General features: G+C 59.1%; 49 protein-coding genes (2 of these 49 running past the window's edge). 25 read left to right on the forward strand and 24 right to left on the reverse strand.

Going from position 1 to position 57671, the window contains the following annotated elements:
* Positions 1-1131 carry the 3' portion of an arsenic transporter gene (locus tag AB8804_RS05535; protein ID WP_371183960.1) on the forward strand. 159 nt of this gene lie to the left of the window's left edge, so only the last 1131 of its 1290 coding nucleotides appear in the window; the start codon falls outside the window, past its left edge; its stop codon occupies positions 1129-1131.
* Between the two features lie 12 nt (positions 1132-1143).
* Positions 1144-1575: a glutaredoxin-dependent arsenate reductase gene (gene arsC / locus AB8804_RS05540; protein WP_371183962.1), complete on the forward strand. Its 432-nt coding sequence runs from the start codon at positions 1144-1146 to the stop codon at positions 1573-1575.
* 17 nt (positions 1576-1592) lie between these two features.
* Here arsC and AB8804_RS05545 read toward each other — a convergent pair whose 3' ends face one another.
* A complete protein-coding gene (locus tag AB8804_RS05545; RefSeq protein WP_371183964.1) occupies positions 1593-2144 on the reverse strand; it encodes a TetR/AcrR family transcriptional regulator in 552 nt (183 codons plus the stop codon).
* Positions 2145-2226: 82 nt separating this feature from the next.
* Between AB8804_RS05545 and AB8804_RS05550 the strand changes: the two genes are divergently transcribed.
* Positions 2227-3441, forward strand: coding sequence for an MFS transporter (locus tag AB8804_RS05550; RefSeq protein ID WP_371183966.1), 1215 nt, complete (start codon positions 2227-2229; stop codon positions 3439-3441).
* On the forward strand, positions 3431-4243 hold the full coding sequence (locus AB8804_RS05555) for a Cof-type HAD-IIB family hydrolase (protein ID WP_371183968.1): 813 nt from the start codon (positions 3431-3433) through the stop codon (positions 4241-4243). The genes AB8804_RS05550 and AB8804_RS05555 overlap by 11 nt, the downstream gene beginning before the upstream one ends.
* Positions 4244-4312: 69 nt before the next feature.
* On the opposite strand, the gene AB8804_RS05560 is transcribed toward AB8804_RS05555, so the two are convergent.
* Positions 4313-5545: an MFS transporter gene (locus tag AB8804_RS05560; protein WP_371183970.1), complete on the reverse strand. Its 1233-nt coding sequence runs from the start codon at positions 5543-5545 to the stop codon at positions 4313-4315.
* 168 nt (positions 5546-5713) lie between these two features.
* Between AB8804_RS05560 and AB8804_RS05565 the strand changes: the two genes are divergently transcribed.
* The 3 genes from AB8804_RS05565 to deoR all read left to right on the forward strand — a co-directional run bounded on the left by AB8804_RS05565 (position 5714) and on the right by deoR (position 7884).
* Positions 5714-6442 carry a phosphatase PAP2 family protein gene (locus AB8804_RS05565; RefSeq protein WP_371183972.1) on the forward strand — a complete coding sequence of 243 codons (729 nt, stop codon included), beginning with the start codon at positions 5714-5716 and terminating at the stop codon, positions 6440-6442.
* Positions 6443-6449: 7 nt separating this feature from the next.
* The gene (gene ybjG / locus AB8804_RS05570) at positions 6450-7058 is read left to right on the forward strand and encodes an undecaprenyl-diphosphate phosphatase (protein ID WP_371183974.1); all 609 of its coding nucleotides are present in this window, start codon (positions 6450-6452) and stop codon (positions 7056-7058) included.
* Between the two features lie 67 nt (positions 7059-7125).
* Positions 7126-7884, forward strand: coding sequence for a DNA-binding transcriptional repressor DeoR (gene deoR, locus AB8804_RS05575; RefSeq protein ID WP_371183976.1), 759 nt, complete (start codon positions 7126-7128; stop codon positions 7882-7884).
* A gap of 91 nt (positions 7885-7975) precedes the next feature.
* On the opposite strand, the gene dacC is transcribed toward deoR, so the two are convergent.
* Positions 7976-9181, reverse strand: coding sequence for a serine-type D-Ala-D-Ala carboxypeptidase (dacC, locus tag AB8804_RS05580; protein WP_371183978.1), 1206 nt, complete (start codon positions 9179-9181; stop codon positions 7976-7978).
* A 235-nt stretch (positions 9182-9416) separates the two neighbouring features.
* Between dacC and AB8804_RS05585 the strand changes: the two genes are divergently transcribed.
* The gene (locus tag AB8804_RS05585; protein WP_371183980.1) at positions 9417-10043 is read left to right on the forward strand and encodes a glutathione S-transferase family protein; all 627 of its coding nucleotides are present in this window, start codon (positions 9417-9419) and stop codon (positions 10041-10043) included.
* On the opposite strand, the gene AB8804_RS05590 is transcribed toward AB8804_RS05585, so the two are convergent.
* Both AB8804_RS05590 and bssR read right to left on the reverse strand, forming a co-directional pair.
* Complete coding sequence (locus AB8804_RS05590) at positions 10044-11162, reverse strand: PQQ-dependent sugar dehydrogenase (RefSeq protein ID WP_371183981.1); 1119 nt, start codon at positions 11160-11162, stop codon at positions 10044-10046.
* A gap of 107 nt (positions 11163-11269) precedes the next feature.
* Complete coding sequence (bssR, locus tag AB8804_RS05595; RefSeq protein WP_371183983.1) at positions 11270-11653, reverse strand: biofilm formation regulator BssR; 384 nt, start codon at positions 11651-11653, stop codon at positions 11270-11272.
* Positions 11654-11869: 216 nt separating this feature from the next.
* On the opposite strand from bssR, the gene rimO reads away from it, so the two are divergent.
* Complete coding sequence (gene rimO, locus AB8804_RS05600) at positions 11870-13195, forward strand: 30S ribosomal protein S12 methylthiotransferase RimO (protein ID WP_131632931.1); 1326 nt, start codon at positions 11870-11872, stop codon at positions 13193-13195.
* A 116-nt stretch (positions 13196-13311) separates the two neighbouring features.
* On the opposite strand, the gene gsiD is transcribed toward rimO, so the two are convergent.
* The 5 genes from gsiD to iaaA are packed head-to-tail and all read right to left on the reverse strand — an operon-like array spanning position 13312 to position 19577.
* Positions 13312-14223 (reverse strand): glutathione ABC transporter permease GsiD, encoded by a 912-nt coding sequence (gene gsiD / locus AB8804_RS05605; protein ID WP_371183985.1) that lies wholly within the window; start codon positions 14221-14223, stop codon positions 13312-13314.
* Position 14224: 1 nt separating this feature from the next.
* On the reverse strand, positions 14225-15145 hold the full coding sequence (gene gsiC / locus AB8804_RS05610; protein WP_371183987.1) for a glutathione ABC transporter permease GsiC: 921 nt from the start codon (positions 15143-15145) through the stop codon (positions 14225-14227).
* 48 nt (positions 15146-15193) lie between these two features.
* Positions 15194-16732 carry a glutathione ABC transporter substrate-binding protein GsiB gene (gene gsiB, locus AB8804_RS05615; RefSeq protein WP_371183989.1) on the reverse strand — a complete coding sequence of 513 codons (1539 nt, stop codon included), beginning with the start codon at positions 16730-16732 and terminating at the stop codon, positions 15194-15196.
* A 23-nt stretch (positions 16733-16755) separates the two neighbouring features.
* A complete protein-coding gene (gene gsiA / locus AB8804_RS05620) occupies positions 16756-18627 on the reverse strand; it encodes a glutathione ABC transporter ATP-binding protein GsiA (protein WP_371183990.1) in 1872 nt (623 codons plus the stop codon).
* A gap of 11 nt (positions 18628-18638) precedes the next feature.
* The gene (iaaA, locus tag AB8804_RS05625) at positions 18639-19577 is read right to left on the reverse strand and encodes a beta-aspartyl-peptidase (RefSeq protein WP_371183992.1); all 939 of its coding nucleotides are present in this window, start codon (positions 19575-19577) and stop codon (positions 18639-18641) included.
* A 187-nt stretch (positions 19578-19764) separates the two neighbouring features.
* On the opposite strand from iaaA, the gene moeA reads away from it, so the two are divergent.
* Complete coding sequence (gene moeA / locus AB8804_RS05630; RefSeq protein ID WP_371183994.1) at positions 19765-20997, forward strand: molybdopterin molybdotransferase MoeA; 1233 nt, start codon at positions 19765-19767, stop codon at positions 20995-20997.
* A gap of 1 nt (position 20998) precedes the next feature.
* Positions 20999-21751, forward strand: coding sequence for a molybdopterin-synthase adenylyltransferase MoeB (moeB, locus tag AB8804_RS05635; protein ID WP_371183997.1), 753 nt, complete (start codon positions 20999-21001; stop codon positions 21749-21751).
* 59 nt (positions 21752-21810) lie between these two features.
* On the opposite strand, the gene AB8804_RS05640 is transcribed toward moeB, so the two are convergent.
* From AB8804_RS05640 to fsa, 3 genes are all read right to left on the reverse strand, one after another.
* Complete coding sequence (locus AB8804_RS05640; RefSeq protein WP_371183999.1) at positions 21811-22899, reverse strand: DUF6708 domain-containing protein; 1089 nt, start codon at positions 22897-22899, stop codon at positions 21811-21813.
* On the reverse strand, positions 22892-25540 hold the full coding sequence (locus AB8804_RS05645) for a T6SS effector BTH_I2691 family protein (RefSeq protein ID WP_371184002.1): 2649 nt from the start codon (positions 25538-25540) through the stop codon (positions 22892-22894). Before AB8804_RS05645 ends, AB8804_RS05640 begins: the two co-directional genes overlap by 8 nt.
* A gap of 489 nt (positions 25541-26029) precedes the next feature.
* The gene (fsa, locus tag AB8804_RS05650; protein WP_371184004.1) at positions 26030-26692 is read right to left on the reverse strand and encodes a fructose-6-phosphate aldolase; all 663 of its coding nucleotides are present in this window, start codon (positions 26690-26692) and stop codon (positions 26030-26032) included.
* Positions 26693-26819: 127 nt separating this feature from the next.
* Here fsa and AB8804_RS05655 point away from each other — a divergent pair, with 127 nt between their 5' ends.
* From AB8804_RS05655 to AB8804_RS05670, 4 genes are all read left to right on the forward strand, one after another.
* Entirely contained in the window at positions 26820-27719 is a 900-nt protein-coding gene (locus AB8804_RS05655; protein WP_371184006.1) for a glycyl-radical enzyme activating protein, read from the forward strand.
* A gap of 4 nt (positions 27720-27723) precedes the next feature.
* The gene (locus AB8804_RS05660; protein WP_371184008.1) at positions 27724-30156 is read left to right on the forward strand and encodes a formate C-acetyltransferase/glycerol dehydratase family glycyl radical enzyme; all 2433 of its coding nucleotides are present in this window, start codon (positions 27724-27726) and stop codon (positions 30154-30156) included.
* A gap of 165 nt (positions 30157-30321) precedes the next feature.
* Positions 30322-31137: a Cof-type HAD-IIB family hydrolase gene (locus AB8804_RS05665; protein WP_371184010.1), complete on the forward strand. Its 816-nt coding sequence runs from the start codon at positions 30322-30324 to the stop codon at positions 31135-31137.
* 149 nt (positions 31138-31286) lie between these two features.
* Positions 31287-32549, forward strand: coding sequence for a DUF1479 domain-containing protein (locus AB8804_RS05670; RefSeq protein ID WP_371184012.1), 1263 nt, complete (start codon positions 31287-31289; stop codon positions 32547-32549).
* On the opposite strand, the gene AB8804_RS05675 is transcribed toward AB8804_RS05670, so the two are convergent.
* Complete coding sequence (locus AB8804_RS05675; protein WP_371184014.1) at positions 32546-33619, reverse strand: LacI family DNA-binding transcriptional regulator; 1074 nt, start codon at positions 33617-33619, stop codon at positions 32546-32548. The two genes, AB8804_RS05670 and AB8804_RS05675, sit on opposite strands and share 4 nt — an antisense overlap.
* A gap of 289 nt (positions 33620-33908) precedes the next feature.
* On the opposite strand from AB8804_RS05675, the gene AB8804_RS05680 reads away from it, so the two are divergent.
* Together AB8804_RS05680 and AB8804_RS05685 are read left to right on the forward strand one after the other, a co-directional pair.
* Complete coding sequence (locus tag AB8804_RS05680; RefSeq protein WP_371184016.1) at positions 33909-35210, forward strand: MFS transporter; 1302 nt, start codon at positions 33909-33911, stop codon at positions 35208-35210.
* Between the two features lie 17 nt (positions 35211-35227).
* Positions 35228-37591: a TIM-barrel domain-containing protein gene (locus AB8804_RS05685; RefSeq protein WP_371184018.1), complete on the forward strand. Its 2364-nt coding sequence runs from the start codon at positions 35228-35230 to the stop codon at positions 37589-37591.
* A gap of 89 nt (positions 37592-37680) precedes the next feature.
* On the opposite strand, the gene AB8804_RS05690 is transcribed toward AB8804_RS05685, so the two are convergent.
* On the reverse strand, positions 37681-39276 hold the full coding sequence (locus AB8804_RS05690; RefSeq protein WP_371184020.1) for an ABC-F family ATPase: 1596 nt from the start codon (positions 39274-39276) through the stop codon (positions 37681-37683).
* A gap of 222 nt (positions 39277-39498) precedes the next feature.
* Between AB8804_RS05690 and ldtB the strand changes: the two genes are divergently transcribed.
* Positions 39499-40419, forward strand: coding sequence for a L,D-transpeptidase (gene ldtB / locus AB8804_RS05695; RefSeq protein WP_371184022.1), 921 nt, complete (start codon positions 39499-39501; stop codon positions 40417-40419).
* A gap of 646 nt (positions 40420-41065) precedes the next feature.
* Here the strand turns inward: ldtB and AB8804_RS05700 are convergent.
* The 8 genes from AB8804_RS05700 to mntR form a co-directional block, all read right to left on the reverse strand.
* Positions 41066-41782, reverse strand: a complete 717-nt coding sequence (locus tag AB8804_RS05700) for a GntR family transcriptional regulator (RefSeq protein WP_371184024.1) — start codon at positions 41780-41782, stop codon at positions 41066-41068.
* A 16-nt stretch (positions 41783-41798) separates the two neighbouring features.
* Positions 41799-43121, reverse strand: a complete 1323-nt coding sequence (locus tag AB8804_RS05705; protein WP_371184026.1) for a PTS sugar transporter subunit IIC — start codon at positions 43119-43121, stop codon at positions 41799-41801.
* 50 nt (positions 43122-43171) lie between these two features.
* Positions 43172-44548 carry a glycoside hydrolase family 1 protein gene (locus AB8804_RS05710; RefSeq protein ID WP_371184028.1) on the reverse strand — a complete coding sequence of 459 codons (1377 nt, stop codon included), beginning with the start codon at positions 44546-44548 and terminating at the stop codon, positions 43172-43174.
* A gap of 250 nt (positions 44549-44798) precedes the next feature.
* Positions 44799-46322: an efflux transporter outer membrane subunit gene (locus AB8804_RS05715; protein WP_371184030.1), complete on the reverse strand. Its 1524-nt coding sequence runs from the start codon at positions 46320-46322 to the stop codon at positions 44799-44801.
* A complete protein-coding gene (locus tag AB8804_RS05720) occupies positions 46322-47893 on the reverse strand; it encodes a DHA2 family efflux MFS transporter permease subunit (RefSeq protein WP_371184032.1) in 1572 nt (523 codons plus the stop codon). Before AB8804_RS05720 ends, AB8804_RS05715 begins: the two co-directional genes overlap by 1 nt.
* The gene (locus AB8804_RS05725) at positions 47890-48984 is read right to left on the reverse strand and encodes an HlyD family secretion protein (protein WP_371184034.1); all 1095 of its coding nucleotides are present in this window, start codon (positions 48982-48984) and stop codon (positions 47890-47892) included. Before AB8804_RS05725 ends, AB8804_RS05720 begins: the two co-directional genes overlap by 4 nt.
* 100 nt (positions 48985-49084) lie before the next feature.
* Entirely contained in the window at positions 49085-50194 is a 1110-nt protein-coding gene (locus AB8804_RS05730) for an anion transporter (RefSeq protein ID WP_371184036.1), read from the reverse strand.
* Entirely contained in the window at positions 50191-50664 is a 474-nt protein-coding gene (gene mntR, locus AB8804_RS05735) for a manganese-binding transcriptional regulator MntR (RefSeq protein ID WP_371184039.1), read from the reverse strand. Before mntR ends, AB8804_RS05730 begins: the two co-directional genes overlap by 4 nt.
* A gap of 183 nt (positions 50665-50847) precedes the next feature.
* Here mntR and mntS point away from each other — a divergent pair, with 183 nt between their 5' ends.
* Together mntS and AB8804_RS05745 are read left to right on the forward strand one after the other, a co-directional pair.
* Positions 50848-50976 carry a manganase accumulation protein MntS gene (mntS, locus tag AB8804_RS05740; protein WP_371184041.1) on the forward strand — a complete coding sequence of 43 codons (129 nt, stop codon included), beginning with the start codon at positions 50848-50850 and terminating at the stop codon, positions 50974-50976.
* 279 nt (positions 50977-51255) lie between these two features.
* Positions 51256-52839, forward strand: coding sequence for a phosphoethanolamine transferase (locus AB8804_RS05745; protein WP_371184043.1), 1584 nt, complete (start codon positions 51256-51258; stop codon positions 52837-52839).
* Between the two features lie 93 nt (positions 52840-52932).
* Here the strand turns inward: AB8804_RS05745 and ompX are convergent, their stop codons facing one another.
* The gene (ompX, locus tag AB8804_RS05750; protein ID WP_112011395.1) at positions 52933-53451 is read right to left on the reverse strand and encodes an outer membrane protein OmpX; all 519 of its coding nucleotides are present in this window, start codon (positions 53449-53451) and stop codon (positions 52933-52935) included.
* Positions 53452-53805: 354 nt separating this feature from the next.
* Between ompX and rhtA the strand changes: the two genes are divergently transcribed.
* The 5 genes from rhtA to glnQ form a co-directional block, all read left to right on the forward strand.
* Complete coding sequence (rhtA, locus tag AB8804_RS05755) at positions 53806-54693, forward strand: threonine/homoserine exporter RhtA (protein WP_371184045.1); 888 nt, start codon at positions 53806-53808, stop codon at positions 54691-54693.
* 303 nt (positions 54694-54996) lie between these two features.
* Positions 54997-55500 (forward strand): DNA starvation/stationary phase protection protein Dps, encoded by a 504-nt coding sequence (dps, locus tag AB8804_RS05760; RefSeq protein ID WP_371184047.1) that lies wholly within the window; start codon positions 54997-54999, stop codon positions 55498-55500.
* A gap of 361 nt (positions 55501-55861) precedes the next feature.
* Entirely contained in the window at positions 55862-56605 is a 744-nt protein-coding gene (gene glnH / locus AB8804_RS05765) for a glutamine ABC transporter substrate-binding protein GlnH (protein ID WP_371184049.1), read from the forward strand.
* Between the two features lie 93 nt (positions 56606-56698).
* Positions 56699-57358: a glutamine ABC transporter permease GlnP gene (gene glnP, locus AB8804_RS05770; RefSeq protein WP_010428919.1), complete on the forward strand. Its 660-nt coding sequence runs from the start codon at positions 56699-56701 to the stop codon at positions 57356-57358.
* Positions 57355-57671, forward strand: the 5' portion of a protein-coding gene (gene glnQ / locus AB8804_RS05775) for a glutamine ABC transporter ATP-binding protein GlnQ (protein WP_371184052.1). Its footprint extends 406 nt past the window's final position; 317 of the gene's 723 nt are visible here — the first part of the coding sequence; the start codon lies at positions 57355-57357; its stop codon lies beyond the right edge, outside the window. The genes glnP and glnQ overlap by 4 nt, the downstream gene beginning before the upstream one ends.

Consider the following 57671-nt stretch of genomic DNA (forward strand, 5'->3'; position numbering starts at 1 on the left):
TGGAACGCCACGGCAACCTTCATTGCGGTCATCATTATCAGCCTGCTGCTGGACGAGTCGGGCTTTTTCGAATGGGCGGCCCTGCACGTTTCGCGCTGGGGAAAAGGGCGGGGTCGGCTGCTGTTCAGCTATATCGTGCTGCTGGGCGCCGCCGTGGCCGCGCTCTTCGCCAACGATGGCGCGGCGCTGATCCTGACGCCTATCGTCATCGCCATGCTGCTGGCGCTTGGGTTCAGCACGCGGTCCACGCTCGCCTTCGTGATGGCGGCCGGGTTTATCGCGGACACGGCCAGCCTGCCTTTAATTGTCTCTAACCTGGTGAACATCGTCTCCGCCGACTTCTTTGCGCTCGGGTTCACGGAGTACGCTTCGGTGATGATCCCGGTGGATATCGCGGCCATCGCCGCCACGCTGGTGATGCTGCACCTGTTCTTCCGTAAAGATATTCCGCCGGTCTACGACCTGGATAAGCTCAAGCGGCCCGCGCTGGCGATTAACGATCTGCCCACCTTCAGAACGGGCTGGGTGGTTCTGGTTCTTTTGCTGGTCGGCTTCTTCGTTCTTGAACCTCTCGGCGTGCCGGTCAGCGCCATCGCCACCGTCGGCGCGCTGGTGTTGTTTGCCGTCGCAAAGCGCGGCCACGCGATTAATACCGGAAAGGTGCTGCGCGGCGCGCCCTGGCAGATCGTCATCTTCTCGCTGGGGATGTATCTGGTGGTGTACGGTTTGCGAAATGCCGGGTTAACGGACGCGCTTTCAGGCGTGCTGAACCTGCTGGCCGCGCACGGGCTGTGGGCGACCACGCTGGGGACGGGGTTCATCACCGCGTTTCTGTCATCAATCATGAACAACATGCCTACGGTGCTGATTGGCGCGCTGTCCATCGACGGCAGCACGGCGACGGGCGTGATTAAAGAGGCGATGATTTATGCCAACGTGATTGGCTGCGATTTGGGGCCGAAAATCACGCCGATCGGCAGCCTTGCCACCCTGCTCTGGCTGCACGTGCTGGCGCAGAAAAATATCACCATTACGTGGGGATACTATTTCCGAACGGGGATTATCATGACCCTGCCCGTTCTGTTTGTGACGCTCGCCGCGCTGGCGTTACGTCTCTCTTTCACCCTATAGCGAGCACTGACTATGAGTCACATCAGTATTTATCACAACCCGGCGTGCGGCACGTCCCGCAACACGCTGGAGATGATCCGCAACAGCGGCGTTGAGCCGGACGTTATCCTCTACCTCGAAAATCCGCCGTCGCGGGGCGAGCTGGTGAAGCTGATTAACGATATGGCTATCTCCGTGCGCGATCTGCTGCGCAAAAACGTCGAGCCTTATGAGCAGCTCGGGCTGGCCGATGAAAGCATCCCCGACGACGCGCTCGTTGACTTCATGCTGCAACATCCGATTTTGATTAACCGACCGATTGTCGTTACGCCGCTGGGCACCCGCCTGTGCCGGCCTTCGGAAGTGGTGCTGGAGATCCTGCCGAATGCGCAAAAAGGGGCATTCAGCAAGGAAGACGGTGAAGCGGTGATCGACGCTGCCGGGAAAAAAATCCTCAAGCCGTGATGCGGACAAGCGGCACGCTAGCGGCCGCTTTCCCCCGCAATCCGCCCGACCATCGCGCGGATCTCCTGTCGCGACAGCGGCTGCCTGTCCGTCACGAAGTGCAGCGTCATTCCTTCTATGAACGCGTCCAGCGCGCGGGTAGTCACCGGGTCGAACCACTGCCCGAGCGTCGCCTGGCTCATTTTCATCCAGTCCTGCATCACCGTTTTGAGCGCCGCGCTGCGGTTCATAAAGGCGTAGAGCTGGTACATCAGCGCCATGTTCTGCGGCGTGGTCACTTCGGAGCTGTGGATCAGGGTGGTGATGGATTCGCAGGCCATCTCCGACCCGGTGACGCCAGCGAAGAAGTCGCGGTACTGCTGCGACATTTGCAGGGTAAACCAGACGAATGCCTCCTCGATCAGCTGCTCCATGCCGTCAAAATAGTAGGTCATCGAGCCCAGCGGCACGCCCGCGCGGCTGGCGATTTTGCGGTGCGTGACCGCGTGAATGCCATGCCCGGCAATAGTATCCAGCGTTGCCTGGAGGATCTTCTCGCGGCGATGAGGGTCGTTCGGGGGTCTGCTCATAAAATCCTCACGTAGTTTATGTACAAATGTACACATACTTGCTAGTGTTGTCGCTATTGTTGTACTTCCGGTGTTAACCCCAATGACCTTGACCTCTCCTCGAAAGGCCCTGCAGCTGCGCATGTGGGCGTTGTTTATGTTCTTCTTCATTCCAGGGCTGCTGATGGCCTCCTGGGCGACGCGCACGCCTGCCATTCGCGACATTCTCTCCGTCTCGACTGCGGAGATGGGCATCGTGCTGTTTGGCCTGTCGATAGGCTCGATGAGCGGCATTCTGTGCTCGGCATGGCTGGTAAAGCGCTTCGGCACCCGGGCGGTGATTCGCACCACCATGTGCTGCGCGGTGCTGGGCATGATGGTGCTGAGCGTCGCGCTGTGGCTTGCTTCTCCTCTGGTATTTGCTCTCGGGCTGACGGTCTTTGGCGGCAGCTTTGGCGCGGCGGAGGTGGCGATTAACGTCGAAGGCGCTGCCGTTGAGCGTGAAATGAATAAAACCGTCCTGCCGATGATGCACGGCTTTTACAGCCTCGGCACGCTGGCGGGCGCGGGCGTCGGCATGGCGCTGACGGCGTTTGGCATCGCGGCCAATCTGCATATCCTGCTGGCGGCCCTGGTGTGCATTATCCCGATTTTGACCGGCATCCGGGCGATCCCCGGCGGCACGGGAAAAAACTCCGCCGACGAGCAAAAGTCGGCAGAAAAAGGCGTGCCTTTCTACCGCGATATCCAGCTGATGCTGATTGGCGTGGTGGTGCTGGCGATGGCCTTCGCCGAAGGCTCGGCCAACGACTGGCTGCCGCTGCTGATGGTGGACGGCCACGGCTTTAGCCCCACCTCCGGCTCGCTGATTTACGCCGGATTTACGCTCGGCATGACCGTGGGGCGCTTCACGGGCGGCTGGTTTATTGACCGCTACAGCCGCGTGGCGGTGGTGCGCGCCAGCGCCCTGCTGGGCGGGCTGGGCATCGCGATGATCATCTTTGTAGACGTGGATTGGATTGCCGGCGTTTCGGTGATCCTATGGGGGCTTGGCGCCTCGCTCGGCTTCCCGCTGACGATTTCCGCCGCCAGCGATACCGGACCGGACGCGCCGACGCGCGTCAGCGTGGTCGCCACGACAGGCTATCTTGCCTTCCTGGTGGGCCCGCCGCTGCTTGGCTTCCTCGGCGAACACTACGGGCTGCGCAGCGCCATGCTGGTGGTATTAGGACTGGTGATTATCGCCGCGCTGGTCGCCCGCGCGGTGGCAAAACCGGAAACAGAAAAGACGACACTGGAGAAAGGATATGAGCGTTAAGCTGATTGCAGTCGACATGGATGGCACGTTCCTGAGCGACGCGAAGACCTACAACCGCGCGCGTTTTCTGGCGCAGTACGCGCGCATGAAGGCGCAAGGCATACGTTTCGTGGTGGCCAGCGGCAACCAGTACTACCAGCTGATTTCCTTTTTCCCGGAGATCGCCCATGAGATTTCCTTCGTGGCGGAAAACGGCGGCTGGGTGGTCAGCGCTGGCGAAGACGTGTTCAACGGCGAGCTGTCAAAAGCAGATTTTGACACCGTGGCCACCGTGCTAAGCGACGTGGCCGGAATTGAAATTATCGCCTGCGGCAAAGGCAGCGCCTATACGCTGAAGCATTACCACGACGGCTTCCATGACATGGCGGCGAAATATTATCACCGCCTGGAGAAGGTCGAGAATTTCGACAATCTGAACGATATCTTCTTTAAGTTTGGCCTTAACGTGTCGGACGACGAAATCCCGCGTATCCAGGCGATGCTGCATGAAAAGCTGGGCGATATCATGGTGCCCGTCACCACCGGCCACGGCAGTATCGACCTGATTATACCGGGCGTGCACAAGGCCAACGGCCTGAAGATATTGCAGAAGCGCTGGGGCATTGAAGACCATGAGGTGGTGGCGTTTGGCGACAGCGGTAACGATGTGGAAATGCTGCGCCAGTCCGGGTTTAGCTTCGCGATGGCGAACGCCAGGCCGCACATCAAGGCGGTCGCCCGCTTCGAAGCGCCAAATAATAACGATGAAGGCGTGCTGGACGTGATTGAGAAAGCGCTGAACGGGGAAGCGCCGTTTAATTGATGCCGTGGAGTTTAGTGCTCTCTCCCCTCACCCTGACCCTCTCCCCAAAGGGGAGAGGGAATAAACAGGTTAAGGTTGCAGGGCATTCCCTACGCGCTTGTCTTTCAGGAACACCACCATCAACCCGACCCACAGCGCGCCGTTGGCGAGATTGAACAGGCTAAATAGTCCGTTGCCGCCGAAGGCGTAAGCATGCTTGCTCACCTCAATGCCGACGGTGAAAATCAGCATCTGCAGCATGCCCATCGCCGCCGACACGGTGCCTTTGCTCATTTCGCTGGCGAACAGGGTCAGGCGCACCAGCCCGGCATTCGCCACGCCAATACCGAAGGCATAGATGCTCAGCCCCGCCGTCATCCACAGGTAGGCGTGGGACGACGCCACGGTCGCCACCACGGCCACAATCAGCCCTGCGGCAATCGGCCAGCCGCCCATGATAATCAGCGATCGCACGGAGCGGCGCGCCGTCAGGCGGGCCAGCACCAGGTTGCCGACGATCAGCGCGCCAAAAATCGGCACCTGTAAAAGGCCGTACTCGTAGCTGCTCAGCTGTTCACCGCTGATGATAATGACCGGCGACTGGGCAATCCACGCCAGCAGCGGCAGGCTGACAAAGCCCGTCGCCAGCGCGCCCGCCACGAAGCGGCCGTTTTTCAACACTTCTTTATAGTCCCGGCCCAGCTCTTTCAGCGACAGCTTCTCGCCCAGCCGCGTCGCGGTTTCCGGCATCGCCCGGTGCAGACCAAAGAAGGAGACGGCGGCAAGCGCGGCGAAGAGCACAAACATCCCCTCCCACGGCGCGACGTGCACCCACGCGGCGCCCACCAGCGGCCCCAGCAGCGGGGCAATCAGCGCCACGTTCGCCATCAGTGCGGTAATTTTGATACACACCGCCTCCTCGAACGACTCCTGAATGGCGGCATAGCCCACCGCGCCGATAAAGCACAGGCTCACGCCCTGAAGGAAGCGCAGCAGGGTGAACTGTTCAATATTTTGCGCCAGCAGCGTGGCCAGGCAGGTAACGATGAACCACACCACGCCCGTCAGCATCACCGGACGACGGCCAATACGATCCGACAGCGGCCCCAGCAGCCACTGCAAAAACATGCCGCCGGCCAGATAGGCGGTCATGGAGGTGGGAACCCACTCAATCCCCGCGTTGAACTGCTCTACCACGGCCAGCATGCCGGGCTGGATCATATCGTTGCCGATGTAGGTGGAAAATTCGTAGAGCACCAGACACAGAGGGAAAAGTAACGCCTGACGACCCAGACGATTACCGGAAGAAGAACGGTTTGTCATGCAATCTCTTTATGGTGAAAAAATCGCGTTGAGTGTAATGAATTGGCCCTGCCTGAGACAGCAAATTATCGAGGATTAACAGAAATAAAGCACTTATCGTCGCTGTTTAAGGTTTCCTTAAGTTGACACAAATATGATAGCCCTAATTTCACGTCATCGGCTCCGATTATGGCACACACCTCAACCCCTTCAGAATTGTCTAAGTTACAGACAACTAAGACAAAAAAACTTTACCGTTTGCCGACGCGCTTTTATGGTTATCAGCTTTTAGCGCTGATAGCCTTGGCCATACTGTTTACCTGGCTTTCTCGCGATGAAGGGCTCGACAGATGGATAACGGGCTACTGGTACGACGCGGCAGCGCACCGTTTTCCACTGCAGCAAAACCCGCTGCTGGATCTGCTGAACCACCGCATGGCGAAGTTTGCCGCAATCGCCCTGGGCGCCGTGGCGCTGATCTATGGTGCCTACCGCCGCAACGCGCGGCTGGTCACCGCCGCGCTGCTGATGGGCGTGGGTGCCCTGGTGGTCGGCGTGCTGAAAAGCATTAGCCACCACAGCTGCCCGTGGGATCTGGTGGAGTACGGCGGCAAGGCGGTTTCTTATCCGCTGTTTGGCACAGTACCGCTGGAAAGCGGCCCCGGACGGTGCTTTCCAGGCGGCCACTCCTCCAGCGGCTTTATGGTCATGGGGCTGTTTTTTGCCTTCTGGCGCGAGCGTCCGCGTCTGGCCTGGAGTTTTGTCGCCCTGGGCGTTGTTCTGGGGCTCACGATGGGCTTCGGGCAGGTGATGCGCGGGGCGCATTTTTTCTCTCACAACCTGTGGGCCGGGTGGTGGGTTTGGTTTTCTCAGGTGGCGGTCTACGGGCTTGTTTCCGCCTGGTTTGCAAAAGAGTGACGAGGGTATGTTAGAGAGTCTCAACTACAGTTTGTTTTACCTGATTAACGCCACGCCGGCTTCGCCAGAGTGGATGATTGATGTCGCGACCTTTATCGCAAAAGATTTGATCAGCATCGTTCCCGCTCTGGCGGTGATTCTCTGGCTGTGGGGGCCGCGCAAGCAGGTTAGCGCGCAGCGCCAGCTGGTGATCAAGGTGGCGATGGCGATCGGCGTCAGCGTGCTGACCAGCTACGTGCTGGGGCATGCGTTCCCGCACGACCGTCCGTTTGTCGATCACGTCGGCTATAACTTCCTGCACCACGCCCCGGATGACTCCTTCCCGAGCGACCACGGCACGGTGATTTTCACCTTTGCGCTAGCCTTCCTCTTCTGGCACCGCCTGTGGTCCGGCGCGGTGCTGATGGCGACGGCGGTGGCTATCGCCTGGTCCCGCGTTTATCTGGGCGTTCACTGGCCGCTGGATATGGTCGGCGGATTGCTGGTGGGAATGATCGGCTGCGTCAGCGCGGCGATCCTGTGGAATCTGTTTGGTCAGGCGCTTTATCGCGGCCTGTCTCAGCTCTACCGCGTGCTGTTTGCCCTGCCCATCCGCAAAGGCTGGATACGTGACTAATCCGGGTCCGACGGGTTACACTTGAGCCCCCGCCCTGCGGGGGCTCACTTATTTATTCCGAGGACCTATGGAAACACGACGCGATGACCGCATTGCTCAGCTCATTCAGGCGCTGAAGCGCAGCGATAAGCTTCATCTCAAGGAAGCGGCCGCCCTGCTCGGCGTCTCTGAGATGACCATTCGTCGCGATCTGAATAGCGAGAGCGCGCCCGTCGTGTTGCTGGGTGGGTATATTGTGCTCGAGCCGCGCAGCGCCAGCCACTATCTGCTGAGCGATCAAAAAACGCGCCTCGTCGAGGAGAAGCGCAAAGCGGCGCGCCTTGCGGCGTCTCTGGTTCAGCCGCATCAGACGCTGTTTTTTGACTGCGGCACCACCACGCCCTGGATTATCGAAGCGATCGACAGCAGCATGCCCTTCACCGCCGTCTGCTATTCGCTAAACACCTTTCTGGCCCTGCAGGAGAAGCCCGAGTGCCGGGTGATCCTCTGCGGCGGCGAGTTCCACGCCAGCAACGCCATCTTTAAGCCGCTGAACCTGCAGGATACGCTCGGCCACCTGTGCCCGGACATTGCGTTTTATTCGGCTGCGGGCGTCAGTGTTCGTCAGGGAGCGACCTGCTTTAACCTGGAGGAGCTGCCGGTGAAGCACTGGGCGCTCAACGCGGCGCAGCAGCACGTGCTGGTGGTGGATCACAGCAAGTTTGGCAAGGTGCGTCCGGCAAGGATGGGCGAGCTGGGGCAGTTTGACGCGATCGTTAGCGACTGCCGACCGGACGATGAGCTGGTGGCGTATGCGAAAGCGCAGCAGATTAAGCTGATGTATTAGCCCGATCGCCGGGTGGCGGCTACGCCTTACCCGGCCTACAACGGCTCGAACGTAGGCCGGGTAAGGCGTAGCCGCCACCCGGCAAAAACGTTTAGCTAAACCAGCTGCCAAACCATCCGTGGAATTTCATCATCACGAAGTCCCACATCCGGCTGAAGAAGCCGCCCTCTTCTACCGCTTCCATCACGATCAGCGGTCGCTGCTCGATGGATTTGCCGTTAAGCTGGAAATCAATGGTTCCGACAACCTGGCCTTTCTTCAGCGGCGCGGTGAGCTGCGGCTCGGTCAGGGTAAAGCTGGCCTTCAGGTTTTTCAGCTGGCCGCGCGGAATGGTTACCGAACCGGCCTCTCCCGCGCCCAGGTTAACTTCGCTCTTATCACCAAACCAGACGCGCTGGCTGATAAACGTGGCATCCGGCTTGATCGGCGTGACGGTCTCATAGAAGCGGAAGCCCCAGGTCAGCAGCTTTTCCGATTCGTTGAAGCGAATACGGTCAGTTTTCGTGCCGAGCACCACCGAGATCAAGCGCATATCGCCCTGGGTTGCGGAGGCCACCAGGTTGTAGCCCGCGCCCGCGGTGGTGCCGGTTTTCATCCCGTCGACGTTGACGTTGCTGCTCCACAGCAGCCGGTTACGGTTCGGCTGGCGGATCTTGTTGAAGGTGAACTCTTTCTCTTTATGGATGGCGTACTCTTCCGGCACGTCGTGGATCAGCGCTTTGCCCAGCAGCGCCATGTCGCGGGCGGTGCTGAACTGGCCCGGCGCGTCCAGGCCGTGGACGGTTTTAAAGGTGGTGTTGGTTAAGCCTAATTTCTGCGCGTAGCCGTTCATCAGGCCGATGAACGAATCCTGGCTTCCCGCCACGTAATCCGCCAGCGCAATGCAGGCGTCGTTGCCGGACTGGATAATCACGCCCTTGTTCAGGTCGGAAACCGACACCTGATCGCCCGGCTTCAGGAACATCACCGACGAGCCGCGGAGCGCAGGGTTGCCCGTCGCCCAGGCATCTTTCCCGATGGTGACCATATCATCGAGCTTGATCTTGCCGGCCTTCAGCGACTGGCCCACCACGTAGCTGGTCATAATCTTGGTCAGGCTGGCCGGGTCAAGCTTCTCGTCGGCGTTGCCTTCCGCCAGCACCTTGCCGCTGGCGTAATCCATCAAAATCCAGGCGCGCGCGTCGACCGGAGGCGCTTCCGGAGCCGTTGTTTCAGCTGCATAAACCGTTGGAGCAAACAGGAAAAGAAGCGCAGAGCCCGCCGCCAGGCTGCGCAGAGAAGAAGTTTTTTGCGTCATAAATGCCACCCGAGTGTCCTTTCTTAAATCACGTCACAATCACCGTGTCGCAAGAAGCGATGAGTAATAGCGCACTACAGCGTTCAAAGAAACCTAATCCAGGTAAAGTTTTTAAAGTTTATGCAATAACATCCGGTTACGCTTCGAATGGCAGGATTTTTTTCGTCTTTGTTGCGTAATTGTTGGGTTTATCTCACCATGTGGGCTCTCGGGTTTGACTCTTTGAGGAATAACGATGATTACGCTGTGGGGAAGGAACAACTCGACTAACGTCAAGAAGGTGCTGTGGACGCTGGAAGAGCTGGATTTACCGTTTGAGCAGGTGATGGCCGGTTTAGAGTTTGGCGTAAATAAAGAGGCTGAGTATCTGGCCATGAACCCAAACGGCCTGGTGCCGCTGCTGCGCGATGAAGAGACCGACGTAACGCTGTGGGAATCGAACACCATTGTGCGCTACCTCGCCGCCCAGTACGGTCAAAGCCGCCTCTGGGTCGACAGCCCGGCGCAGCGCGCGCAGGGTGAAAAGTGGATGGACTGGGCCAACCAGACGCTCTCCCCCACCCACCGCGTGATCCTGATGGGGCTAATCCGCACGCCGGAACCCGAGCGCGATTATCCCGCCATCCACGCCGCGCAGGACGCCTGCGAAAACCTGTTCGCCATGATGGACAACGAGCTGGCGACGCACGCGTGGTTCTCCGGTGACGCCTTCGGCGTGGGCGATATCGCCGTGGCGCCGTTCGTCTGGAACCTGACCAACATGGGCCTGAAGTGGACGCCGCGCCCGCACCTTGAGCGCTGGCTGAAGCAGCTCGGCGAGCGCCCGGCGTACCAGAACGTGGTGATGATCCCGGTCAGCTGATTACGTGCCGGACGGGCTGACCTTCAGCAGCTGCCCGTCCGATTCATCGGTCAGCACGTACAGATAGCCGTCCGGCCCGACCCGCACGTCGCGGATGCGCTGGTCTTTATCCCCCAGAATACGCCCGTCCTCGGTCACTTTGTTGCCGTTCACGCTCAGCACGATAACGTCCTTCTCCTTCAGCGCCCCGACGAACAGCTTGTTCTTCCACTGCGGGAAGACGTCGCTGTGATAGAACGCCATCCCGCTCACGGCAGGGGAGACTTTCCAGACGAACAGCGGCTTTTCCGTCCCCTCAACGTGCTCGCCTTTGGCTTCGGGGATCTTCAGGCCGCTGTAGTTAATGCCGTGGGTCGCCAGCGGCCAGCCGTAGTTTTTCCCCTTTTCAGGGATGTTAATCTCATCGCCGCCGCGCGGGCCGTGCTCGTTAAGCCACAGCGCGTCGCTCCACGGGTTCATCGCCATGCCCTGCGGATTGCGAATGCCGTAGGACCAGATTTCCGGGCGCGCACCAGAGGTCTTCACAAACGGATTGTCCGGCGGCACCTTGCCGTCTTCGGTCAGGCGCACCACTTTCCCCTGCAGCTTATCGAGATCTTGCGCCGTCGAGCGCTGGTTGTTCTCGCCGAGCGCAATGAACAGGTAGCCCTTGCCGTCAAACGCCAGGCGGCCGCCGAAGTGGTTGCCGGTAGAGAGTTTCGGCATCTGGCGGAACACCACCTGGAACCCTTCAATGCGCGAAAGATCGTCGCTCAGCCGACCGTAGCCAACCGCCGTTCCGGCCTTCCCGTCATCGCCCGCTTCGGCGTAGCTGAGCCAGATCCGGCGTGATTTTTCAAAATCGGGTGCCAGCACCACGTCCAGCAGCCCGCCCTGCCCGCTTGCCCAGACCTTCGGCACGCCGACGATAGGGTCAGAGAGCCCTTTTCCCGCCTGCCAGCGCTTAATCTGCCCGTCTCTTAAGGTGATCAGCAGCCCCTGGTCGCCGGGCAAAAACGCCAGCGACCACGGGTGATCGAGTTTGGTTTGCAGCACCTCGACCCTGACCGCGTCGGGCGCGGCGAGAAGCGAAACGGGAAACAGCAGGGCGGGAATGAATATCAGCGAGGATCGATGCATGACGCGCTCCTTTATCGGCATATGGCATAAAGATTAGCCACAACCCCCGGGCGCGTTATCACTTTTACAAAAGCTTAATCAGAAGGGGGAGTTGCCTCCCCCGGGGCTTATTGCTGTTCAAGCTTCGCGTGCTTGTTCAGACACATAATGCAAAGAGAGATCGTAGTCAGGCAGTTTTCGAGCTTCTCCGCGTTGACGGCTATAAACGTGGGGCAGTCGTGGTGTCCGTTCATCAGGCAAACCCCTGCAACAGAAAGCGTTTCGGCGGCACGTCGCAGCGCAATCCGTTCGCTTTCGTCGTATTCCGCTTTCAGGGTCGGCGCTTTCTCGCGCATGAAATTACAGAGTTCAAAGAGATTATCACGCAGATGTTCGCTTTCGCTGACTGACATGTACCCCTTCGCCTTTCTCAACTGCAGATAGGCGGCAAGGTCGATTCTGACGTTGATCAGCTTGTTCAGCAGATCGCGTTTCAGTCTGTCAACGAACATGCTAGTTCCTCCTCTGTCAGCCTCAGTGCACATTAAGAATAAGGTTATTTTTTGTACAATTAAATGCCTGAGATCAATAAAACCCAACTGGTTAACATTCTTTACATTGCTACAACGTTCAACATCGCCACCTGCCCCGCAAAGAGTGTATAAATCCCCCGCGGAACGCTGTAAAATCCCGCCCTGATAACTCCATAATTGATGAATTTTTAACCTATGAGCAATGTTACCCACCAGCCGAAAATCGGCTTTGTCTCCCTGGGCTGTCCGAAAAACCTGGTGGATTCTGAACGCATCCTGACCGAACTGCGCACCGAGGGTTATGACGTGGTGCCAAGCTACGACAACGCCGACATGGTGATTGTCAACACCTGCGGCTTTATCGACAGCGCGGTCCAGGAGTCTCTGGAAGCCATCGGCGAAGCCCTGACGGAGAACGGCAAGGTGATCGTCACCGGCTGCCTGGGCGCGAAAGTGGATCAGATCCGCGAAGTGCATCCGAAGGTGCTGGAGATCACCGGCCCGCACAGCTACGAGCAGGTGCTGGAGCACGTTCACCACTACGTGCCAAAACCGAAGCACAACCCGTTCCTCAGCCTGGTGCCGGAACAGGGCGTGAAGCTGACGCCGCGCCACTATGCGTACCTGAAAATTTCCGAAGGCTGCAACCACCGCTGCACCTTCTGCATCATTCCGTCGATGCGCGGCGATCTGGTGAGCCGTCCGATTGGCGAAGTGCTGGCAGAAGCCAAACGCCTGGCCGACGCGGGCGTCAAAGAGCTGCTGGTGATCTCTCAGGACACCTCGGCCTACGGCGTGGACGTGAAGCACCGCTCCGGCTTCCACAACGGCGAGCCGGTGAAAACCAGCATGGTGGGCCTGTGCGAGCAGCTTTCAAAGCTCGGGATCTGGACGCGTCTGCACTACGTCTACCCTTATCCGCACGTTGACGACGTGATCCCGCTGATGGCGGAAGGCAAAATCCTGCCGTACCTGGATATCCCGCTGCAGCACGCCAGCCCGCGCATCCTGAAGCTGATGAAGCGCCCTGGCTCCGTTGACCGCCAGCTGGCGCGCATCAAGCAGTGGCGCGAAATCTGCCCGGAGCTGACCCTGCGCTCGACCTTCATCGTCGGCTTCCCGGGTGAAACAGAGGAAGATTTCCAGATGCTGCTCGACTTCCTGAAAGAAGCGCGTCTGGACCGCGTAGGCTGCTTCAAGTACAGCCCGGTTGAAGGCGCAACCGCCAACGAGCTGGCGGATCAGGTGCCGGAAGAGGTGAAAGAGGAGCGCTGGAACCGCTTTATGCAGCTGCAGCAGCAGATCTCCGCCGAACGCCTGCAGGAAAAAGTGGGCCGCGAGATTCTGGTAATTATTGATGAAGTGGATGAAGAAGGCGCGATTGGCCGCAGCATGGCCGATGCCCCGGAAATCGACGGCGCGGTATACCTGAACGGTGAAACCAGCGTTAAGCCGGGCGATATCATTCGCGTGAAGGTTGAAAACGCCGACGAGTACGACCTGTGGGGTAGCCGGGTTTAATTTAGCGTTTATTCCCCTCACCCCGGCCCTCTCCCCGGTGGGGCGAGGGTGAAAAGACGGCTCAGTGCAGTCCCCTCTCCCCTACCGGGGAGAGGGTTAGGGTGAGGGGCAAAAACTTACCCCTTAATCCTCGGATCCAGCGCATCGCGCAGCCCGTCTCCCAGCAGATTAAACGCCAGCACCGTCAGGAAAATCGCCAGGCTCGGGAAAATTGCCACGTGCGGCGCAATCACCATATCCGCCCTTGCCTCGTTCAGCATCGCGCCCCACTCCGGCGTCGGCGGCTGAGCGCCCAATCCCAGAAACGACAGGCTGGCCGCCGAGATTATCGACACGCCGATCCGCATCGTGAAGTAGACCACGATGGACGACACCGTGCCCGGCAAAATATGGCTGAACAGGATCGTGGCATCGCTCGCTCCAACGCTGCGCGCCGACTCGATAAACGTCTGCTGCTTGAGCACCAGCGTATTGCCGCGCACCAGGCGGGCAAAGGCGGGAATGGAGAACACCGCCACGGCGATAATCACGTTCGCCATGCCGCTGCCCATGATCGCCACCACGGCAATAGCCAGCAGAATGCCGGGGAAGGCAAACAGCACGTCGCAGATGCGCATGATAGCGCGGTCCCACCAGCCTTCGTAATACCCGGCGACCAGGCCGAGCACCGTACCGATGACCGCGCCGATCAGGACCGCAAATACCCCGGCGGCCAGCGAAATTTGCGCCCCCACCAGCACGCGGCTAAAGATGTCGCGCCCCAGCGAATCCACGCCGAACCAGTGCAGCATCGACGGGCCGTCGTTCAGGCGGTCGTAGTCGAAATAATTTTCCGCATCAAACGGCGCAATCCATGGTGCCAGCATTGCGACCACAATCAGCAGCAGGACGAAGATCCCCGCCGCCAGCGCCACGGGCTGACGGCGAAAGCGCCGCCAGAACTCAGACCACGGCGTTCTGACGCGTTCCGGCCTGACCCCCGGCATCGCGCTGATTGCGGCCTCACGTCGCCAGTTCAATAATCGCATTTTACTTGTACCTGATAGCCGGGTTAATGGCGGCGTACAGCACGTCCACCACTAAGTTGATAAGAATAAACTCCAGCGAAAACAGCAGCACTTCCGCCTGAATCACCGGGTAGTCGCGCATCTCCACCGAGTCCACCAGCAGTCGCCCCAGCCCCGGCCAGTTAAAGACTTTTTCCACCACGATAGAGCCGCCCAGCAGGAAGCCAAACTGCAGCCCCATCATCGTCACCACCGGGATCATCGCGTTGCGAAAGCCGTGCTTGAGGATGACCCACTTCTCGCTCACCCCTTTCGCCCGCGCGGTGCGGATATAGTCCTCGCTCAGCACGTCGACAAACGACGCGCGGGTAAAGCGCGCCATTACCGCCGCCACGGCCGCGCCGAGCGTCAGGGAAGGCAGAATATAGTGCTTCCAGGTATCGGCCCCCACCGTCGGCAGCCAGCCCAGCTCAACCGAAAAGACCTGCATCAGCAGCATCCCGAGGGCAAAGGCCGGAAAGGAGATGCCGGTGACGGCCAGCGCCATGCCGAGCTTATCCGGCCAGCGGTTGCGCCAGACGGCGGCCACAATGCCCGCCGCCAGGCCGAACAGCACCGCCCAGGCCATGCTGGCAATCGTCAGCCAGAAGGTGGGCATAAAGCGGCTGGCAATCTCTTCCGAAACCGGGCGTCGTGAGACCATCGAAGTGCCGAAATCGCCCTGCAGAACGTTGCCGATATAGTGCAGAAACTGCTTATACAGCGGCTGATCCAGCCCCAGCTGCTTACGCACCAGTTCAATCACCGTGGCGTCCGCCTCGGGGCCGGCGATCAGGCGCGCCGGATCGCCCGGCAGCATATGAACAAACAAAAACACCAGCACCGCCACGATCAGCAGCGTCGGGATCAGCCCCAGCAGGCGCTTACAAACATAATTCAGCATGCCTTTTCCTCTCATCCCGCAGACTTTTGCCCGCGGGAATGAGTTCTCTTATTTCAGATCCGCGTCGTCGAAGCTAAAGCCCGTGTCCGGCATGATATAGAACCCGGTCAGCGCTTTGTTATGGGCCGAGACCAGCTTTTCGACCACCAGCGGCACCCACGGCGACTCTTTCCAGATGATATCCTGCGCCTCTTTATACAGGCGCGCCTTCTCTTCCGGCTTCGTGGTTTTCAGCGCGTCGGTCAGGTCCTTATCAACCTGCGGATTGCTGTAGAACGCGGTATTGAACAGCGTCGGCGGCCAGTTCTGCGAGGCGAACAGCGGCGAGAGCGCCCAGTCCGCTTCGCCGGTCGAGGCGGTCCAGCCGGTGTAGAACATTCTCACCCCGCTCTCTTTCTGCCCTTTGCCTTCCACCTCGGCCGCGCGCTGCCCGGCGTCCATCGCCGTCACCTGCGCCTTAATGCCCACCTGCGCCAGCTGCTGCTGGGTAAACTGCAGCACCTTCTGCGCGGTGCTGTGGTTGTGCGATGACCACAGCGTGGTGCTAAAGCCGTTCGGGAACCCGGCCTCTTTCAACAGCTCGCGCGCTTTGGCCGGATCGTAAGGCCACGGCTTATAGGCCTGGGAATACTCAATCGACGGCGGCAGCACGCCGGTGGCCGGCGTGGCGTATCCCGCAAAGGCCACCTTCACCAGCGCCTGACGGTTGATGGCGTAGTTGATCGCCTCGCGCACCTTCGGGTTATCAAACGGCTTTTGCGTGACGTTCATGCTGATGTAGCGCTGCATGATCGACGGGCTGGCCACCAGCTCCAGCTTGCTGTTTTTTTCCAGCAGCGCGGCCTGCTCGTAGGGGATCGGGAAGGCGAACTGCGCCTCGCCGGTTTGCAGCATCGCCGCGCGGGTGTTGTTGTCGACCACCGGACGCCAGGTAATGGTGTCCAGCTTCGGCAGCCCCTTCTGCCAGTATCCGGCGAATTTCTTCACCTTCACAAAATCGGTCTGATTCCAGGTCTCCAGCTGATACGGGCCGGTCCCGACCGGATGGAAGCCGATCTCGTTGCCGTATTTCTTCAGCGCGGCGGGCGAAATCATCGCCGTCGCCGGATGCGCCAGGATATTGATAAAGGCCGAGAACGGCTCTTTGAGGGTGATCTTCACCGTCGTCGGATCGACCGCCTCGGTGCTGGCGATATTTTTATACAGGTTATAGCGCTTGAGGCCGCTCGCCGGATCGCTGGCGCGATCGAGGTTTACCTTAACCGCCTGCGCGTTGAAGTCGGTCCCGTCCTGGAACTTAACCCCGGTTTTGAGCTTGATGGTGTAGACCAGCCCGTCGTCCGAGACGCTGTAGCTCTCCGCCAGCACGTTCTTCAGCTTCATCTCTTTATCGAGGCCAAACAGCCCCTGATAGAAGGATTTTGCCACCGCCTGGGAAAGCGTATCGTTGGCGTCATACGGATCCAGCGTCGTGAAGTTTGACCCGACCGCAACCACCACGTCCTTGGCAGCGAACGCGGGGGATGCGGCCAGGGCTGCCGTCACGCTCGCGGCTAAAAGCCATTTACGAGCAACAAAGTTAACCATTGTGTTCTCCTGCCTGGTGAAAGTTAAAGCCGCGAGAATGCATTGTCCTGACGCGGCGGTGCCACAAAATGTCCGGGGCCGACTTCACGCAGCGTCACGCGCTCCATGCTTTCGCCCCGCTTGCGGATATTGCTCGGCATTTCATCCTGCAGCAGCACGCGCTGGGCGTGGCGATGCGCAGGATCGGCGACCGGAACGGCGGCCATCAGCTTGCGGGTGTACGGGTGCTGCGGGTTTTCAAACACCGCCCGCCTCGGGCCCATCTCGACGATTTGCCCCATGTACATCACCGCCACGCGGTGGCTGATGCGCTCCACCACCGCCATGTCGTGGGAAATAAACAGAAACGCGATCCCCATATCCCGCTGGAGATCGAGCAGCAGATTGATGATCTGCGCGCGAATAGAGACGTCGAGCGCCGAAACCGACTCGTCGGCAATCACCACCTTCGGGTTCAGCGCCAGCGCGCGGGCGATGCAGATCCGCTGCCGCTGGCCGCCGGAAAACTCGTGCGGATAGCGCCAGGCGTGTTCCGGCTTAAGCCCCACGCGCTCGAGCAGCCAGGCAACGCGACGCTGCGCCGCCTCGCCGTCGAGGAGGTTATGCACGCGCAGCGGCTCCATAATCGAGTAGCCCACCGTATGGCGCGGATCGAGCGAGGCGTAGGGGTCCTGGAAGATAAACTGGATATCCCGGCGCACCGCCTGCAGCCTGCGGTGGGGCAGCGTGTCGATGCGCTCGCCGTTGAAGGTGATGCTGCCCTCCTGCGACTCCACCAGCCGCAACAGCGCCCGTCCGATGGTCGATTTACCGCTTCCCGACTCGCCCACCAGCGCCAGCGTTTCGCCGGGCCACAGGTCAAAGCTGACGTTTTCCACGGCGTGCACTTCCCGCTTGACACGGTTGAGGATGCCGCCGCGCAGGGGAAAGCGGGTCACCAGATCGCGCACCTCAAGAATTGGCCTGCCGGCGACCACGGTATCCTGCTCGTCTTCCGGCTCCGGGCTTCCGGCTCCGTCAGAGGACATCAGCGGAAAGCGCCGCGGCAGATCGCTGCCGTTCATCGCGCCGAGCTTCGGCACCGCGGCCAGCAGCGCTTTGGTATACGGATGGACCGGCGCGTGAAAAATCTGCTCAACGCTGCCCGTTTCCACCACGTGGCCCTGGTGCATCACCAGCACGCGGTCGGCAATGTCGGCCACCACGCCCATGTCGTGGGTGATAAAAATCACCCCCATCTCCATCTCCTGCTGCAGAACGTTGATCAGCTGCAGGATCTGCGCCTGAATGGTCACGTCCAGCGCGGTGGTCGGTTCATCCGCAATCAGCACCGCCGGGCGGCACGACAGCGCCATGGCGATCATCACGCGCTGGCGCATCCCGCCGGAGAGCTGGTGAGGGTAGCGGCCCAGAATGGCCTGCGCCTCCGGGATGCGCACGCGCTCCAGCATCCGCCGCGCCTCGTTCATCGCCTCATCGCCGCTCAGCCCCTGATGGAGCCGTATGGATTCGGCAATCTGCTCGCCGATCGGAAAGACCGGGTTCAGCGAGGTCATCGGCTCCTGAAAAATCATGGCGACGTCTGCGCCGCGCACGCCCTGCATTTGCGCCGCGCTCAGCTCGTCTAAATCAATGACCTGGCGATTGCGGCGGCGAAGCAGGATCTGCTCGCTGGTCACCTGCACGCCGGACGTTTCCAGCAGGCGCATCAGCGCCAGCGCCGTGACCGACTTGCCGGAACCGGACTCGCCGACGATCGCCAGCGTCTCGCCGCGCTTCAGCGAGAACGATAAATCCTGTACTGCGGGGATGAACTGCCGCTCGTCCTGAAACGCAATATTCAGCCGGCGGACCGCCAGCACTTCCCGGCTGTCCAGCTCTTCACTGTGCGGCACGCGATGCCCCCTTATTCACGATAAATTCCGGTGCTGGGCTCGTCGCCGGCGTAGCCCCAGGCGCGGTACATCCCTTCGCTGTTAAACGGCAGCGCGACGTTTCCCTCGCGATCGACGGCGATTAATCCGCCCTCGCCGCCCAGCGCGGGCAGTTTTTCCATCACCACGCGCTCGCAGGCCTCGCTCAGGCTGAGCCCGCCGTAGTCCATCAGCGCGGTAATGTCGTACGCCGCCAGGGTGCGGATAAACACCTCGCCGGTGCCGGTACACGACACCGCCGCCGTGGCGTTATTGGCATAGCATCCCGCGCCCGGCAGCGGGCTGTCGCCGACCCTGCCCGGCAGCTTGTTGGTCATTCCGCCGGTTGAGGTCGCGGCGGCGAGGTTGCCCGCCTTATCCAGCGCGACCGCGCCCACCGTGCCCATCTTGCTGCTTTCGTCCAGCGGCGCGGCGTGGTCGAGCTGCGTCACGCCGGACGAACGCGCCTCCAGCAGCTGCTGGTAGCGTTCAGGCGTTGAAAACGTGTCGGGCGGCACGAGCGCCATTCCCTGCTCAGAAGCAAAGCGTTCCGCTCCGGCGCCCGCCATCAGGACGTGCGGGCTTTGCTCCATCACCAGGCGCGCCGCCAGCACCGGATTGCGCAGGCGCGTCACGCCCGCCACCGCCCCGGCCTTGAGGGTCACGCCGTCCATCACGCAGGCATCCAGCTCGTGCGTTTCATCGCGGGTAAAGACCGAACCGATCCCCGCATTGAACAACGGGCACTCCTCCAGCAGGCGCACCGCCTCGGTGACGACGTCAAGCGCGCTTTCGCCCGCCTCCAGCATTCGCTGGCCGGTTTCCACAATCTCGTACAGCGCGTCGATATAGCGCTTTTCCTGCTCCGGCGTGAGCTGCGACCGTGTAATGGCCCCGGCACCGCCATGAATTGCAATCACTGCCTTACCCATTCCGCCTCACCCGTCAGCCCTGTCTGCCGCTTTTTCTATAAATATCATTATCGTCGATGATTATTCAGATGATTTTTGAATATAGAAAGACGAAGGTGTGATGTAAAGCTCGCGCCTGCAGGTCATACAGTTAGCGGCACTTTTCTGCCATAATGAGCGCTTTCGTTTTTACTCCGCAGGAGCCCCCATGGATTTTACCGCCGGACTGATGCCGCTTGAGGCGGCGCTGACGCAGATGCTTGACCGCATTTCCCCACTGCACGACCGCGAAACGCTGCCGCTGGCGCGCTGCTTTGGCCGCATAGCCGCCCGCGATATCGTTTCGCCGCTTAACGTGCCGGGGTTTGATAACTCGGCTATGGACGGTTACGCGGTGCGCCTGGCGGATCTTCAGGCGGGGCAGCCGCTGCCGGTGGCGGGAAAAGCCTTTGCGGGCCAGCCGTTCAGCGGTGAGTGGCCAGCGGGGACGTGCGTGCGCATTATGACCGGCGCGCCGGTTCCGGCGGGCTGCGACGCGGTGGTGATGCAGGAAGAGACCGAACAAACCGACGGCGGCGTGCGTTTTACCGCTGAGGTTAAACGGGGCCAGAACATTCGCCGCGTGGGGGAAGATATCACCCTCGGCGCGACCGTCTTTGCCGCCGGACAGAAGCTGACCGTCGCCGAGCTGCCGGTGCTGGCGTCGCTCGGCATCCCTGAGGTTGACGTTATCCGCCGGGTGCGCGTCGCGGTCTTCTCGACGGGTGATGAACTCCAGCTTCCGGGCCAGCCGCTGAAGGACGGCCAGATTTACGACACCAACCGCCTGGCGGTGCACCTGATGCTCGAGCAGCTGGGCTGCGAGGTGATTAACCTTGGCATTATTCCTGACGATCCGGACAAGCTGCGCGCCGCCTTTATCGAAGCGGACAAATCCGCGGACGTGGTGATCAGCTCCGGCGGCGTCTCGGTGGGCGAAGCGGATTACACCAAAACCATTCTCGACGAGCTGGGCGAAATCGCCTTCTGGAAGCTGGCGATTAAGCCGGGCAAACCGTTCGCCTTCGGCAAGCTGGCCAACAGCTGGTTCTGCGGCCTGCCGGGCAACCCGGTCTCCGCCGCCCTCACCTTCTATCAGCTGGTGCAGCCGCTGCTGGCGACGCTATCCGGCAACCGCGCCAGCCCGCTTCCCGCCCGCCAGCGCGCGCGCGCGGCCACGCGCCTCAAGAAATCCCCGGGTCGCCTTGATTTCCAGCGCGGTATTTTAACGCGCAGCGCCGACGGCGAGCTGGAAGTGAGCACCACCGGCCACCAGGGCTCGCACATTTTCAGCTCCTTCAGCCAGGGCAACTGCTTCATCGTGCTGGAGCGCGAGCGCGGCAATGTGGAAGCCGGCGAATGGGTTGAGGTGGAAGCCTTTAACCACCTGTTCGGAGGCTGAGATGACGGTTGAGCTGAGCGACCAGGAGATGATGCGCTATAACCGCCAGATCGTGCTGCGCGGTTTTGACTTTGAAGGCCAGGAAGCGCTGAAGGCGGCGAACGTGCTCATCGTCGGGCTCGGCGGGCTGGGCTGTGCGGCGGCGCAGTATCTTGCCGCGGCGGGCGTGGGCCGCATGACGCTACTGGATTTTGACACGGTGTCGGTGTCCAACCTGCAGCGCCAGACGCTGCACAGCGATGCGACCGTCGGCCAGCCGAAGGTTGAATCCGCCCGCGCGGCGCTGGCGCGCATCAATCCCAACGTTCAGCTCACGCTCATCGACGCCATGCTGGGCGACGCGGCGCTCGGCGAGCAGATTGCGCGGCACGATCTGGTGCTGGACTGCACCGACAACGTTGCCATTCGACAGCAGCTTAACGCCGGCTGTTTCGCCCACAAAACGCCGCTGGTTTCCGGCGCCGCCATTCGCATGGAGGGACAGGTCAGCGTCTTTACCTACGCTGCGGGCGAACCCTGCTACCGCTGCCTGAGCCGCCTGTTCGGCGAGAATGCATTAACCTGCGTGGAGGCGGGCGTGATGGCGCCCCTGGTCGGCGTGATTGGGTCGCTGCAGGCGATGGAAGCGATCAAGGTATTAGCTCATTACGGCACGCCCGCCGCGGGGAAAATCGTGATGTACGACGCGATGACCTGCCAGTTCCGCGAGATGAAGCTGATGCGCAATCCGGGGTGCGAGGTGTGCGGCAAATAAAAAAGTCGGGTGGCGGCTTCGCCTTACCCGACCTACTGAGCAGACGGTATGCGAGTAACCTAGCCTGCGTCGTTTTCTTCGCCATACTTTGCCTTCAGGCGGGCAACAATTCGATCTGACGCGCTGTGCTCCCTGGCAAAAACTTTCGCAAAGCGCTCTTTCCCCTGCCAGGCCAGCATCGATCTCCAGATTTGCGGCGGATTATGCTCTGCACCTTTGTTGACCGGATCATTTTCATCAGGCCTGCAGGCGGCCTCCACCTCCGACGGCCAGACCGGTATTGTACTGGTACGCATTACCAGCCAGCGCGGAAAGCTGAGCACGAAAAGAATTGGAAACTGCAGGGCGTTAACCACCAGACCCAGGCGGGATACCTGCTTGCAAAGGTAGAGCAGCCCGAACAGCCATCCCTCTCTGCGGTTCTCCACCGGCGGGCACCAGGGGACGGTGTCCGCCAGGTCAGGAAGATACTCATCGCTCTCTTCCATATAGCAGCGGATGAATTCCCAGTACACCAGCATCATCTCAGGTCCCCAGCTTAAGTCTATCGGCAGAGGAATAGTGCGGGTAATGGTGTCCCCGTCTTCCCCCGGCACGCACCCCACAATCGTCCACTGGGTTGAGAGCGGCATCTTGGTTTCATACATAGCAAAACGAAGCGTCTTCCACGGTATGGTTAAAACCGTCCCGCCAGACTGGTACACATACACCATTCCGTTTTTACGGTTAAAGCGGATCGGGTAGTAGGTACTAAAAAATATCTCTGATGTCATTAATCGGTACAAACCAATGGAGAGCGGCAAAGTAATTGACCAAATTATAATTGCTCCGAACCAGACACCAAAACTGTATCTCCCCCATCCCAGCCCAGCCGTAATAGTGTTGTAACAAAATAAACCAAAGAAAATGCAAAAAAAGAAAACACCTGCTAGTGTGTTAGTTCCTCGCCATTTATAAAAGCGATCAATAAGTTCCAGATACGTTGAGTTTATCCGCACCACGCTGTCAAACCCGGAGAGCGCTTTTACATCAGGATCGCCTGCACTCTGCGAATAAATCCGCGAGATGTTTTTATCACTAAGGCGCAGAAATGGTTTGTAGAACCGTTTTGACGGATCTGCCGGCAACCGTTTGAACGGGTTAAACATGCGCACCTCCTTTTGCGAACAGGGCCATATATTCTTCTTTTTCCATAAGCCAGTTGGGCAAGATGGCCGGAATATCCTCCTCATCAGTCGGAACCCGGCGCCACTGCGTGCTAAGCAGCCAGGTCTGAATATCGTTGCGGGTATGGCTTAACATCCAGGCTCCGGCCCCCAGAACCAGCAGCATCCCAACAAAAATACCCGCCGGTCCGAGGAAAAACGCCGCCAATTCCGATCCTAACAGAGTGGCTTCGGATACACCCAATGTGCTCAATAGTGCAACTGTTATCTTACTAGCACTACCCACCGTCATCATGGCCACGCCTATCCCATTGATTAAATGCGCGATACCTATACCAATCCTTCCTTTATTAAGATCAGACCTCCCAATCCAAAACTCTAGACCGGCATAAACCATCCCCCCACCATACCCTAACCCTCCCCAAAGACCTGAAGCAGCAACCCTCATTGCACCGTTCCTTGCCACCGACATCACAGAAGGCAGCTCCAGCTGCATCAGCGGCGTTATTGCTAGCTTTAGAACTTCCGCCGTTGACGCCACCGCCATGCTGGCATTGGCCCCGAATACCGCCGTCGCCTTTCCTTCTGAGGGCAAACCGCTCTTCTCAAAACCATAGTGCAGCACCATCCACTGGAAGTAAGCCGAGAATACCGTCCCGCCAAACGTCATGCCTTTTGCCGCCATTTCCGCCGACAATCGACCAGGCGACATCCCCTGCAGTTGCGCCACAGAGGAGCTCAGCGTTCTCGGGAACAGCATACGCGCAAGCTCATCCTCTGTGAGCACCACCGTATCCAGCTTCGCCAGCCTCTCTTTTACCGGTAGCGCTGCCAGTGCCCGCGCCGCCTGCACATCGATAATACGGGGTAGCCGTATCTTTTCCGTCACGCCTTCCGGCAGCTCTTTCACCAGCTGCTCAGCCAGCTTACGCATCGCGCTATACAATTGCCCTCCGCTGCGCGCACTCATTTCCAGCATACCGGCCATACCGCGGGTCATTGCCCCGACATAGTTTTTGGTTCCTGAAAGCACATTAACCACAGAGAACGCCTTGCCCTGCATTGCCAGTATCCCGATGGCAAAGCGCACGGGAATGCCGTTCACCATCAGATTTATAGATTTCATCATTGCGTCGGACCACAGCAAGCTGAGCTTTTCGAGCCCCATCAGAATGGCGCTGGCATAGCTGCCGCTGTACTCCTTCGCACCATCTGCCAGTCGGTCCCAGCTGATTCCCAGCCACCAGTCCGGGCCGTCGGTTTTTAACTGTTCATCCAGCCCGGCAATCCACGCATCGTGGTTAAAAAACGCTGCCCGCTGCAAGTAGTTTTCCCGCGTCAGCGGGGCCTGATTCAGCTGCTGGTCGATGTAGGCGATCACGCCGCCTTTATCGTTCATCCCGGCCAGCACTTTCGCCACCGTCTGAATGTAACGTCCACCACTGTGCGCGCAGGCCGGATCAAAGTGCTGTACAAAGTAATCCACCATTACCGGCCCCTCTATCCAGGCCAAATACATCCGGGTAATGGGAACCACAGAGTGGTTATCGTAGTCCGTCAGCCATTCCTTAAGGGTCTGGCTGAATGTCTCCACCTGTGGCCGGTCGATATATTTCTCATAACCGTTCTGCCACGCCTCATCCACCCGATCTTTACGGCTGGCCTCATTCAGAATGTGCATACGGTCTGCAACGTCCGGTGCCGGGAAGTGAGGCCCTGCCGGACTGTCCCAGCCGGTACGCATCTGTTGTTCGAACTTTTCATCTCCTGCTTCTGCTGATAGATAAAAATAGTTCCGCATCGCCAGTTCTACGCTGTTAAGCATGGTCATGAGTGCCGTTCCACGCTTTAGCACCGGGTTAGTGTCGATGGCCTTTTGCATTCGGTAACGCGCCAGTGCTGAAATTTCTGTTGCCGCCCCGACGGGGTCAGAAAGCACCAGAATTGCGCCGCTATCGGCCTTCAGGGTATGGGCGGCATGCTGTAAATCGACTGCAGAATGGCTACTGACGGTCTTAAGGGGAGAGGGCGTCCAGTTTTTGAGGGTGCTATTGCGCAGGCCCGCGCTGTACTCTGCTACGCTGCCGAGCTGGCTGAACGGCAGGGCCTGATGCGCACTGTGTCGCATCAGCCACTCATCCATATCAAACGGCTGCATATATCGGCTACGCCATGCTGGATCTTCATGCTGACGGCGCACTGCCGGCGTCCACTGCTCTTCAGACCACGCAAACCAGAAGATGCCGTTGAGCATACCAGGCGGATTCACCGGAAGGGTGACCAGAGACGCGGTGGCCATCTCCTGCGGCCGCGTGATGCAGGGTTTTCTCTCCCCTCTTTCGAGATCGGGCAGCACGCTTCCGTCTTCCGGCAGAGGATAATAATAGCCATCACCCGTTACGTAATAGTTAATCCATCGCGGTGAACGCTCCGGTAAAATATAGAGATAGCCCTGTCGCATCAGCCGCGCAGTATACTCAGCCCCACCCTCTGCCGTTACGGGTACGGTAATATTGTCGGGCAACACCGGCAGGGTATCACCTTTCTCCATAATCGCCGGACGAACCGGCAGTACGGGTAAACCGTAGCGTCGACAGAATTTGCATCCTTGCTCGTGGCTCATAATGAGTCAATTCCTTATTCTTACTGGGGAGCCTCACCTTGTAAGGAGAGAGTCATTCCCCTGTTTAATGGGGTTATTTCCCTCATCATACACTTGTCATGACATAACCTAAATTTTTTGCAGCGTAATTTGTTAATAAACATTTTATGTGCCGAAAACGGATGATAGTAGTAAGGACTTTTAAGAAAAATACCTAAGAATAATGATGTGAAGATCCACAACCTATCGGAAATACTTAAATCTTTAGCGCAGTTCAAATGTGGAGCAAGCTACTATTACGTTTTCGCTTTATTTGAAGACGTAACTTTTATGCACGGAAAATATTATATAAGGCTGTTATTTGTAGCGGAGAAAAGAATGCAGGAATGTGTATATGACAGCATTTACATCACAATAACGAGATCGCAGCCTCGTGCTAAGCCCAAAGCGGATACTTTTCCCCTCTCACCGTGAGGGAGAGGGGCTGGCGAAGTTGTTAACCTACAGAGTTCAAATCGACGTCCGTCCAAACGCTCCCTGCCAGTCCTGCTCAAACTTCACGATCGCTGCGTCGACGGCGGGCGACGTGATGAACTGCTGCGCCACGTCCAGCGGCAGCGTGATGGACTCGCAGCCTGCCAGCAGGCAGTCAAGCGCCTGGCGCGGGGTTTTGAAGCTGGCAGCCAGCACTTTTGACTGCGGCACGTGCAGCGTCAGCAGCTGCTGCAATTCCACCACCGTCTGGATCCCGTCTCCGCCCTGCGCGTCCACGCGGTTAACGTAAGGGGCAACGTACTCGGCCCCCGCCAGCGCGGAGAGCATCCCCTGCGCCGCGCCGTAAACGGCGGTGCCCAGCGTTGGGATCCCTTCCGCTTTCAGCATTTTGATCGCCGCCAGGCCTTCCGCCGTGACCGGCACTTTAACCACCAGATCGCTGATAATCGCGCGCAGCTTGTGCGCGTCTTCGACCATGCCTTCGGCGCTGCTCGCCATAACCTGTGCAAACAGGCGGCCTTTACCGCCGAGCGCGTCATGCAGCTCCGGCAGCAGCACGTCCAGCGGCTTTTTACCCGCCGCCACGATGCTTGGGTTAGTCGTGACGCCTGCCAGCGGGAAGATGCGCGCCAGCTTTTTCACCGCCGCAACGTCAGATGTATCCAGATAAAGTTCCATGATGTGATCCTCAAAATTGCCTGCGCTAACCCTATCACGGCAAAACCCGCTCAAGAGTTGACCCACATCAAGATAACTTTCATTCGAAAGTAATTTAATCTTCATACGCAACACGAGAGGCGAAATTATGATCTTCAACATTCAGCGTTACTCCACCCACGACGGCCCCGGCATCCGCACCGTAGTCTTCCTGAAAGGCTGCTCGCTGGGCTGCCGCTGGTGTCAGAACCCGGAAAGCCGCTCCCGCACACGGGACGTGCTGTTTGACGCGCGCCTGTGCCTTGACGGATGCGACCTGTGCCAGCAGGCCGCGCCGGGCGTGGTTGAACGTACGCTGAACGGGCTGGTGATCCACCGCGAAAAGCTGAACGACGACGCGCTGAACGCCCTCACCCCCTGCTGCCCGACGCAGGCGCTCACCGTCTGCGGTGAAGAAAAACCCGTCGCCGAGATTATGGCAACCGTGCTGCGCGACAAGCCTTTTTACGACCGCAGCGGCGGCGGGCTGACCCTTTCCGGCGGCGAGCCGTTTATGAACCCCGAGCTGGCGCACGACCTGTTCAAAGCCAGCCATGAACAGGGCATTCATACCGCCGTTGAAACCTGCCTGCACGTGCCGTGGCACTACATCGAGCCGTCATTGCCGTATGTCGATCTGTTCCTCGCCGACCTGAAACACGTTGATCCTGAAGTGTTCAAACAGTGGACCGACGGTTCGGCAAAGCGCATTCTGGAAAACCTCAGGCGCCTGGCGGCAGCCGGGAAAAAGATCACCATCCGCGTGCCGCTCATTCAGGGCTTTAACGCCGATGAAGCCGCCGTGACCGCCATTACCAACTTCGCGGCGGACGAACTCAACGTACACGATATTCATTTTCTGCCGTACCACACGCTGGGCATGAACAAATACACCCTGCTCGGCCAACCTTACTCTGCCCCTGATAAACCGCTGGATAGCCCTGAAATACTGGACTTTGCCCAGACGTACGCCTGCCAGAAAGGGCTAACCGCGACCTTACGAGGATAAACTGATGACGACTTTGAATCTCAACACGCTTAGCGAGCGCATTAAAGCGCACAAAATGGCCCTGGTGCACATCGTTAAGCCGCCGGTCTGTACCGAGCGCGCGCAGCACTACACCGAAATGTACAAGCAGCACCTGGACAAGCCGATCCCGGTGCGCCGCGCGCTGGCGCTGGCCCATCACCTGGCGAACCGCACCATCTGGATTAAGCACGACGAGCTGATTATCGGTAACCAGGCCAGCGAAGTGCGCGCCGCGCCGATCTTCCCGGAATACACCGTGTCGTGGATTGAAAAAGAGATCGACGATCTGGCGGATCGCCCGGGCGCAGGCTTTGCCGTAAGCGAAGAGAACAAGCGCGTGCTGCACGACATCTGCCCGTGGTGGCGCGGCCAGACGGTGCAGGACCGCTGCTACGGCATGTTCACCGACGAGCAAAAAGGGCTGCTGGAAACCGGCATTATCAAAGCCGAAGGCAACATGACCTCCGGCGACGCGCACCTGGCGGTGAACTTCCCGCTGGTGCTGGAAATGGGCCTCGACGGCCTGCGCGCGAAGGTGGCCGAACGCCGCTCGCGCATCAACCTGACGGTGCTGGAAGACCTGCACGGCGACCAGTTCCTTAAGGCGATTGATATCGTGCTGGAGGCGGTGAGCCTGCACATCACGCGCTTTGCAGACCTGGCGCGCGAAATGGCGTCAGCAGAGACCCGCGAAAGCCGCCGCGACGAGCTGCTGGCGATGGCGGAAAACTGCGACGTGATTGCCCACGAGCCGCCGAAAACCTTCTGGCAGGCGCTGCAGCTGTGCTACTTCATCCAGCTGATCCTGCAGATTGAGTCCAACGGCCACTCCGTGTCGTTCGCCCGCATGGACCAGTACCTCTATCCGTTCTACCGCCGCGACGTGGAGCTGAACCAGAGCCTCGACCGCGAGCACGCCATCGAGCTGCTGCACAGCTGCTGGCTGAAGCTGCTGGAAGTGAACAAAATCCGCTCCGGCTCGCACTCCAAGGCCTCGGCGGGCAGCCCGCTGTATCAAAACGTCACGATTGGCGGCCAGAAGCTGGTGAACGGCGAGCCGATGGACGCGGTGAACCCGCTCTCCTACGCGATTCTGGAATCCTGCGGCCGCCTGCGCTCCACCCAGCCAAACCTGAGCGTGCGCTACCACGCGGGCATGAGCAACGACTTCCTCGACGCCTGCGTGCAGGTGATCCGCTGCGGCTTCGGCATGCCGGCGTTCAACAACGATGAAATCGTGATCCCGGAATTTATCAAGCTCGGCGTGGAGAAAGACGACGCCTACGACTATGCGGCGATCGGCTGCATCGAAACCGCCGTCGGCGGCAAGTGGGGCTACCGCTGCACCGGCATGAGCTTCATCAACTTCGCCCGCGTGATGCTTGCGGCGATGGAAGGCGGACGCGACGCCACCAGCGGCAAGGTGTTCCTGCCGCAGGAGAAAGCGCTCTCCGCGGGCAATTTCGATAACTTCGACGAGGTAATGGCCGCCTGGGATACCCAGATCCGCTACTACACCCGCAAATCCATCGAAATCGAGTACGTGGTGGACACCATGCTGGAGGAGAACGTTCACGACATTCTCTGCTCCGCGCTGGTGGACGACTGCATCGAGCGCGCGAAAAGCATCAAGCAGGGCGGCGCGAAGTACGACTGGGTCTCCGGCCTGCAGGTCGGCATCGCTAACCTCGGCAACAGCCTGGCGGCGGTGAAGAAGCTGGTCTTCGAACAGGGCGCGATTGGCCAGCAGCAGCTGGCGGCGGCGCTCGCCGATGACTATGAGGGCCTGACCCACGAGCAGCTGCGCCAGCGCCTGATCAACGGCGCGCCGAAGTACGGTAACGACGACGACAGCGTGGATCTCCTGCTGGCGCGCGCCTATCAAACCTACATCGAAGAGCTGAAGCAGTACCACAACCCGCGCTACGGCCGCGGCCCGATTGGCGGTAATTACTATGCGGGCACGTCGTCTATCTCCGCCAACGTGCCGTTTGGCGCGGCGACGATGGCAACGCCGGACGGTCGTAAGGCACATACCCCGCTGGCCGAAGGCGCAAGCCCGTCGTCCGGCACCGACCATCTCGGCCCGACGGCGGTCATCGGCTCCGTGGGCAAGCTGCCGACCGAGGCCATTCTCGGCGGCGTATTGCTGAACCAGAAGCTGAACCCGTCGACGCTGGAAAACGACGGCGACCGCCAGAAGCTGATGGTGCTGCTGCGCACCTTCTTCGAGGTGCACAAGGGCTGGCACATTCAGTACAACATCGTGTCGCGCGAAACGCTTTTAGAAGCGAAGAAGCACCCGGACCAGTATCGCGATCTGGTGGTCCGCGTGGCGGGCTACTCGGCGTTCTTCACCGCCCTGTCGCCGGACGCGCAGGACGATATCATCGCCCGTACTGAGCATACGCTGTAAAAAACCGCCCGGTGGCGCTGCGCTTACCGGGCCTACAAAACCTCTTCATAGGCCGGGTCAGGCGTAGCCGCCACCCGGCTTTTTGACTTTCATTCGAAATAAATTTGTGCTCCCCGTCACCTTGTTATTAGAATGTTTCAAAACGCAGTGACCCAGGAGCGCAGCATGACCGTTAAAGTAATCGTCACAGACATGGACGGTACTTTCCTAGATGATGCCAAGCAGTACGATCGCGACCGCTTCCAGGCACAATTCGCGCAGCTCAAGGCGCGCAATATTGAGTTTGTTGTCGCCAGCGGCAACCAGTATTACCAGCTCATCTCCTTCTTCCCGGAACTCAAAGCGCAGATCTCCTTCGTGGCGGAAAACGGCGCGCTGGTCTTCGACCGCGGCGAGCAGATTTTCCACGGCGAGCTGACGAAGCACGAGTCGCAGATCGTGATTGGCGAGCTGCTCAAGGATAAAGGGCTGAACTTCGTGGCCTGCGGGCTGGAAAGCGCCTACGTCAGCGACCAGGCGCCCGACGAGTTTGTAGCGCTGATGGCGAAACACTATCACCGCCTTAAGCGCATCGGCGACTACCGAGAAATCGACGACGTGCTGTTCAAGTTCTCCCTGAACCTGCCGGACAGCGATATCCCGAACCTCGTCGACAAGCTGCACGTTTCGCTCGACGGCATTATGAAGCCGGTAACCAGCGGCTTTGGCTTTGTCGATTTGATTATTCCCGGCCTGCACAAAGCCAACGGCATCAGCCGCCTGCTCAAGCGCTGGAACGTCTCCCCGCAGGAATGCGTGGCGATCGGCGACAGCGGCAACGATGCGGAAATGCTGAAGCTGGTGAAATACTCCTTTGCCATGGGCAACGCGGCAGAGAGCATCAAAGAAATCAGCCGCTACGGCACCGACGACAACAACCATCAGGGCGCGCTGAACGTCATTCAGGCCGTGCTCGACAACCATTCCCCGTTCGACGCCTGACCCCTTTCCAGCCGGAGCCCCGCTCCGGCGCTTCACTCTTTTTCCATCCTGTGCTGCCCATCAAGTTTTTAAACTTGCATTAACTTATTTTTAACTTAAAGTATCGTTTGTAGACACTTTTACTTTCGAATGAAAGATGCGAGGCGGTTATGACGATGACGTTTACCAGTGAAACATTGCCTGCGGACCACAAGGCGGCAATCCGTCAGATGAAGCGCGAACTGCGGGTGCAGATCGGCGACGTGCAGGCGGTGTTCGACAGGCTCAGCGATAAGATTGCTACCCGCGTGGCGGAGATCAACGCGCTGAAAAACAAAGGGCAGGACGTCTGGCCGGTGATTCCGTTTACGGACGTGAAAAACGGCCGCATCACCGCCGGGCAGCGCGACGCGGTTAAGCGCCGCGGCTGCGCGGTGATCAAGGGCCACTTCCCGCGCGAGCAGGCGCTGGCGTGGGATCGGTCGATGCTCGACTACCTCGATCTGAACAGGTTCGACGAGGTGTACAAAGGCCCGGGCGATAACTTCTTCGGCACGCTGACGGCCTCGCGCCCTGAAATTTACCCGATCTACTGGTCGCAGGCGCAGATGCAGGCGCGCCAGAGCGAAGAGATGGCCCAGGTGCAATCCTTCCTGAACCGCTTGTGGACGTTCGAAAGCAACGGCAAGCAGTGGTTCAACCCGGACGTGAGCGTGATTTATCCGGATCGCATCCGCCGCCGCCCGCCGGGAACGACCTCGAAAGGGCTGGGGGCGCATACCGACTCCGGCGCGCTGGAGCGCTGGCTGCTTCCGGCGTATCAGCAGGTTTTCGCCCGCGTCTTTGACGGCAACGTTGAGCAATACGATCCGTGGAACGCGGCGCACCGTACCGAAGTGGAAGAGTACACCGTGGAGAACACCACCAAATGCTCGGTGTTCCGCACCTTCCAGGGCTGGACGGCGCTGTCGGACATGATCCCCGGTCAGGGCCTGCTGCACGTGGTGCCGATCCCGGAAGCGATGGCCTATATTCTGCTGCGCCCGCTGCTGGACGACGTGCCGGAAGACGAGCTGTGCGGCGTCGCGCCGGGGCGCGTGCTGCCGATTTCCGAGAAGTGGCACCCGCTGCTGATTGAGGCGCTGACCAGCATTCCGGCGCTGGACGCGGGCGATTCGGTCTGGTGGCACTGCGACGTGATCCACTCCGTGGCGCCGGTGGAAAACCAGCAGGGCTGGGGGAACGTGATGTATATTCCGGCCGCGCCGATGTGCGAGAAGAATCTCGCCTATGCGAAGAAGGTTAAGGAAGCGCTGGAGGCCGGGGCGTCGCCGGGCGATTTCCCGCGTGAGGATTATGAAACTGCCTGGCAGGACCGCTTCACCGTGAACGATCTGAACATCCACGGCAAACGGGCGCTGGGCATGGCCTAATCGTCGTACAGCCCTTCACGCTCAACGGCGGTGCGTCGTTTCCCCTGACGTATCCGCCGTACCGACTCCCGCACCGCCAGCGTGCCGTTCAGCAACAGTGTACCCACCGGCGCGTCCGGGCGCATCAGCCGCTGCTGGAGCATGTAGACCGCTTCGGTGCCCAGCTCGTCGCGCGGGACCAGCACCGCGGTCAGCGGCACGTCCTGAATCGCCGCCAGGTTAAACCCGTCGATGCTCATCACCGAGACATCCTGCGGAACCCGCAGACCGTGATGCTGCAGCGCGCTGATAGCGCCCGCCGCCATAAAATCGCCGCCGACCAGAAACGCCGTGGGTAACTCTTTTCCCTGCCGCTGCCCGAGCCATTCGCTGACCGCGCGTTCGCTCTCTTTCGCGCTGAAGCTTTGCACCTCCAGCAGATCGCGTTTGTCGTCGAAGCTCAGGTTATGCGTTCGCCACGCATCGCGGATCCCCGACAGGCGCAGCTCCATGGTATAGCGCCGCAGACAAAGCACGGTCATCACCTCGCGATGCCCCATCTCGAACAGATACTCCGCCGCTCTCTCGCCAATGGAACGGTGATCCGGCGCGACCGCGGGCAGGCGCATATGCCGATCGCGGCAGTTGATGAGCATGCACGGCTTGCCGACGTCCACCGCCAGATCGTGAATGTGCGGATCGTCAATGCCCAGCAGAATGGCGGCCTGGGTATCCGGCTCGTTCATTCGCGTCAGAAACAGCTGCGCGTCACCGTCGTTTTCCTCCAGCGCGCAGTAGCGCAGGCGCACCTCGTGCGAGGCCAGCGCCTTGCCCACGTTCTGTATCACGCGGTAGTAAAAGATGTCGGACCGCTCGTCAAACGCCCGCTGCGGCGCGAAGACCACCAGGCTGTTGAGCAGCAGCCGCCCCGCTGCCAGACCGTCCATCACGCCCAGCTCCCGCGCGCAGGCCAGCACTTTCGCCCGCGCACGTTCGCTGGTATTGGCTTTGCCCGCCAGCACGCGCGATACGGTGCTGATCGACAGCTGCGTGCGCTCAGCAATTTGGGTAATTTTTAGCCTCTTATCCATTTTGTGATCTGGCTCCGGTTGTGTCATGAAAATTTTTTCATATCGCCGCCAATGCTCAATAACTTAGCTCCTGAGGCCACGAACGATCAATCACAAAGGATCATGAAAAGTTTTGCATAAAATCCCCTGTTGTCCAGCCACTTTCTCCCCTACTGTGCAGTTATCACACAGCAAGAACTGAATTGGTATAACAGGTTTAATGCATAAAACCGTTGCCATTCAGCGAAATATAAAAATGTGTGTGACAACTTACTTTCTCTATCCTGCCGTCCGTCTTGTGGAGATCAAAATGAGTCAGGACATCAATACACCTCTTGCGGCAAGCAAAACCCGCCGCGTTATAAAAAACCTTCGCTGGTACGTGCTGGTGCTGTTTTTACTCGGCGTGACCGTGAACTACATCACCCGCAACTCGCTGGGCATCCTCGCGCCGGAGCTGAAAGAGAGCCTCGGGATCACCACCGAGCAGTACTCCTGGATCGTCGGCGCGTTCCAGATTGCCTACACCATTTTCCAGCCCCTGTGCGGCTGGCTGATTGACGTGATTGGCCTGAAGATCGGCTTTATGGTCTGCGCCGGGATCTGGGCGCTGATGTGTATCTTCCACGCGGGCGCCGGAACCTGGCTGCACCTGGCGATCCTGCGCTTCTTTATGGGCGCGTCGGAGGCCGCCGCAACGCCCGCTAACGCCAAAACCATCGGCGAATGGTTCCCGAAATCCGAGCGTCCCGTCGCCGCGGGCTGGGCGGGCGTCGGCTTCTCCATCGGGGCAATGCTGGCCCCGCCGATCATCTACTTTGCCCACGCCTCCTTCGGCTGGCAGGGCGCGTTTATGTTCACCGGCGTGCTGGCGCTGCTGTGGGTGGCCCTGTGGTGGATCTTCTACCACAACCCGGAGCAGCACCCGAACCTCGGCAAGGACGAGCTGGCGTTTATCAAGCAGGATAACGAACCGCCCGCGGTCAAGCTGCCCTTCCTCACCGCGCTGAAAACCGTATCGAAAAACAAACGGTTCTACGGTATCGCCATTCCGGCCTTTATGGCGGAACCGGCCTGGGCGGTGCTGAGCTTCTGGGTGCCGCTCTATCTGGCAAAAGAGCACGGCATGGACCTGAAGCAGATTGCGATGTTCGCCTGGCTGCCGTTCCTCGCCGCCGACCTCGGCAGCGTGGCGAGCGGCTACCTGACGCGCCTCTACACCCGCTGGTTCGGCTGCTCCCGCGTGAACTCGGTGGTCGCCAGCTCCGTCACCGGCGCGTTCCTGATGATTTCGCTGGGCATCGTGGCGGTTACCCGCGACCCGTATATCACCATCGTGCTGATCTCCATCGGCGGCTTCGGGCACCAGATCATCTCCTGCATGCTCAGCGCGCTGGTCGTGGAGTCGTTCGACAAAGGCCAGATGGCGACCGTCAACGGCATGCGCGGCTCGGCGGCGTGGATCGCAAGCTTCCTGTTCTCCCTTTTGATTGGGGTCACCGCCGACAAAATCGGCTTTAACCCGCTCTTTATCGCCATGGGCTTCTTTGACCTGATTGGCGCCGTCTTCCTGGTGGCATTTATTGCTGAACGCCGCGCCAAGCGCGCCTGATAGTGGATGTATAACCTATGAAAACCTTGAAAAACTGGACCGTTGATAAGCAGTCGGCAAACCATCTTGAGCTGCTGGTCGATAACCACCACCGCCTGTGCCTGTACGTGCTGGAAGAGAACCTGTTCCGCGTGCTGATCAAGCGCAGGGGCGAGCTGGCGCTGGACCGCACCTGGAGCATCGCGCCGGATAAGGACGTGCCGTGGGAAGGCCGCCGCCGCGACGATCTGAGCGGCTTCACCTGCCCCGCCTGGACGCTGACGCAGCGCGACGGCGTGCTGAGGGTGGAAACCGAAAACCTGCGCGTTACCGTCCACCAGCCGCTGTGGCTGGAGTGGCACTACCGCAATGACGCGGGCGAGTGGCAGCCGCTGGTGAACGATCGCCCGACCAGCGCGTACCTGCTGAACGCCCACGGCGACGGCGTGGCGCACTACCTGAGCCGCCGTAAGGACGAGCGTTTTTACGGCCTGGGCGAAAAAGCGGGCGACCTGCAGCGCAACGGCAAACGCTACGAGATGCGTAACCTCGACGCGATGGGCTACAACGCCGCCAGCACCGATCCGCTCTACAAGCATATTCCGTTCACCCTCACCCGCCGCGACGACGTGAGCTACGGCCTGTTTTACGACAACCTCAGCAGCTGCTGGCTGGACCTCGGCAACGAAATCGACAACTACCACACCGCCTACCGCCGCTGGCAGGCGGAAGCGGGCGACATCGATTACTACATCTTTACCGGCAGGCGCGCGCTGGACGTCACCAAGGCCTTCGTTCGCCTGACCGGGAAAACGCTGTTCGGGCCGAAGTGGAGCCTGGGCTACAGCGGCTCGACCATGCACTACACCGACGCGCCGGACGCGCAAAACCAGCTGATGAACTTCATCCGCCTGTGCGAAGAGCACGCCATCCCGTGCGACTCGTTCCAGCTCTCTTCCGGCTATACCTCGATCAACGGCAAGCGCTACGTCTTCAACTGGAACTACGACAAGGTGCCGCAGCCGAAGGTGATGAGCCAGGCCTTCCACGACGCAGGGCTGAAGCTTGCCGCCAACATCAAGCCGTGCCTGCTGCAGGATCACCCGCGCTATGTCGAGGTGGCGGAAAAAGGGTTGTTCATCCGTGATTCAGAAACCGATGCGCCGGAGCGCTCCAGCTTCTGGGACGACGAAGGCTCGAATCTCGACTTTACCAACCCGCAGACCATCGCCTGGTGGCAGGAAGGCGTCACCACGCAGCTGCTGGAGATGGGCATCGATTCCACCTGGAACGACAACAACGAGTTTGAGGTGTGGGACGGCGAAGCGCGCTGCTTCGGCTTCGGCCAGGAGATCGCCATCAAGCACATTCGCCCGGTGATGCCGCTGCTGATGATGCGCGCCTCGCTGGAAGCGCAGCAGCGCTTTGCGCCGGAGAAGCGTCCGTACCTGATCTCCCGCTCCGGCTGCGCGGGGATGCAGCGCTACGTTCAGACCTGGAGCGGCGATAACCGCACCAGCTGGGAGACGCTGCGCTACAACACCCGCATGGGGCTGGGGATGAGCCTGTCCGGCCTGTTCAACGTCGGGCACGACGTCGGCGGCTTCTCTGGCGATAAGCCGGACGCCGAGCTGTTCGTCCGCTGGGTGCAGAACGGCGTGATGCATCCGCGCTTTACCATTCACTCGTGGAACGATGATTGCACCGTGAACGAGCCGTGGATGTATCCCGGCGTGACGCCTGCCATTCGCGGCGCGATCGAGCTGCGCTACCGCCTGCTGCCGTATCTGTATACCCTGCTCTGGCAGGCGCACGCCGACGACGAGCCGATGCTGCGCCCGACCTTCCTCGACCACGAGCACGACGCGCAGACGTTTGAAGAGTGCGATGATTTCCAGCTGGGCCGCGACCTGCTGGTGGCGAGCGTCGTTGAAGCCGGGCAGCGCGAGCGCCGCGTCTGGCTGCCGGATAACGAAACCGGCTGGTACGATTTTTACACCCACGAGTGGTTCTCCGGCGGCCAGTGGATTACGCGCGACGCGCCGCTGGAAAAGCTGCCGCTGCTGGTGCGCGCCGGTGCGGGCCTGCCGCTGAGCGAGCGCATTACGCACGTGAGCGCTGAAAAAGACGATACCCGCGAGCTGAAGCTGTTCCCGGTGAAAGGGGTCGGCACCACGTCCGGCCTGCTGTTTGAAGACGACGGCGAGAGCTGGGGCTACCAGCACGGCAACGCGCTGTGGGTAGCGTGGGAAATGGCGTGCGACGGCGCAACCATCAACCTGAAGGTGAACGCGCGCGGCGACTATCGTCCGGCATGGAAAACGCTGAAGGTGTCGTTACCGGCGGGGGAAACACGTAAGCTGCTGGTAAACGGAGTTGAAGGAGATGAGTGGGTGGTGTAGTGCGGCCTGATACCCTCACCCTAACCCTCTCCCACGAGGAGAGGGAACAGAACGTAGGCCGGGTAAGGCGAAGCCGCCACCCGGTTTTTTTAAATCTCGATACCTTTGCTACGCAGGTAATCTTCGTAGTTACCGGTGAAGTCCACCACGCGCTCTGGCGTAATTTCAATCACGCGGGTCGCCAGCGAGCTCACGAACTCACGGTCATGAGAAACGAAGATCAGCGTGCCCTGGTACATCTCCAGCGCCATGTTCAGCGATTCGATAGATTCCATATCCAGGTGGTTTGTGGGTTCATCCATCACCAGGATATTCGGTTTTTCCATCATCAGCTTGCCGAACAGCATGCGGCCTTTTTCACCACCGGAGAGCACTTTCGCGGGCTTTTTAATGTCGTCCTGGCTGAACAGCAGACGGCCCAGAATGCTGCGCACCGCCTGCTCGTCGTCGCCTTCCTGCTTCCACTGGCTCATCCAGTCGAAAACGGTCAGATCGTTTTCAAACTCGTACTCGTGGTCCTGCGCGTAGTAGCCAATCTGCGCGTTCTCGGACCACTTAACGGTACCGGTGTCCGGCTGCAGTTCACCGACCAGCGTTTTCAGCATGGTCGATTTACCCACGCCGTTCGCGCCGAGGATGGCAATCTTCTCGCCCACTTCCAGCAGCAGGTTAAAGTTTTTAAACAGCGGGCCGCTTTCAAAGCCTTTAGATAAGGCTTCCACTTCCAGCGCGTTACGGAACAGCTTCTTGTCCTGCTCGAAGCGGATGAACGGGTTCTGACGGCTGGAGGCCTTAACTTCGTCCAGCTTGATTTTGTCAATCTGGCGGGCGCGAGAGGTCGCCTGGCGCGATTTAGAGGCGTTGGCGCTAAAGCGGCTGACGAAGGACTGCAGGTCCGCGATCTGCGCCTTTTTCTTGGCGTTGTCGGCCAGCAGACGCTCGCGCGCCTGGGTCGCCGCCGTCATGTATTCGTCGTAGTTGCCCGGATACACGCGCAGCTCGCCGTAGTCCAGATCCGCCATGTGCGTACAGACCATGTTCAGGAAGTGACGGTCGTGCGAGATGATGATCATGGTGCTGTCGCGGTCGTTCAGCGTCTGCTCCAGCCAGCGGATGGTGTCGATGTCCAGGTTGTTCGTCGGTTCATCGAGCAGCAGAATGTCCGGGTTCGAGAACAGCGCCTGCGCCAGCAAAACGCGCAGCTTCCAGCCCGGCGCTACTTCGCTCATTGGCCCGTAGTGCTGTTCAACCGGAATGCCCACGCCCAGCAGCAGCTCGCCCGCACGCGCTTCCGCAGAGTAACCGTCCATTTCGCCGTACTGCGTTTCCAGGTCGGCAACCTTGTAGCCGTCCTCTTCGCTCATTTCAGCCAGCGCGTAGATGCGATCGCGCTCCTGCTTCACTTCCCACAGCTCGCCGTGCCCCATGATCACGGTGTCGAGCACGGTGAACTCTTCAAAGGCGAACTGATCCTGACGCAGCTTACCGATGCGCTCGTTAGGATCGAGCGACACGTTGCCGAGCGTCGGCTCCAGGTCGCCGCCGAGGATTTTCATAAAGGTGGATTTACCGCTACCGTTGGCGCCAATCAGGCCGTAACGGTTGCCGCCGCCAAATTTGACGGAAATGTTTTCGAACAGCGGCTTACTGCCAAACTGCATAGTGACGTTGCTGGTAACTAACACGGGGAGATTCCTGCGAAAAGTGTGATAAACGCGGCATTATGCCACAATTCCGAAATGAGATCCCGTGTTGCAGCCATCCACTAAACTTTAACAAATTCGAAAAAAATGTGATTTCGTACACATCTGAATTCCCTGTGGGCAGGAATGCACATATAATGCGCTCCCATCACAGATTCAGACTTCTCAACTAACCGCCAGAGTGGCAAAGATACCTCGCATAACATGAACATGAAATTAACAACGCTTTTTGCGGCGGCGTTAGCCGTAGTAGGTTTTTGCAAAACCGCTTCTGCGGTAACGTATCCTCTGCCGACAGACGGAAGCCGTCTGGTAGGTGAAAACCAAGTGGTGACGGTGCCGGAAGGCAACACCCAGCCGCTGGAGTATTTTGCCGCGCAGTATCAGCTCGGCCTGTCCAACATGCTGGAAGCGAACCCGGGCGTTGACCCGTACCTGCCTAAAGCGGGGACCGTGCTGAATATCCCTCAGCAGCTGATCCTGCCGGATACCGTTCATGAAGGTATCGTGATCAACAGCGCTGAAATGCGCCTGTACTACTACCCGAAAGGCACCAACACCGTGATCGTGCTGCCAATCGGTATCGGCCAGCTGGGTAAAGATACCCCGCTGAACTGGACCACCAAAGTTGAGCGTAAGAAAGCGGGCCCAACCTGGACGCCAACGGCCAAAATGCACGCGGAATACATCGCGGCGGGCGAGCCGCTGCCAGCGGTAGTTCCTGCTGGCCCGGACAACCCGATGGGCCTGTACGCGCTGTACATTGGCCGTCTGTACGCTATCCACGGCACCAACGCCAACTTCGGCATCGGCCTGCGCGTCAGCCACGGCTGCGTGCGTCTGCGCAACGAAGACATCAAGTTCCTGTTCGACAACGTGCCGGTCGGTACGCGCGTGCAGTTCATCAATGAACCGGTGAAAGCGACCTCTGAACCGGACGGTAGCCGCTACATTGAAGTGCACAACCCGCTGTCCACCAGCGAAGACCAGATCAACAACAACGAAATCGTGCCGGTGACGCTGAACAGCGCGGTGCAGGCCGTGACCTCTCAGGCTGACGTCGAGACGACGATTGTTGACCAGGCGGTTCAGAACCGTTCCGGTATGCCGGTGCGTTTGAATTAATCGCGTCAGTAAAATGCGGTGGAGCGTTCCGTTCACCTCAATATCCGCAGAACATAACACGTTCATTACCCGTGAACGTGACAAGGGGGCCACCGCGGCCCCCTTGTCAATCCCCGCGGCCCGCCATGAAATCGGTGCTTCGCACTGCGCTCACCTCCCGACCGTCTCCCTGCGGTCGGCTCGACTCGACGTCCTGTCTCGTTTCGCCTCTGGCCGCCATCCATGGCGTCCAGCCCTTGTCATCCGGTCTCCGGTTCGCCGATTTCTGCGGGACTCAACGGCGGTGCCACATTCAGGCCGCATAAAAGGTTGAGGGAGCCAGAGTCCGGCTGAAAATCGCCGAAGCGTTTCCTGAAGGCCGGGGCGACGCGCAGGGATGCGCGGCGAGGGCATAGCCTGCATGGATGCAGGCTGGTGCCCGACCCGATAGCCGGAAGGAATAAGCTGAGGGCACCGCGAAGCGGCGATTTTCTCTGCCGGGAGCCGGGATTGCTAAGGGGGCGGCGGCAGCCCCCTTAGCACGTTCACCGCAGAGAATTGACCAGGTAGCAGGACAGTTAGAGTGAACGGAACAATGCCACCGAAATAACAAAGTACCTTTTTGTCGGTTCGCTGAATGACATTAGGCCTTTAGGCCCCGCTTTTTTTATCCGTTATTCACGATCACGATCCCGCCGTGGTCGTAGCGATAGTGGCAGTGCGCGTACTCCAGCGGCGTGCCGTCCTCAAGATAAATCACCTGCTCCACCTCAAGCACCGGGTCGGTCTGCTCGCAGACCAGGTGCTGCATGTCCAGCGCGTTCGGCTTTAGCGCCCGCACCACCCGATACGAGCCCATAATTTTTAGCCCCAGCGTCTCCTGCACGTATTGGAACACCGAGCTTTCAAGGTGGCTCTTGTTCAGCCCCGGCACCAGGTTCAGCGGCATCACCGTGGAATCCAGCGACATCGGCTCGCCGTTCAGCAGGCGCAGGCGGATAAAGTCGTAGATCGGCGCATCGGCGTTGATCATCAGCGAGGCCTGCTCTTTCTCGTTGGGGAAACGGAGTTCGAAGTGGACGACCTGGCTGGTAACCGTGCCCAGATGCGCCCAGGTTTTGGTGGCGCCGAAGTAGTCGCTGCCGGAGAGATCCCACTGCGAGAGCTGGAGAAAGTTTTTGCGGATAAAGGTCCCCTGCCCCTGGCGGGTATAGACCAGCCCTTCGACGATCAGCTGGCGCATCGCCTGCTGGATGGTCATCCGGCTGGTGCTGAACTCCGCCGCCAGCGCAAACTGGTCCGGCAGCGGTTCGTTGGCGGCATACTGCTGGCTGATAATGCGTTTCTTGATTTCCCGCGCTATGGTGATGTACTTCGCCGCCATCGCCCTTTCCTTATGGTTAGTTCGCTATCTCACTGTTTTTCAAAGCCACTCGCTCGGCAATCTTGAGGAAAGGCAGGTAGAAGAATACACCAAATACGATGATTGCCAACTGCACTACCACCGCCCGCCAGTCTCCCGCCGTCGCCAGCCAGGCGCTAAGGATAGGCGGCGTGGTCCACGGGATCATCACCACGCAGCGCGACATTAGCCCGAGGGTTGTACACAGCCAGGCAAACCAGATGCCGATGGCGGGCAGCAGCACGAACGGGATCATCAGCGGCAGGTTGAACACGATCGGCAGGCCGAAAATCACCGGCTCGTTGATGTTGAACAGTCCGGGCGCCAGCGACAGCCGCGCGACCTGCTTCGCCGACTGCTGGCGCGAGAAGATGAAGATGGCGAGCAGCAGCGAAATGGTGCTGCCCGTCCCGCCCACCATGCCAAACGTCGGCACGAAGATGTTGTTGATGATGTGCGGGATCGGCTGGCCGTTGGCAAACGCCAGCATGTTCTCGTTGGTATTGATCAGCAGGAACGGTTCCAGAATCACGCTGTTCACCACCGACTGGTGGATCCCCAGCGTGAACAGGAAATTGCCAAAGCTGTAGATAAAAATCGTGCCCGGCAGGCTGGTGTTGATCAGCCGCAGCGGCTGCTGAATAAACGTGGTGATCAGGTGGATCAGATCCGTATGCAGCACGTTGGCCAGCACCGCCGCCAGCACGGCGAATAGCGAGAGCGTGATGATCGTTGGGATCAGCGCGGTGAACGATTTGCTCACCGCCGGCGGCACGTTCTCGCCAAGCGAAATGTGCAGCGCCTTCAGCCGCGAGATGGCGATAAAGATCTCCGTCGACAGCAGGCCAATCAGCACCCCGGCGAAAATCCCCGTGCTGCCGATATTGCCAAACGACAGCACCTGGGTGACGCTGACCGCGCTCTGGCCTCCCACGGGCGTCAGCTGCAGCTGCATGGGCATCATGATGATAAAGCTGCTGACGGCGATAACCACTGCCGAGACCGGATTGTCGAAATCTTTGTTGCGCGCCAGCGACCAGGCAATCATCGGCGCCAGCAGCAGCGCGGCGATGTTCAGCGTGCCGTTGATAATCGCATCGCCCCAGACCTTAAACTGCGCGAGCGCGTCGCCGTGCAGAACCCAGGGAAACACCACGTTATTTACCAGCACCGCGAGCCCGGCGAGGATAAAAATCGGCATAACCGTGGCGAAGGCGTCGCGCAGGGAGCGAAGGTGCACCTGGTTTGCCAGGCGCGCGGAAAGCTCAACAAATCTGTCGACAAAGGACTGCATCGCAGGTGTAATTTTTGCTTCAGACATAGCGGATATTCCCATCAATCAGTCACAAAAACGGCCCGGCAGAGTACGGCTTACATCTCGCGTCCGTTGGTATGGATAACCTGTTTTAACCACGCGTAGCTTTTCTTCGGCACGCGCTTGAGGTCTTTCAGGTCGTGGTTTTCGCGGTTCACATACACCACGCCGTAGCGCTTGCGCATGTCGCCCTGCGAGCTAAGGATGTCGATCAAGCCCCAGCCGAGGTAGCCCATCACCTCTGCGCCGTCTTCGAACATCGCCGCCTTCATGGCCTCGATGTGCGCGCGGTGGTAGTCGATGCGGTAATCGTCTTCAATCGGATTGATGCCGTCCCAGGACTCAATCACGCCGATGCCGTTTTCAATCGGGAACACCGGCATGCGCCAGTCGTTGGCGTAGCGGGTGATGATGGTGCGAAAGCCCAGCGGGTCAATCTGCCAGTTCCACTCGGTGGCCTGCAGGTACGGGTTGTTTTTGTCGCCGTGCAGCAGGTAATAGTTCACCGGCGTGCCTTCCGGGATGGCGTCGCTGTCCAGCGTTTTGCTGGCGTAGTAGCTAAAGGCCATAAAGTCGTTTTTGGTGCGGGCGAACAGCGCCAGATCCTCGGCGCGGTAGATATCGCCAAAACCTTCCTGCTCCACAACGGCCATCACCGCCGGGCTGTAGCCCTGACCGGCAAAGACGCGCAGAAGGTTCTGGTTGAGGAATTCATCGTACTGCTGGGCGCAGAAGATATCGCGCGGTTTACAGGTGGCCGGGTAGATCAGCTGGTGCGCCAGCATCCCGCCCATCAGCTGGCCCGGTTTGGTCTGGTGGAGATACTCGGTCAGCGCCATGTGCGCCACCATCGTGTGGTGCTGTAGTTCATACAGCTCGCGCAGGGTCTCCTCCCCTTTCATATAGCCGGAAATGCGAAACGCTATCGGCATGTGGAAAATGTTCTGCTCGTTGAACGTCAGCCAGTACTTCACCCGGTCGCCGAAGCAGTCGATCATCTTTTTGCCGTAGCGGATGAAGGCCTCCATCACCCGGCGATCGTTAAAGCCGTTGTACTCCTGCGCCAGCGCCAGCGGCATATCAAAGTGGTAGAGGCAGATCATCGGCTCAATGCCGCGGGCGATCAGGTCGTCGATAAAGCGGTCGTAAAAGGCGATGCCTTCGTCGTTAAACGCGCCGTCGCCCTGCGGGCAGACGCGGCTCCAGGAGATCTGGAAGCGGTAGCAGTTCATGCCCAGATCCTGCATCAGGTCGAAATCTTCCCGGTAGCGGTGGTAGGAGTCGGTCGCCACTTTCCAGTCGGAAATGTTTTCCCCGGCTTCGCGAATGTCGTAAACCGACATCCCCTTCCCGCCCTCGTTCCACGCCCCTTCCGTCTGCATGCTGGAAACGGAGTTGCCCCATAAAAAGTTGGCTGGCAGTGATTGCTTCATGGTCGCTCCCTATATGACTAGTCATTTAAATGATATGACTAGTCATATACCCAAAGATTAAAATTCAGGCAAAGATCGTGATCGTTTTTTGTGAGGTTGATAGAAATAAAAAGCCCCGACTGTTGTCGAGGCTTATAACCTGATATTGGCTAAAAAATGCTTAAATTTGCCCGGTCAAAATATTCACTTCGCGCCCAAAAAAGGCCGGATTTGCTACGCAAAACCGGCCAGTGTTATCGCCGTTAACAGATTATCCCCGCGGCGCGTCGCCAAAGACCTTGTAGTCCGGCAATTGCACCTGCTGATACGGCTCCCAGCCGCCGCCGAGCGCCTTGTAGAGCGCCACCAGATCGAGCGAACTCTGCACCTGCGCCTGGGCGCGCTGCTGCTGGGCCTGCGCCAGCTGGCGCTGGGCGTCGAGCACATCGATAAAGCTGGCGATCCCCTGCCGGTAGCTGTCGCTCGCTAAGTCAAACGCGTTTTGCAGCGCGTCGATGGTTTTCGCCAGCCCCGCCTCGCGCTGCTGGTCGGTGCGGTAGCTGACGAGCGCGTTCTCCACGTCGCCCAGCGCGGTGAGCACCGTCTGACGATAGTCCAGCACCGCCGCGCCCTGCTGCGCCCGCGCTACCTTCACGCTGGAGACCAGCCGTCCGCCCTGGAAAATGGGGATCGAAACCTGCGGCCCGAAGCTGTAGAAATGGCTGCTCCAGTCGGTCAGCCAGTTGGTTTCGCTGTTGCGCAGGCCAAACTGCCCGGAAAGGGTAAAGCTCGGGAACAGCTGCGCCACCGACACGCCGATCTGCGCCGTGGCGGCGTGGAGATTTGCCTCCGCCTCGCGCACGTCCGGGCGGCGGCGCGCCAGCGTAGACGGAATGCCCGTCTGCACGATATCCGGCAGCGCGGGCATCGGCTGGGCCGAGCGCAGCTCCGCGTCCAGCGCGCCCGGCGGCTTGCCGAGCAGGATCGCCAGGCCGTTCATCGCCTGCCGCTCCTGCGCCTGATACTGCGGCAGCTGCGCCTCAAGATTGCCCAGCTGCGCCCGGGCGTTTTCCACGTCCATCTGCGGCGACAGCCCGCCGCGCTGGCGGCTTTCCGTGAGGTCCAGCGTCTGCTGCGCGCTCTCAATCTGGGTGTTGAGCGTGGCGATGATGCTCTGGGCGCCGCGCAGCTGCAGCCAGGCGCGCGCCACCTCCGCTTCCAGCGACACCAGCGCGTCGTTGCGCTGCTCAATCGCCGCTTTCTGCTGCGCCTCAGCGGCCTCAACCTGGCGGCGCACCTTGCCCCACAGGTCGATTTCCCACTGGGCGTCAAAGCTGCCCTGGTAGAGGTTAATCGGCTGGGTCAGCGGGCCTAGCGCCCCCTTCAGGCTGGGGTCAACGCCATCAATCTGGTCATAGACGCCGTGGGACTTGAGCTCCCCTTCCAGCCCGAGCTGCTGGCGCGTGGCCTGCAGGTTGCCGTTTACCGACGGGTAAAACGCGCCCCCGGCCTGGTTAATCTGCTCGCGCGCCCCGGCGATGCGCAGCACCGTCTGCTGCAGGGATAAGTTCCCGGCGATGGCGCGCTCAATCAGGCTGTCGAGCTGCGGCGAGCCGAAGGTTTGCCACCAGCGCGGGTTGGTGGCGGCGGTCGATGTTTTCGACTTCACGCCGCTATCCGCCGGGTCGTTCCAGCGGGCAGGCGCCTGCGGCGCGGGCTGCTGGTAGTCCGGCCCGACCGCGCAGCCCACCAGCAGCATCATTATCATCAGAGGGTGTAAACGTCTGTGTATCATCAGTGTGCTCCTGCACTCCCCTCGCTCTTAACCGGCGAGAGCAACAAACAAAACGGAATCAGTAAAAAGGCCACGGCGCTCAGGATGGTGAAGACGTCGATGTAGGCCAGAAAGCGCGACTGCTCGATCATGGTCTGGTACATGCGCCCGGTGGCGATACCCGTAGGGTCGCCGACCTGAGTGGTGAAGTTCTGAATGGCCTGGGCGCTTTCGCGGATCGCCAGCTGGAACTGCTCGTTAAACGGCGAGGCGTGATACGCCAGATGCGCGCTGTGCGCCTGAGAGCGCTCGGTGATCGCCGCCGTGGAGAGCGAAATGCCAATCGAACCCGCCACGTTGCGAAACATGGTAAACAGCGCCGCGGCGTCGGCGTTGAGCCGCCTCGGAATCGAGATAAAGGCAATGGTGGTGAGCGGCACAAACAGGAACCCGAGCCCGATCGACTGGGCGCTGCGGAACAGGACCAGCGTTTCGAAGTCGATATCCGGCGTCAGCGTGCGCGACCAGAAGAACGACGCCGCCAGGCAGGTAAAGCCGAAAGCGATGATCCAGCGCGTCTGCACGATGGGCATCAGCTTCAGCACCAGCGGGATGGTCAGCACGATCAGCACCGCGCCGGGCGACAGCACCAGCCCGGACCACGTGGCCGTGTAGCCCAAATCCTGCTGCGCCAGCTGCGGGATCACCACCGAGCTGCCGTACAGGATCATCGCCATCCCGGCCATCAGCAGGCTCGAGACCGCAAAGTTTTTATCCTTCATACAGTGCAGATCCACCACCGGCTTTTTGGCGTAAAGAAGCCAGTAGATCGCGCCGATAATGCCGATCAGCGTTAACACCGCGAAGGTACGGGTGAAGTTAGAGTTAAACCAGTCCTCATCCTCCCCACGGTCGAGCATCACCTGCAGGCAGCCCAGCCCGAGGGCGATCAGACCGATCCCGGTCCAGTCGACGGAGAGCTTCTCTTTCGACTTGCTCTCCCACGGCGGATCTTCCAGCAGGTGGTAGATCGCCAGCACCGTCACAATCCCCACCGGAATATTGATGAAGAACACCCAGCGCCAGGAGTAGTTATCGGTGATCCAGCCGCCCAGCGTTGGCCCGAGCACCGGCGCCACGATAATGGCAATCGACGAGAGGCCAAAGGCCTTGCCCCGGTCCTCCGGCTTGAAGTAGTCGAGCAGCACCGACTGCTGGGTAGGCTGTAGCCCGCCGCCGAAAAAGCCCTGCATGATGCGGAAGAGGATGATTTGCCACAGCTCGGTGGCGATGCCGCACAGGAACGAGCAGATAGTGAACATCACGATGCAGATCAGGAAGAACTGCTTGCGGCCAAACAGCCGGCTCAGGAAGGCAGAGATCGGCAGCACGATGCCGTTTGCGACAAGGTAGCTGGTCAACACCCAGGTGGATTCGTCGTAGCTGGCCGAAAGCGAGCCCGCCACGTGCGGCAGCGCCACGTTAACGATGGTGGTGTCGAGAATTTCCATAAACACCGCCAGCGTGACCACAATCGCCACCGCCCACGGGTTGCTGGCGGGCTTCCAGTTATCGTGGCTATGGTCCGTCATTCCACCGTCACCTTCGGCTCAACCGACAGCCCCAGCGGCAGCGGTCTGTTCGGATCCAGCCCTTTATCAATGACGATTTTCACCGGCACGCGCTGAACGATTTTGACGAAGTTACCGGTGGCGTTTTCCGACGGGAACGCGGAGAAGCGCGAACCGCTGCCCTGCTGGATGCTGTCGATATGGCCCTCAAGCGCCATGTCCGGCCACGCGTCGACCGACACGCTGACCTTATCGCCCGGCTTCATGCGCTCGAGCTGCGATTCCTTGAAGTTGGCCACTACCCAGACGTTCGGGGAGACCAGTGAAAACAGCGCCGTTCCCGCCTGCACCAGCGTGCCCGGCTGAACGTTGCGTTTGGTCACATAGCCATCGAACGGGGCGCGGACCTCGGTGTACGAGAGGTTAAGATTGGCCGTTTCCAGCTGGGCTTTCGCCTGCTCCACCTGCTGTTCGCGGGCCTCAACGTTGGTTTCCTGCTGGCGAATTTGCAGCTGAACCTGCTCCGCCACTTCCAGCTGCGCCTGCGCGCTGGCAAGGCCTGCCTGGGCGCTGCGCAGCTGGGCGTTGGCAGAATCGATGCTTTGCTGCGTGGTCGCGCGCGGATCAACGCCGCGCTGGCGGCGATACTCCGCCTGGGCGTTGGCCATGTCGGCCTGCGCCTTCAGCACCTGGGCTTTGGCTTCGTCGCGCTGGGCGGGATATTGCACCTTCGAAAGCGCCAGCTGGGCCTGCGCCTGGTGGAGCTGGGCAATCGCCAGCCCAAGCTGGGCCTGCGCCTGGTCGCGCTGCGCGGTGGTGTCGCGCGGGTCGATCGTCACCAGCACGTCGCCCTTTTTCACGCGCTGGTTGTCCCTTACGCGCAGCTCGGTGACGTAGCCCGCCGTTTTGGGGGCAATGGTCACCACGTCGCCGTCGGTAAAGGCATCGTCGGTGGTCTCTTCGTTACGGGTTAAAAACCACCAGACCAGCGCCACGATAACCATCACCACAACCACGATGCCGAGGATAATTAACGGTTTTTTGCCGGGGCGCTTGCGCTCATTATTGTTTTTTTCCTGCTCATCAGCAGGCGGATTCTGTTCTTCAGCCATGGTCAGCAACGGTCCTGTCAGTGAGCGGCATCACACTATGCCGTTCACTAAAGCTAGGACGCTGCTATACATTTGCCAGGAAAAACTGACAAATAACGCACTATATGAGAAGGAATAGTCCGAATCCGATCGCCGCCGCCCAGACGAGCATCGGAATCGACCACAGGTGGAAGCGCCACCAGATGCGGCGATCGTTCGCCATGCGCAGGGCAATCAGGTTTGCCAGCGAGCCGGGGAGCAGGCCAAAGCCGCCGATGTTGACCGCCCAGGCCAGCAGCGCGGTGGGGGGAACATAGTTGAGCAGCAAAATGGTCGACGGCACGTTGCTGATGAACTGGGACAGGCCGATGGCCGTGAGCCACAGCCCCGGCTGGGACAGCCCGGTGACGCTGTGCAGCACGTGCTGCAGAACGGGAAGCTGGATCAGCAGATGCACGTCGATGAACATCGCCATAAATACCAGCAGCAGCGTCCAGTCCACGCTCACCAGCACGCGCCGCGCCAGGGCTAAAAACCCGGCGGCGACCAGCAGCGCGCCCACCAGCTCAAGCTTCATTTCCAGCGCGATCAGGAAAACGATATAAAGGCCGAGGCAGCTCCAGACCAGCAGCGGCTGCCACTGCGGGCCTGCCGCTCCACTGTGGTACTGAAGCTTTTTATCCGGAAACGCGAACCAGCACACCGCCAGCAGCGACGCCATCATCACCAGCGCCAGCGGCGCCATCTGCCAGGTAAAGGCCGCAAACGACAGCCCGGAGCGGCCCCACAGGAGGATGTTTTGCGGATTGCCGATGGGCGTAAGCAGCGATCCGGCGTTGACCGCCAGGGCTTCAAAGATAATCAGCCGGGTAACCGGAATTTCACACAGCTTGCGCAGCGTGAGCGTCAGCGGCACCACGATGAACAGCGCCACGTCGTTCGTCAGAAACGTGGAGAGCAGCGCCGCGGAAAAGACCATAAACAGCGCCAGCCTGCGCTCGGTGGCAAAGCGGCGAACCATTTTGCGCCCCAGCACGTCAAAATAGCCGCTCAGCTCCACGCCCTTGGTCAGCATCATCAGCCCGCTCAGGGTGATGATGGTGCGCCAGTCAATGGCCGCGGGCCAGGCGCGCGGCGCAAAGGGGACGAACAGGCTAAGCCCTGCGCCAATGAGTAATAAAAGATGGAAGAAACGATCGCGCGCCAGCGCCCGCAGCCCGGGGATGTTCATTCAGCGGAAGAACCGTACTTGAGCGTAAACTCATGGAACCTCACCAGCGTCTCTTCGCTGACGTGATGCTCCATCCCTTCCGCATCGCGGCGGGCAATCTCCGGGCTGACGCCCAGCACCAGCAGAAAGTTTTCGACGATCTGGTGGCGCTCGCGGCTCTCCTGCGCCAGCTTTTCCCCTTCCGGCGTCAGGAATACGCCGCGCCAGGGGATCATTTCGATCAGGCCCACGGATGCCAGTCTTTTTAACATCTTGGCAACCGTTGGCTGGGATACGCCCAGTCGGGCGGCCATATCGACCTGACGCGCCTCGCCCACTTCGCGAATCAAATCGGAAATCAGCTCTACGTAGTCATCAATCAGCTCGCGGCGGTGCGCCTCGCGAACCTGGCGGAACCCTTCTACATGCTCTTCAACGTTCACCAGTTGCGTCGTTTTTTTTGTTGTTGGCTTACCTGCGCGACGGTTCATTGTGCTTCCTCAATGGGGGTGACGCTTCCAGCGCCCTGTAACGGAGCGCACATTGTAAACCATAGCTCCACAAGCACAAAAAATTAACGAATTAGCCATAGCTATACAATATAGCCTGTGCTATATCTGTATGTAATGCAGTCACCCTTCACGGATCGAAGGGATCGGAAATCAGGAGGCCATATGAATGAATTTAAGAGGTGTATGAACGTGTTTACCCACTCTCCCTTTAAGGTACGGTTGCTGCTGTTGAACATGCTGTGCGATATGTTTAGCAACAAACCGCACCAGGACGATAAACCTTCCCACTAAGCGGCGTCGCGGTACGCCGCTTCACTTTTTTGTCACAATCCCCCCGTATTCTGGCCCCTGGCCACCTAATACCCGATCTTTTTTACGGATTTGCAGCCCCCCTCGCAAAACATCCGTTTAACAACTGTTGACCTTATTTCGCGCTCGCACTATCTTCTTGCAGCCCTGCACAATTTGCGGCTCGCTGAAGCGGACCCCAATTCCCTTTCCACGCACTGTCAGGCAGGCTTTGACCCTTGGCGCCAGGGTGAGCACATGGCGTTTTCATGATAGTGACCTATGAATTTAACCCTTAAAGATACGCTTGTTACCCGCAGCCGGGCCTTAAGCCCGTGGACGGGATTTTACTTTCTGCAATCGCTGCTGATTAACTTTGCCCTTGGCTACCCGTTCAGCCTGCTCTATGCCGTCGCGTTTACCTGCATCCTCCATCTGCTGTGGCGAACCGCGCCGCGCGCGCAGAAAATTCTGCTGGGGATCTGCTCGCTGATTGCGGCGCTCTATTTCCCGTTTGGCCAGGCCTACGGCTCGCCGAACTTTAATACCCTGCTGGCGCTGCACTCCACCAATATGGAAGAGTCCACGGAGATCCTGACGATCTTCCCGTGGTACAGCTACGTTGTCGGCCTGTTCATTTTCGCCCTCGGCGTGATTGCGGTTCGCCGCAGGCCGGAGGAGAAAAAGGCGTGGGGCAAACTGGAAAGCCTGTGCCTGGCGGTTAGCGTGGCAACCTTCTTCGTTGCGCCGGTGCAAAACCTGGCCTGTGGCGGCGTGTTCAAGCTCAAGGACACGGGCTATCCGGTGTTTCGCTTTGTGAAAGACGTGGTGGTCAATAACGAGGAAGTGCTCGACGAGCAGGCGCGGATGGCCGAGCTTTCCACAATGAAAGACACCTGGAACGTGCTGGCGGTGAAGCCGAAGTACCACACCTACGTGGTGGTAATCGGTGAAAGCGCGCGTCGCGACGCGCTGGGGGCGTTCGGCGGCCACTGGGATAACACGCCGTTTGCCAGCTCGGTAAACGGCACGCTGTTTACCGACTACGTGGCGGCCAGCGGCTCGACGCAGAAGTCGCTGGGCCTGACGCTCAACCGCGTGGTGGACGAAAAGCCGCAGTACCAAGATAACTTTGTTACCCTGGCCAACCGCGCGGGATTCCAGACCTGGTGGTTTTCCAACCAGGGGCAGATCGGCGAATACGATACGGCGATTGCCAGCATTGCGAAGCGGGCGGACGAAGTTCAGTTTTTGAAAAGCGGCGATTTCGAAGCGGATAAAAACACGCAGGATGAAGCCCTGCTGAAGATGACGGCGCAGGTGTTTGCCACCCAGCGCACCCAGCCACAGCTGATCGTCCTGCATCTGATGGGCTCACACCCGCAGGCGTGCGACCGCACCCAGGGGAAATACGCCGAATTTGTGCAGTCAAAGGAGACGTCCTGCTACCTGTACACCATGACGCAAACCGACGACCTGCTCGCGAAACTCTACGCGCAGCTGCGCAACACGGGCGACACCTTCTCGATGGTCTATTTCTCCGACCACGGGCTGGCCTTCAAGGAGCGCGGCAAAGCGGTGCAGTATCTGGCGCACGACGACAGATTCCAGCAGAACTTCCAGGTGCCGTTCATGGTGCTGTCCAGCGACGACAAAACGCATCGCATCATTAAAGCGCGCCGTTCGGCGAACGATTTTCTGACCTTCTTCTCGCAGTGGACGGGGATTTCAGCGAAAGAGATAAAAAATGCGTATCCGTTTATCTCTAACAAGAAGGCTCCCCCAGTGTACGTTACCAACTTTAAGTTACAGAAAGTTGACTACAACCACTTAGGGACGGATATCTTCGATATTAAGAGTAAGTAAGCGGCCTGATGCCCTCTCCCCTGCGGGGCGAAAACTAAGATAAAAAAAATCCGCCTCAATGGGCGGATTTTTTATACTGGCTCACCGAAGTGATTAGAAGCGGTAACCTACGCCCGCGATCCAGGTGCCAACGTCAACGTTGCGGATACGGCTCTGCTCATAGGAGAAGTCCAGAGCAACGTTTTCATACGGGTTGAACTGCAGGCCCGCACCGTAGGAGAAGCCGTAGTCGCTGTTGCTAGCAGTACGGTTAGCAGATTCGTTTTCGGTCTGCTGGAATTTACCGTAGCCAACACCTACAACACCGTAGATGCTTGCCCAGTCGTTCAGGCGGTAAGCAGGACCAGCGGTGATACCGTAGTACTGACCTTTGTTATAAGCGCCATCTTCAGAACGATCTTTTTCGGTGTAGGTGAAAGAACCGATAACGCCCAGTGGGTTGTTATCCTGCTCGTAGCGGTACTTCAGGTTGAAACCGCTAGCTTTGTTCATCACGCCCTGCATATCGCTCTGAGCGTAACCACCGGTTACAGTAGAAGTAGCAGCTACAGCGGTACCTGCGGAAACAGCCAGAACAGCGGCCAGTGCTGAAAGACATGCAATTTTTTTCATAACCACCTCAAATGTGATACTAGTAAGTCCGTAAGTTTTAAATATATCAAAAAATATTGTGAAACTCTTTCAGATTCGTGATGTCTAACGGATGCTTTCCTGTAACAGAACGTTTCCATTCATAGCTATCCTGTTAAATTAAAATGAAATTTTCACAACAAAACGCCAATACTGCGCGTCTGTGCTGAAACATTCATCCAGATTATTCCTAATCTGTTTGGCGAAAAATCCAGCAATCCTTCACCATTTTATAGAGTTAAGCAGGTTTTTTTTCAACAATCCCTCAACCGCAGCAGCATATTTCCATTACACTGCGACTTTTACCTCATTTGACATAAATTGACAGGAGAAAGGATGCCCGGGCTCTCCCGCACGTCATCGGTCTTGCTACCGGTTGCCGTAATATTGATCGCAATGATCTCCATCCAGAGTGGCGCATCGCTCGCCAAATCCCTCTTTCCGCTGATCGGTGCGCCGGGCGTAACGGCGCTGCGTATCGCCCTGGGAACCCTTATCCTGGTCGTCATCTTTAAGCCCTGGCGCCTGCGCTTTAAAAAGGAACAGCGTTTACCCCTGCTTTTTTACGGGCTGTCCCTGGGCGCAATGAACTACATGTTCTATCTCTCGATCCAGACCATCCCGCTCGGGATTGCCGTTGCGCTGGAATTTACCGGCCCGCTGGCGGTGGCGCTTTTCTCCTCCCGCCGTCCGGTAGACTTTATCTGGGTGGTGCTGGCGGTGCTGGGCCTGTGGTTCCTGCTGCCGCTGGGTCAGAACGTTTCGCATATCGATCTCACCGGCGCCGCGCTGGCCCTGGGCGCCGGCGCCTGCTGGGCAGTCTACATTCTCACCGGGCAGCGTGCGGGTGAAGAGCACGGTCCGGCGACGGTGGCGCTGGGGTCCTTAATTGCGGCGATCGTCTTTGTGCCAATCGGTATGGCACAGGCTACGGAATCCATCTGGCAGTGGTCCATCCTGCCCGTTGGCCTGGCGGTCGCCGTGCTGTCAACGGCGCTTCCCTACTCGCTGGAGATGATTGCCCTGACGCGCCTGCCTACGCGCATTTTCGGCACGCTAATGAGCATGGAGCCCGCGCTTGCCGCCATCTCCGGCATGGTCTTCCTCGGCGAAACCCTCACGCTGACCCAAACGCTGGCACTGTGCTCAATTATTGCCGCCTCAATGGGATCGACGCTCACCGTGCGCCCGGAGCCAAAAATCCAGAAAGTCGATATCAATTAATGCAGCCTTTTTTCCGCATGGTTATAGCGCCATGCGGAATATGGCCACTCCCCTTCCCACGACATAATTCCCCTGCCTGATTGTCATATTTCCGTCCTATTTCCACCGTAGAGTATGTCTGAATAGGAATTAAGATTGATCTGCATCAAATTTAACTAACCTGACTATTTTCAATGCCTTACAGATTCAACCGCATTCTCGCTATTAAACCGATAGGCAGAGCCAAGCCGCAGGATAAAAATCAGCTGCTATACTTAATCCCGTAATTACCTGGGACACAAAACATCAAGAGGATATGAGATTATGAGTACCGCTAAACTGGTGAAAACAAAAGCGTCTAATCTGCTTTATACCCGTAACGATGTATCGGATAGCGATAAGAAAGCAACCATTGAGCTGCTGAATCGCCAGGTGATCCAGTTCATCGATCTGTCGCTGATCACCAAACAGGCCCACTGGAATATGCGCGGTGCAAACTTTATTGCCGTTCATGAAATGCTGGATGGCTTCCGCACGGCACTGGTTACCCACCTTGATACCATGGCAGAACGCGCCGTACAGCTTGGCGGCGTTGCGCTGGGTACCACGCAGGTGATCAACAGCAAAACGGCGCTGAAAAGCTACCCGCTGGATATTCATACCGTTCAGGACCACCTGAAAGAGCTGGCGGATCGCTATGCCGTTGTGGCAAACGACGTGCGTAAAGCCATCGGCGAAGCGAAAGACGAAGACACCGCGGATATCTTCACCGCAGCGTCTCGCGATCTGGATCAGTTCCTGTGGTTCATTGAATCCAACATCGAATAATCCTTTTGGATTAGTGACCAACCCTCGCCGCCCGGCGGGGGTTTTGCACATTTATGGTGCATACGTTCCCCCTTACCGCCTGATTAAGTAAACCAATTGTAATAATCACCTCACACAATCGTTAACGGAAGATTGTTTTCTCACCAGAATTTACGCTAAATAGGGGCTCGTCAGTTGGGCCAAACGCTATGCACCAAAACGGTGCTTCAGTTTGGTGCAGCCCGGTGCGTTTGATCCATTTATTGTGCAACGCATAACACCCTCCCCTTTACAAAACAATCACTTGTAAAGTTGGCATGATTTTTTCATTGTGCCTGATGTTCTCGCAGGGGATCGCCCCGTGGATATAAAAGGAAATGCTATGAAGTCTGTATTAAAAGTTTCACTGGCTGCACTTACCCTGGCTTTTGCAGTGTCTTCCCACGCTGCCGACAAACTCGTCGTGGCAACCGATACGGCGTTCGTTCCATTCGAATTTAAACAAGGCGACAAATACGTTGGTTTCGACGTGGACCTGTGGGCCGCCGTCGCCAAAGAGCTGAAGCTGGATTACACCCTGAAGCCAATGGATTTCAGCGGCATTATCCCGGCGCTGCAGACTAAAAACGTCGACGTCGCGCTGGCGGGCATCACCATTACCGACGAGCGCAAAAAAGCGATCGACTTCTCCGACGGCTACTACAAAAGCGGCCTGCTGGTGATGGTAAAAGCCGACAATAACGACGTGAAAAGCGTGAAAGATCTCGACGGCAAAGTGGTGGCGGTGAAGAGCGGTACCGGTTCCGTTGATTACGCGAAAGCGAACATCAAGACCAAGGACCTGCGTCAGTTCCCGAACATCGACAACGCCTATATGGAGCTCGGCACCAACCGCGCCGATGCGGTGCTGCACGATACGCCGAACATCCTGTACTTCATCAAAACCGCGGGCAACGGCAAGTTCAAAGCCGTAGGCGAGTCTCTTGAAGCACAGCAGTACGGCATTGCGTTCCCGAAAGGCAGCGACGACCTGCGTAACAAAGTTAACGGCGCGCTGAAAACCCTGAAAGAGAACGGCACCTACAACGAAATCTATAAAAAATGGTTCGGTACTGAACCAAAATAATTCTGCCTGAACGCAGGTTTGTAATGCCCGGTGGCGCTCGCGCTCGCCGGGCCTACATTTTTTGTTTTTCACCACGGTATACAGGAATACATCATGCAGTTTGACTGGAGCGCCATCTGGCCTGCCATTCCTCTCTTGCTTGAAGGCGCTAAAATGACCCTGTGGATTTCGGTCCTCGGTCTGGTTGGCGGATTGATTATCGGCTTAGTCGCCGGTTTCGCCCGCACCTATGGCGGCTGGATTGCTAACCACATTGCGCTGGTTTTCATCGAAGTGATCCGCGGCACCCCGATTGTCGTTCAGGTCATGTTCATCTACTTCGCCCTGCCAATGGCCTTCAACGACCTGCGCATTGACCCGTTCAGCGCCGCGGTTGTGACCATTATGATCAACTCCGGTGCCTACATCGCGGAAATCACCCGCGGCGCGGTGCTGTCGATTCACAAAGGCTTTAGCGAAGCGGGCCTGGCGTTAGGCCTTTCTCGCCGCGAAACCATTCGCCACGTGATCCTGCCGCTGGCCCTGCGCCGCATGCTGCCGCCGCTGGGTAACCAGTGGATCATCAGCATTAAGGACACCTCGCTGTTTATCGTGATCGGCGTGGCCGAACTGACCCGTCAGGGCCAGGAGATCATTGCGGGCAACTTCCGCGCGCTGGAGATCTGGAGCGCCGTCGCCGTGGTTTATCTGATTATTACGCTGGTGCTGAGCTTTGTTCTGCGTCGTCTTGAAAGAAGGATGAAAATCCTGTGATTGAATTTAAAAACGTTTCCAAGCACTTTGGCCCAACCCAGGTGCTGCACAATATCGATTTGAACATTACGCAGGGCGAAGTAGTGGTGATTATCGGGCCGTCCGGCTCCGGTAAATCCACGCTGCTGCGCTGCATCAACAAGCTGGAAGAGATCACCAGCGGCGATCTGATCGTCGACGGGCTGAAGGTTAACGATCCGAAGGTTGACGAGCGCCTGATTCGCCAGGAAGCGGGCATGGTGTTCCAGCAGTTCTACCTGTTCCCGCACCTGACTGCGCTGGAAAACGTGATGTTCGGCCCCCTGCGCGTGCG

The sequence above is a fragment of the Enterobacter sp. KBR-315C3_2022 genome (genome assembly GCF_041399425.1).
Taxonomy (GTDB): Bacteria; Pseudomonadota; Gammaproteobacteria; order Enterobacterales; family Enterobacteriaceae; genus Enterobacter.

What these genes read in the sequence shown, in the direction of transcription:
- AB8804_RS05545 (WP_371183964.1), bottom strand. Translation starts at nt 2,144, where the DNA reads ATGAGCAGACCCCCGAACGACCCTCATCGCCGCGAGAAGATCCTCCAG.
- arsC (WP_371183962.1), top strand. Translation starts at nt 1,144, where the DNA reads ATGAGTCACATCAGTATTTATCACAACCCGGCGTGCGGCACGTCCCGC.
- AB8804_RS05720 (WP_371184032.1), bottom strand. Translation starts at nt 47,893, where the DNA reads ATGACGGACCATAGCCACGATAACTGGAAGCCCGCCAGCAACCCGTGG.
- AB8804_RS05715 (WP_371184030.1), bottom strand. Translation starts at nt 46,322, where the DNA reads ATGATACACAGACGTTTACACCCTCTGATGATAATGATGCTGCTGGTG.
- AB8804_RS05680 (WP_371184016.1), top strand. Translation starts at nt 33,909, where the DNA reads ATGAGTCAGGACATCAATACACCTCTTGCGGCAAGCAAAACCCGCCGC.
- AB8804_RS05655 (WP_371184006.1), top strand. Translation starts at nt 26,820, where the DNA reads ATGATCTTCAACATTCAGCGTTACTCCACCCACGACGGCCCCGGCATC.
- mntS (WP_371184041.1), top strand. Translation starts at nt 50,848, where the DNA reads ATGAATGAATTTAAGAGGTGTATGAACGTGTTTACCCACTCTCCCTTT.
- rimO (WP_131632931.1), top strand. Translation starts at nt 11,870, where the DNA reads ATGAGCAATGTTACCCACCAGCCGAAAATCGGCTTTGTCTCCCTGGGC.
- AB8804_RS05550 (WP_371183966.1), top strand. Translation starts at nt 2,227, where the DNA reads ATGACCTTGACCTCTCCTCGAAAGGCCCTGCAGCTGCGCATGTGGGCG.
- gsiC (WP_371183987.1), bottom strand. Translation starts at nt 15,145, where the DNA reads ATGCTGAATTATGTTTGTAAGCGCCTGCTGGGGCTGATCCCGACGCTG.
- AB8804_RS05585 (WP_371183980.1), top strand. Translation starts at nt 9,417, where the DNA reads ATGATTACGCTGTGGGGAAGGAACAACTCGACTAACGTCAAGAAGGTG.
- mntR (WP_371184039.1), bottom strand. Translation starts at nt 50,664, where the DNA reads ATGAACCGTCGCGCAGGTAAGCCAACAACAAAAAAAACGACGCAACTG.
- ybjG (WP_371183974.1), top strand. Translation starts at nt 6,450, where the DNA reads ATGTTAGAGAGTCTCAACTACAGTTTGTTTTACCTGATTAACGCCACG.
- dacC (WP_371183978.1), bottom strand. Translation starts at nt 9,181, where the DNA reads ATGACGCAAAAAACTTCTTCTCTGCGCAGCCTGGCGGCGGGCTCTGCG.
- AB8804_RS05675 (WP_371184014.1), bottom strand. Translation starts at nt 33,619, where the DNA reads ATGGATAAGAGGCTAAAAATTACCCAAATTGCTGAGCGCACGCAGCTG.
- AB8804_RS05590 (WP_371183981.1), bottom strand. Translation starts at nt 11,162, where the DNA reads ATGCATCGATCCTCGCTGATATTCATTCCCGCCCTGCTGTTTCCCGTT.
- glnH (WP_371184049.1), top strand. Translation starts at nt 55,862, where the DNA reads ATGAAGTCTGTATTAAAAGTTTCACTGGCTGCACTTACCCTGGCTTTT.
- ompX (WP_112011395.1), bottom strand. Translation starts at nt 53,451, where the DNA reads ATGAAAAAAATTGCATGTCTTTCAGCACTGGCCGCTGTTCTGGCTGTT.
- AB8804_RS05730 (WP_371184036.1), bottom strand. Translation starts at nt 50,194, where the DNA reads ATGAACATCCCCGGGCTGCGGGCGCTGGCGCGCGATCGTTTCTTCCAT.
- AB8804_RS05710 (WP_371184028.1), bottom strand. Translation starts at nt 44,548, where the DNA reads ATGAAGCAATCACTGCCAGCCAACTTTTTATGGGGCAACTCCGTTTCC.
- glnP (WP_010428919.1), top strand. Translation starts at nt 56,699, where the DNA reads ATGCAGTTTGACTGGAGCGCCATCTGGCCTGCCATTCCTCTCTTGCTT.
- gsiB (WP_371183989.1), bottom strand. Translation starts at nt 16,732, where the DNA reads ATGGTTAACTTTGTTGCTCGTAAATGGCTTTTAGCCGCGAGCGTGACG.
- AB8804_RS05665 (WP_371184010.1), top strand. Translation starts at nt 30,322, where the DNA reads ATGACCGTTAAAGTAATCGTCACAGACATGGACGGTACTTTCCTAGAT.
- AB8804_RS05705 (WP_371184026.1), bottom strand. Translation starts at nt 43,121, where the DNA reads ATGTCTGAAGCAAAAATTACACCTGCGATGCAGTCCTTTGTCGACAGA.
- dps (WP_371184047.1), top strand. Translation starts at nt 54,997, where the DNA reads ATGAGTACCGCTAAACTGGTGAAAACAAAAGCGTCTAATCTGCTTTAT.
- AB8804_RS05685 (WP_371184018.1), top strand. Translation starts at nt 35,228, where the DNA reads ATGAAAACCTTGAAAAACTGGACCGTTGATAAGCAGTCGGCAAACCAT.
- deoR (WP_371183976.1), top strand. Translation starts at nt 7,126, where the DNA reads ATGGAAACACGACGCGATGACCGCATTGCTCAGCTCATTCAGGCGCTG.
- AB8804_RS05640 (WP_371183999.1), bottom strand. Translation starts at nt 22,899, where the DNA reads ATGTTTAACCCGTTCAAACGGTTGCCGGCAGATCCGTCAAAACGGTTC.
- moeB (WP_371183997.1), top strand. Translation starts at nt 20,999, where the DNA reads ATGACGGTTGAGCTGAGCGACCAGGAGATGATGCGCTATAACCGCCAG.
- moeA (WP_371183994.1), top strand. Translation starts at nt 19,765, where the DNA reads ATGGATTTTACCGCCGGACTGATGCCGCTTGAGGCGGCGCTGACGCAG.
- ldtB (WP_371184022.1), top strand. Translation starts at nt 39,499, where the DNA reads ATGAACATGAAATTAACAACGCTTTTTGCGGCGGCGTTAGCCGTAGTA.
- gsiD (WP_371183985.1), bottom strand. Translation starts at nt 14,223, where the DNA reads ATGCGATTATTGAACTGGCGACGTGAGGCCGCAATCAGCGCGATGCCG.
- AB8804_RS05555 (WP_371183968.1), top strand. Translation starts at nt 3,431, where the DNA reads ATGAGCGTTAAGCTGATTGCAGTCGACATGGATGGCACGTTCCTGAGC.
- AB8804_RS05700 (WP_371184024.1), bottom strand. Translation starts at nt 41,782, where the DNA reads ATGGCGGCGAAGTACATCACCATAGCGCGGGAAATCAAGAAACGCATT.
- AB8804_RS05565 (WP_371183972.1), top strand. Translation starts at nt 5,714, where the DNA reads ATGGCACACACCTCAACCCCTTCAGAATTGTCTAAGTTACAGACAACT.
- AB8804_RS05670 (WP_371184012.1), top strand. Translation starts at nt 31,287, where the DNA reads ATGACGATGACGTTTACCAGTGAAACATTGCCTGCGGACCACAAGGCG.
- fsa (WP_371184004.1), bottom strand. Translation starts at nt 26,692, where the DNA reads ATGGAACTTTATCTGGATACATCTGACGTTGCGGCGGTGAAAAAGCTG.
- rhtA (WP_371184045.1), top strand. Translation starts at nt 53,806, where the DNA reads ATGCCCGGGCTCTCCCGCACGTCATCGGTCTTGCTACCGGTTGCCGTA.
- AB8804_RS05725 (WP_371184034.1), bottom strand. Translation starts at nt 48,984, where the DNA reads ATGGCTGAAGAACAGAATCCGCCTGCTGATGAGCAGGAAAAAAACAAT.
- AB8804_RS05745 (WP_371184043.1), top strand. Translation starts at nt 51,256, where the DNA reads ATGAATTTAACCCTTAAAGATACGCTTGTTACCCGCAGCCGGGCCTTA.
- iaaA (WP_371183992.1), bottom strand. Translation starts at nt 19,577, where the DNA reads ATGGGTAAGGCAGTGATTGCAATTCATGGCGGTGCCGGGGCCATTACA.
- AB8804_RS05560 (WP_371183970.1), bottom strand. Translation starts at nt 5,545, where the DNA reads ATGACAAACCGTTCTTCTTCCGGTAATCGTCTGGGTCGTCAGGCGTTA.
- bssR (WP_371183983.1), bottom strand. Translation starts at nt 11,653, where the DNA reads ATGTTCGTTGACAGACTGAAACGCGATCTGCTGAACAAGCTGATCAAC.
- AB8804_RS05645 (WP_371184002.1), bottom strand. Translation starts at nt 25,540, where the DNA reads ATGAGCCACGAGCAAGGATGCAAATTCTGTCGACGCTACGGTTTACCC.
- AB8804_RS05660 (WP_371184008.1), top strand. Translation starts at nt 27,724, where the DNA reads ATGACGACTTTGAATCTCAACACGCTTAGCGAGCGCATTAAAGCGCAC.